The organism is Amycolatopsis sp. NPDC003861, assembly GCF_053605405.1.
Window position 1 is genome coordinate 1 of record NZ_JBSGJD010000038.1, and the last position, 48,978, is coordinate 48,978.

A 48,978-nucleotide genomic window follows, 5' to 3' on the forward strand; every position below is an offset into this window, starting at 1 on the left:
CGGCCGCCGCGGCCGACGACGCGGCGAAGCACGCCGGTGAGGCGGCCGGGGCCGCGCAGCGCGCCAAGGACGCCTCGATCGAGGCGAAGAACGCCGCCGACGCCGCGCAGGGGGCCGCCGACCAGGCCGAGAACACCGCTAGCCTGGCCCGCCGCGCCGACGCGGAGCGGCTCGCCCAGCAGCAGTCCCAGGCCATGCGCGACGCGCAGGACGCCAAGCAGGCCGAGGACTCCCGGACGGTGGCGGCGCACTGGAGCGCCGGCCAGCCCGAGCAGCTGAGCCAGCAGGCGGCGACCCTGCTGGCCGCGGCCAAGGACCCGGCGGCTCCGCCGGCGACGGCGATCGCCAGCGGCCGGAAACTGGCCGCCGAGCTCATGCACACCGGCGGCCCGAAGCTGTTCGCCGCGGCGAGCACCGCGCTCGCGGGCACGGACGCCGAACTGACCGCCTTCGTCCAAAGCGGCCTGAACGGGGCGCTGGAGCAGGACGACCGGCTGAGCCTCAGCATCGTGGGCGGCGCCTCCCTGGTACCGGCCCAGCGCACCGCGGCCGTTACCGCCGCCGCGGGCAGCCACGACCAGGTCAAGCAGTTCCTGACGACCCGCGACTACCAGGGCAAGGTGACCAACGACCGGCTCGAGGCGCAGCGCATCTCCTCGCTCGGCGGGCCGGCCACCAAGGACGCGGCCAACCGCGCGCTCTCGGGGACCCCGGCCGACGTCGCCGCGTTCCTGAAGACCGGGCAGTACACCGCGGCGAAGAACGACGACCGGATCGCCGCCCAGAAGATCCTGGACAAGGGCGGCCCGGAGGTGAAGGCCGCGGCCAACGCCGCGCTGTCGGGGCCGTGGACCTACGTCCGCCAGTTCCTGCAGTCCGGGCAGTACAGCGCCGCATGGCGGGACGCCGACGCCGCGCAGCACGTCGCCCAGATCAACGGTTACGTCGCCAACGCGAAGGAATCCGCGGCCTTGGCGCACCAGCAGGCGGCGCTGGCCGCCGAGTACGCGGCCAACGCGGCGGGCTCGGCCGCCGAAGCCGCCGCGGCGGCCCAGGCGGCGAAGGACTCGGCGGCCGAGGCGCAGCAGCACGCCGAAGCCGCGAAGGCCTCCGCCGACCAGGCCGAAAAGTCCGCAGCCCAGGCGGCGCAGTCGGCCGAGACCGCCCGGTGGGCGGCGGCGAACGCCCAGGCGGCGGCGCAGGCCGCGCAGCGCTCGGCGGCCCAGGCGGCGCAGTCGGCCGCGCTGGCCAACGAGTACGCCGCGGAGGCCCGCGAGGCGGCGGCCCGGGCACAGGCCGACGCGGACGCGGCGGGCAAGGACGTGCTCGAAGCCAGCCAGGCGGCCGCGGACGCGTACAACGCCGTCAGCGTCAAGCAGTCCGAGGAAAACGCCAAGCAGCAAGTCATGGACATGCGGGGCACCGTCCAGCAGGTCCGGGACGCGGTGGCGCAGATCATCCAGGACCACCCGGAGCTGCAGGGGCTCTTGGACACGGCGAACCAGCTGCTGTCCATGATCGACACGATGGCCGGCGCCACCCTCGACTACGTGCGCGACCACGCGGGCGAGCTGCTCGCGCTGATCCAGCACCTGGCCGAGGTCGCCGGGGGTGTCGGAGCCGCGCTCGGCGGTGCGTCGGTCGCCGGTGGCGCGATCGCGGCGTGCGCCGAAGAGGTCGGTGCGGGTGCGGCGATCGGCGCCGGTGGTGGCGCCGCGTTCGCCGGCATCGGCGCGGTGCCCGGCGGCATCGGCGGCGCGCTCGTCGGGGCGATCGCGTGCATCTTCACCTCGGGCCCGGCGGTCTACGCCGGGATCGCCGAGATGATCGGTGGCCTGGCCATGGCCATGCACGGCATGGAGGGCATGGCCGACGACATCAAGAACCTCGCCGAGAACCCGGGCAACAAGATCGGCGACGCGCGGGAGGTGAAGGTCTCGGAGATCGTCGGCGGCCGGCGCACCAAGGAGCTCACCAACGACGGCCAGGACTTCACGATCGTGCAGCCGGGCGTCGGCAAGACCGGCGTGGACGTGTTCGGGCCGAACGGCGAGTACATCGCGGTCGGCGGGCCGGGCAAGGCACTGGACACCACCAAGCTGGGCAGCCAGATGAAGGTCCTCAGGTGGGGCGCCGACCAGGCGGGCGTGCGGGCTCTGGCGTACTTTGAGGAGGGCACGCCGCAGGCGGCGCTCGACCTCGCCAAGAAGTGGCTCGGCGACGGCAACGTCATCCTTTTCCCGAAGTAGGCAGGAATGTCCGACGGATTCGTGCGCCTGTACCGGCGGGACTGGACACCGGAACAGGTGCACCGGCGGGTGGACTCGCTGGCGGCGGCGGGGATGGTGCTGAGCCATCCCCGCACCGGCCGGATCACCGCGATCAGCGGCGAGGGCGAGACCATCGGCGAGCAGGTCGAGATGGACCGTGCCGGCCTGCTCGCCGCCATGGCCGGGCTGGGGGAGAAGCAGTTCACCTTCCAGTACTGGCTGACCGACGACGAAGACGCCGACGTGGTCTGCACGGTGGGACCGGCCGGTGACGGCGTGGTCGTCGAGGACTACGACCTCGACGGCTTCGGCGGTCCGGTCTACCGGAAGGGACAGGACACGGTGATCCGCCGGATCCTGGCCGAGTTCCGGGCGACCGGGCCGGCCGCGGTCGGCCTGGTCGTCGACCGCTGGGGGCCGTCACTGGACATCGATCTCGACGACATCGTGACCGGTGGCCCGACGCCGGTGACGATCACCCCGGAACTGATGGTGCTGCGGCCCGAGGTCGCCGGCCGGCACCCGGAACTGCGGAACCTGGTCCCGTTCGGCGACTTCCTCGCCCGCGACACGGACGGGATCCTCGCGCTGGTCCCGGACTAACCGAGCGAGCGGCCGCCGTCGACGAGCAGACGTTGCCCGGTGATGAAGCCGGCTTCCTCCGAGGCGAAGAAACTCACCGCGGCGGCCACCTCCTCCGGCGTGCCCAGCCGCCCGGCCGGGACCGAGGCCCGGTACTCCTCGCGCTCGGCTTCCGGGACCTCCGCGTGCCGCTCCACCGGGATGGACCCGGGCGCGACCGTGTTGACCGTGATGCCGTCCGGGGCCAGCTCGCGGGCCCACGCCCGGGCCAGGCCGATCTGGGCGCTCTTGGCCGTCGCGTAGGCCGAGCGGCCGGGTGGCGGACGGTCCGCCACTTCCGAGTCGACGTGTACGATGCGGCCGTGGCCGCGGGCCCGCATGCCCGGCAGCACGGCGTGGCCCAGCAGCACCGGCGACCGGACGAAGAAGTCCAGCTGGGCCAGGTGGTCCGGCCAGTCGACGCCCGCCACCGGCGCTTCCGGCTGCGGTCCGGTCGCGTTGAGCACCAGCACCCCGATCGGGCCGAGCACCGCCGTGACCGCGTCGACCAGCTCGCCGGCCTGGCGCCGGTCCGTCACGTCCGCGGCGAACGCCGCCGCGCGGCCGCCTTCGGCGAGAATGCTCTCCGCGGCCGTCTTCAGATCCGCGTTGTCGTGGCGGCCGTTGACCGCGACGGCGAACCCGTCTCTGGCCAGCCGGCGAGCGATCACGCGGCCGAGACCCCGGGAACTGCCGGTCACCAGTGCGACACCCATACGCCCGACGCTAGGGGACACCTCCGGACACGACAAGGCCCCCGGGACAGGTCCCGGGGGCCTCGAACGGGTGACTCAGGCCGACGCGGCCGCGAGGTTTTCGGTCGCGGCGGGCGGTGCGGCCACGACCTTCTTGTTGCGGCGGTTGCGTCGCTCCAGGTACGTCGCCAGCGCCGTCAGCAGCAGGCACATCACGACGTAGATGGCGGTCGCCACGATCGTCGACGGCACGATCGGCCGCCCGAACGCGCCCTGGGAACCGATGTAGCGCGCGTAGTACAGCAGCTCCTGGTAGGTGATGATGAACCCGAGCGCGGTGTCCTTCAGCAGCACGACCAGCTGGCTGATGATCGTCGGCAGCATCGCCCGGATCGCCTGCGGCAGCAGCACCAGGAACATCACCTGCGTCTTGCGCATGCCCAGCGCGTACGCGGCTTCGCTCTGGCCCTTCGGCAGCGACTGGATGCCGGCGCGGAAGACCTCCGCGAGCACCGAGCCGTTGTACAGCGTCAGGCCGAACACCACGCCGAGGAACGGCGTCATCGGCACGCCCAGCGTCGGCAGGCCGAAGTAGAACAGGAACATCAGGATCAGCGCCGGGATGGCCCGGAAGAACTCGACGACGAACCCGGAGATCCGGCGGATCCACCCGTGGTCGGACAGCCGGCCCGCCGCGAAGATCGCGCCGAAGATCACCGCGAGCACCGCGGCGGCGGCGAACGCCTCGACCGTCGCGAGCACCGCGTCGGCCAGGTCGCGCTGCACCTGCGCGTACTGCAGCCACTCCCACTTGCGGGCGGTGAACTGGCCGCTGTCGTAGAACCGCCAGCCGATGTACCCGACGAAGGCGAGGACCACGAGCGTGCCGATCACCGCGTACGTGCGGTACCGGAGCCGGGCCTTCGGGCCCGGGACGTCGAACAGGACGTTGCTCATGCGCACACCTCGCTGACGCTCGGTGCGGCCTGAGCCGCAAGCGCAGTGTTGAATGATTCGGTCGCAAGCTCCCTCATCGGGCCACGCTCCAGCGCTTCTCCAGGCTGCGTTGGACGAACGACAGCACGGCGACCAGGATGATGAAGCCGAGCGCGACCCACAGCAGGCCGACCAGCTGGTTCTCCCCGCGTTCGGACAGGTACTGGCGGATCGCGCCGGCCTCGGCGACGGAGAAACCGGCCGCGATGGTGGTGTTCTTCAGCAGCGCGATCAAGGTGCTGATCAGCGGCGGCACGACCGAGCGCAGCGCCTGCGGCAGCACGACCTGGCCGAGGATCTGGCCGAAGGTCAGCCCCAGCGCCCGGCCCGCCTCGGCCTGGCCGACCGGCACGGTGTTGATGCCCGAGCGCACGACCTCGCAGATGAACGCCGAGGTGTACACGGTCAGCGCCGTCACCGCGGCCGGGAAGTAGTCGAGCTTGACGATGTCGAGCAGCGGGTAGGCGAACACGAAGAACGCGAACACCAGGGTGAGCGGCGTGTTCCGGGCGATCGTCACGTACGCCGCGCCGACGGCGCGGAAGACGGGGACCGGGCTCACCCGCAGCATCGCCAGGATCGTGCCCCAGATCAGGCTGCCGACGGCGGAGAGCACGAACAGTTCGATCGTGCGCAGGAAGAACGGACCGAACAGGTCCAGGTTGTTGAGCAGGACGTCCATGGAGCCTTCCCCGCGTCCGTGGTCAAGGAGTGGATGTGAGAGGGCCGGTGAACCGGGAAACCCGATCCACCGGCCCCGGTGTCACGTCAGTACTTCTCGAGGGTCGGCTTGGTCGCGGTCGAGCCCGACTTGCCGAGCGTGGCGTCGTAGATCTTCTGCCAGGTGCCGTCGTCCAGCGCCTTCTGCAGGATCTCGTTGACCTTGTCGCGCAGCACCTTGTCGTCCTTGTTGAGGCCGATGCCGTACTTCTCGGTCGAGAACGTCTTGCCGACGACCTTCAGGGTGTCCGGCTCCTGGGCCGCGTAGCCCTTGAGGATCGCGTCGTCGGTCGTGACCGCGTCGACGTCCTTCGACTGCAGCTTCTCGACGCACTGCGAGTACTTCTGGAACTCGACGATGTTGGCCGGCTCGGTCAGGTTCTGCTGCCGGACCTTCTGGATCGGGGTCGAGCCGGTGACCGAGCAGACCTTCTTGCCCTTGAGGGTCTCCGGGCCGGTGATCGAGGTGTCGTCCTTGCGGACGAGCAGGTCCTGGCCGGCGACGAAGTACGGGCCGGCGAAGGAGACCAGCGCCTTGCGCTTGTCGGTGATCGAGTAGGTGCCGACGTAGTAGTTCACGTCGCCGTTCGCGATCGTCTGCTCACGCGCGCCGGAGTCGACCGTGCGGAAGGTGATCTTCTCCGGGTCGAAACCGAGGCCGGCCGAGACGAGCTTCGCGATCTCGATGTCGAAGCCGCCGAACTTGCCCGTCGTCGGGTCCTTCTGGCCGAGGCCCGGCTGGTCGTCCTTGGCGCCGACGGTCAGTGCGCCCGCCGACTTCATCTTGGCGTACACCGGCGAGCCGGCCAGGTCGACGCCCTGCGCGACCGGGTAGCTCAGCGCCGCGGGGGCGTTCGTGCCGCTCTGGTCACCGGAACCCGGCGAGGTCGGCGTGCCTTCCTTGCCACAGGCGGTCAGCGTGGTCAGCGCCAGGCCACCGGCGAGCAGTCCCACCGCGAGGGTGCGGATCCTCATGTGAATCTCTCCTGTGTGTCGTCACCCGGACGCCGACGGCGCCGCGGAACGTTTGTTCTCAGTGGGTCAGGATCTTGCCGAGGAAGTCCTTCGCGCGCTCGCTCTTCGGCGCGGTGAAGAACTCTTCCGGCGTCGTGTCCTCGACGATCTCGCCGTCGGCCATGAAGATCACCCGATCGGCTGCCCGCCGGGCGAAGCCCATCTCGTGGGTGACGACGAGCATCGTCATGCCGTCCTTGGCCAGGCCCGTCATCACGTCGAGGACCTCCTGGACCATTTCCGGGTCCAGCGCCGAGGTCGGCTCGTCGAACAGCATGACCTTGGGCCGCATGGCCAGCGCCCGCGCGATGGCGACGCGCTGCTGCTGGCCACCCGAAAGCTGCGCCGGGTACTTGTCGGCCTGGTTGGCGATGCCGACGCGCTCCAGCAGCTCCATCGCCGTCTTGCGCGCTTCGGCCTGCGAGGTCTTGCGGACCTTCACCGGCGCGAGCATGACGTTCTCGACGATGGTCTTGTGCGCGAACAGGTTGAACGACTGGAACACCATGCCGACGTCGGCCCGCAGCGCGGCCAGCGCCTTGCCCTCGGCGGGCAGCGGGACGCCGTCGACGGCGATCTCGCCCGAGTTGATCGGCTCCAGCCGGTTGATCGCCCGGCACAGGGTCGACTTGCCCGAGCCCGACGGGCCGAGCACCACGACGACCTGGCCGCGAGGCACCTCGAGCGTGATCTCCCTGAGCACGTGCAGGTCGCCGAAGTACTTGTTCACGGCGGACGCCTTGATCATCGGCGCCGCCACCTCCGCGGTCATCTGGCCTCCCGGATCGTTCGTGCAAATCGGGCATGGGTCACCACGCGATGGCGAGAACCTACCGTTGCTTCCCCGGCTGGCAAGGCCGCTTGAGCAATACTTAGGGTTTCAACTGAGTATCGATGTCCCTTTTGGGGGGTGTCCACCCGGAGTCACGGAGTGTGACCGTCCGGGTGGCCGGTGCGGGAGCCGCCGGGACGTCCTAGAGTTCGCCGTACCGGCCGGTGAAGCAGGTCACCATGGGAGGCGGACGGGTGCGGGTGCTGCTGGTGGAGGACGACGACCGGGTCGCGGGCGCGCTCATCCCGGCGCTGACCCGCCGCGGCCTGGCGATCGCCCGGCTCGCCACCGGCGCCGGCGTGCTCGACCGGGTGCACGAGGTCGACGTCATCCTGCTCGACCTCGGCCTGCCGGACATCGACGGCGTGACGCTGTGCCGCCAGATCCGCGCGGTGAGCGACGTCGCGATCATCGTCGTCTCGGCGCGCGGCGAGGTCGACGACCGGATCCAGGGCCTGCGCGCGGGCGCCGACGACTACCTGGTCAAGCCCTACGACGTCGAGGAGCTGCTCGCCCGGGTCGAGGCCGTGCGCCGCCGCCGCGGGGAGCACCCCGCCGCCGAGCCGGTGGTCATCCGGGTCGGGGACGTCACCGTCGACGTCTCCCGGCACGAGGTGCTGGTCGACGGCAAGGCGGTCGCGCTGTCGCGCAAGGAGTTCCAGGTGCTGGCGCTGGTGGCGGGCGCGCGTGGCGCGGTGTGCTCGCGCGAGCACGTGCTCACCGAGGTGTGGGGCCACCGCGGCGCGGCGGAGAGCCGGTCGCTGGACGTCCACGTCGCGACGCTGCGGACGAAGCTGGGCCGCCCGGCGCTGATCGAGACCGTCCGCGGGGTCGGGTACCGGCTCGGCGGCCAGGTCGCCCGGAGCTGAGGCGGCGTGCGCGTCCGGCTGCAGGGCATCGTGCTGACGCTGGTGGCGTTGCTGGTGTTCGGCCTGGGCATCCCGCTGGCCAGGAGCATCGCCGCGGGCGCGCAGCAGGACCTGTTCCTGGACCGGCTGACCGACACGGCCCGGTTCGCGTCGCTGGCGCAGCGGCCGCTGCTGGACAACAAGCCGGGGCTGATCGAGCCCGACCTGATCCGCTACACCGACGTCTACGGCGTCCAGGCGCTGGTCGTCAACCAGGACGGCAAGCTGTTCGCCTCGTCGCTCGGGCAGCCCGCGCGGATCGACCTGAAGGACGACCGGATCAGCGGGCCGGTCCACGAGGCGCTCGCCGGCCGCCGGTCCCAGCCCACCGGCGTGCTGATGCCGTGGGATTCGACGCCGCTGGTGCTCGCCGAGCCGGTGCTCGCGGACGGTGAGGTGCACGGCGCGGTGCTCACCGTGTCCGACACCGGCGCCGAGCGGGCGGATGTGCTGTGGTGGTGGCTGCTGCTCGCCGCGGGCGGGATCCTCGCGTTCACGCTCGCGCTGGCCGTGGCGATCCCGGTGGTCCGCTGGATCCTGCGGCCGGTGCACCGGCTGGACGACGCGACGGGCGCGCTGGTGGCGTCGGTGGTCAGCGGCCGGGAAGCCGAGCCGGTGGGGGAGAGCGGCGGGCCGCCGGAGCTGCGGCAGCTGGGCCGCTCGTTCGACCGGATGGCGTCCAGCGTGTCGGGCGCGCTGGCGGCGCAGCGGGCGTTCGTCGCCGACGCGTCCCACCAGCTGCGCAACCCGCTGACGGCGTTGAAGATCCGGCTCGGCAATCTCGAAGGCCACGTCGACGACGAGCCGGCGGCCGCCGACCTGGAAGCGGCGCGGGTGGACGCGGGCCGCCTGCACCAGATCCTGGACGGGCTGCTGTCGATGGCCCGCGCCGAGGCCTCGGGCGGCGAGCTGGACCCGGTGGTGCTGGACGAGGTCGTGGCGGACCGGGTCGCGGACTGGTCGGTGGTCGGCGAAGCCCGCGACGTCCGCTTGGTGGTCGAGACGTCCGGCGACGGTGCGCGCGTGTGCATGCCGCCGCGGGGTGCGGAGACGATCCTGGACGCGTTGCTGGACAACGCTTTGAAGTTCACGGCGGCGGGGACGGAGATCCTGGTCGCGGTGGCGCGATCGGGCGACCGGGTGCGGTTGTCGGTGCGGGATCACGGGCCGGGCCTGCCACCGGAGGAGCTCGACCGGGCGCTGGACCGGTTCTGGCGGAGCCCGGCGCACCAGAACGTGCCGGGGTCCGGGCTGGGGCTGGCGATCGTGAGTGAGATCGTCGCGCATTCGGACGGGGAACTGGCGCTGGAATTGCCCGACGGGGGCGGGCTCCGGATCTCGATGGTGTTCCCGGTGGCCTAGGTCTTCTGCGACCGGTAGTACCGCAACGCGCCCGGGTGCAGCGGGATCGGCTGGGTCTCGATGCCCGGGTGGACGTCGATCGACAGGGCCGCCGAGTTGGCGTTCGCCAGCTCGCGGCGGGCGTCGAAGAGGCCGCGGACCAGGGCCTCCGCCACGTCGTCCGGCATGGACTCCGGGACCACCAGGAAGTTCGGCACCACCAGCGTCGTCACCGGGAAAGCCTGGTTGTACGTGCTCGCCGGGATCGTCGCGGTGCTGTAGACCTGGCTGCTCGCCTGCACCCTCGGCATGACGTCGGCGAGGTCGAGCAGGTGCAGCTTGCCTCGGTTCTCCGGCTCCAGCAGCTTCGGCGTGGGCAGGCCGCCGGACCAGAAGAACGCGTCGACCTCGTGGTTCAGCAGCGCGGTGACGGACTGGTCGAGGCCGCGGGTGCTGGTGCTGACCGAGTCGCGCAGCCCGATCGTCTTGAGCAGCCAGTTGGCGATGAACTCGACGCCGGACTGCGGTGAGCCGATCGCGATCCGGTGGCCGCTCAGCTGCGACACCGACCGGATGTCGGAATCGGCCCGGACGACGATGTGCAGGTAGTCGTCGTGGATCCGGGCGAGCGCGGCGAACTTCGACTTGGCCTGGTACTGGGCCGCGGCGACGTCGGCCGCGACGAAGGCGACGTCGGCCTGGCCGGCGAGGACCTTGTCGACGTTGTCGGGCGAGCCCTGCGTCTCGAGCACCTGGGGCCGGTCGATGCCCAGGCCGCCCTGCCAGGCCGTGGCGAGGGTCTGGGCGAGCTTGTAGTAGACGCCGCTGGAGGTGCCCGCGGCGATCCGCAGTTCGAGGCCGCCGAAGCCGCTGGTGCAGGCGGCGAGCACCAGCAGGAGGGCGGCCGCGATCGCGGGTCCGCGGGTCCTCCTCCAGCCGGTCACCGCCTGATCGTGCCAGACGGCGGGCGCCGGAGGGAATTCCGGGACCCGCCGATTCCGCGGGGAATCCGGAAAGATCGGTTTCGGCCCGGTTTGTAACAGGCCGCTTCGCGCGACGGACTTCAAAGCCATGAGCTCCTGCGCGGTGTGCGAACGAGAACTCGAACCCCAGGCCCGATTCTGCGGAACCTGCGGGACGCCGGTCGATGCTCTTTCCCCGGCGCCGTCCGGGACCGCGGCCGGGTCGTCGTCGCGGAAGCTGCTTCCGTTGCTGGCCGCGGGATCGCTGGTGGCGCTGGCCGCCGCCGGAGCGGTGATCTTCGCGGTTTCCCGTTCGCCCGGCCCCGCCGCGCCCGCTGCTCAGCCCGGAACCGGACCGGTGGAGGCACCCACCCAGCCGTGGGCGCCCGCGACGAGTCCGGACCTCCGCACGACCTGGTCGCCGCCGTCCGCGGCCACGTCGAGCACGACGGTCACCGAAGCCGACCTGCGCGACCAGGTTTCCCGCGACCACGACGTCGCGGAAAGCCTGATCGGGCGCTGGCTCCCGCAGTTGTCGTCGAAAGCCGCCGGTCTCGTGGTGAACGGCGTGACCTACGACGACGCCGCCGTGCTGGCCGATTTCCGGCGGTTGCGGGAAAAGTACCCCGACGCTTTCATGGTCGATTCCGGTGATTACCGGAACTTCAGCCGCAGCGGCTACTGGGTCACCCTGGAAGGGCAGGCTTTCCCCAGCGCCGACGACGCCAACGCGTGGTGCGGGCAGCAGGGGTTCGCCCGGCAGGACTGCCACGCGAGCCGGCTCACCCACACGGGTGGGCCGAGTGGCAACTCCAAGCCGCGGTGACGAGGCCTCGTCACCCGAAGAGCTTGAGGACGAGTTCGGTGATCTTCGTGAGCGGTGCGCTCAGGTCACCGATCAGGGTGGTGACGGTCTCCCAGCGGTTCCGCACCACCTTGCCGCGCGGCTCCTCCTTCTTCAGCTCCTCCTCGATCTTGTCCACTTCCGCCTGCACTTCGGCGCGGTCGGCCGCGGGGGCGGCGGCGATGATGTCCGGCCGCACCCGGGCGAGTGCCTCGAGCAGGTCCTCGACCGGCACCGCCGGGCCGGACGTGTAGTGGTTGACGCTGGCGTGGGAGCCGACGGCGCTGCCTTTGAAGTGTGCGCCGCGCAGGTCGAACCGGTCGCCCATGATCACTTCTCCTTTGCGGGCTTGGCGCCCTTGTTGACGCTGCTGTGCGAGCCGACCGCCGAATCGACGAAGGTGCTGCCGCGCAGGTCGTAGGTGTTGTAGACGGGATCGGCCAGTTTCGTGAACTCGACGACGGAGTAGCCGCGCTCCTGCAGGTAGGCGCCGACCGCGCGGAACAGCGTCGAATCCATGATCCGGACGTACCGCTCCACGTCGACGTCCTGGAAGTAGCTCTGCACCAGCTCGGCCTGCGCCAGTTCGCGCAGGCTCCGGCCGGCCCCGTACTTGGCCGGCTCGATCTTGTCGGGGCGCTGCTGCAACGCCTTGAAGCCGCGGAACACGGTCTTGGCGCGCCGGAGGATCGTCGCCGGCAGCAGGCACCACTCCACGGCCGCGGCCCGCAGCGGCGCGAGCACGGGGGACCGGTGCCGGTCGATGGTCCGGTAGCGCGGATCGATCGGCAGCAGGGCCAGGAACTGCCATTCGAGGAACAGCATCCGCTGGTTCGTCCCGACGTGGAGGTAGCACGACGTGGTCAGGTCGCGGTCCCACGACTCGATGCGGTAGCAGCGGTAGTACCGCGCCCACTCCACCGAAGCGTCGGCGAGGTGGCGGGCCGCTTCGGGGTCCAGCTGCGGAGCCGGGCGCCCGGCCAGGCTCGGCAGGACACCGGGCACCGCCGCCCGGTCGGCCACCAGCCGGTCCGCCGGGATGAGCACCTGCTCGCGCAGCACCAGGTCCTCGAGGCGCCGGCCGGGGCCCAGCGACGACGTCCCGCGCAGCCGCGCCATCGCCGCGCTGACCTGGTCCTGCAACCCGGTGACGTTGATCGTCTCCGGTTCGGCGTCGTCGTCGGCCGGTTCGAGCGGCAGGGTGATCACCTGCTGGTGCAGCGGGATCCCGGCGCCCACGAACGGGGAGAACCCCCGGTGCACGACCACGTCCACCTTGTCGGGGTGGCGCGCCAGTTCCTGCTCCACCCGGGCCAGGTCGCCCAGCGGCCCGGCGAACTGGTCCAGGCCGAGCCCGCGCAGCCGCCGCTCCTGTTCGTCGGCGCTCATCTCCCGGTTGGGGACGAAGGTGCCGGTGCGGAACCGGTCGAAGACCAGGAAGTGCACGGCGAACTCGTCGGCGCCGAGGACGACGGCCATCATGACGATCAGGACGAAGGGAACGACGATGACGCCCACGCCCAGGCCGGCGCTCACGCTCGAAGCCGCCGTGCCCAGCTCGGACCCCGATGACCCGGACCCGAGGCCGAACACCGTCCCCAGTGCGTAGCCGATGACGCTGATCCCGGCCAGCGGCAGGACGACGGCGACCGCGAGGACCGTCCCGATCGCCGCGCCCCGCTTGGTGGGCGTGAGCTTGCCGGTGACGAAGGCCAGGACGGTGGCGGCCACCAGCCACGCGATGAACCACAGAGGGTTGAGGACCAGCATCACCAGCAGCAACCCCAGCAGCACCCCGTCGCGGATGCGCCGCCGCGCGCGGGCGGCCACCGCCTCGCGCAGGACGGCGGTGGTGTCCACGCCGGGTGTCTGCGGAACGGCGCGGAACGGTTCGACGAGGAATTCCTTGATCGCCTCGTCGGCGAATTTCTCGTCGAGCTGCGCCGCGGCACAGAGGTACCGCGTGGTGATGTCCCGCCTCGCCAGGGAAGCGCCACACTGCTGGCAGTATTTGTCCCCGGTTCGGTTGACCGACCGGCAACGCCGGCACCGTCTGCTCTGTTCGGTTTCGACACCGACAGCCATGGATTTCCCTTTCCGGTCCGATCCCACCCGGGAGTCGTCCGGCCGGCCGTGCGGTGTTACAGGACCGGAACCGCGTGCACCGGTTCCGGCCGCCGGGAAGTCAAGGGCGTGCTGTCAACCGCAAGATCGGTTCCCCGGCCGCGTCACCCGCGGGATCGCCGACGACCACCGAGAATTGCGGCGAATCGATCACCAATCCCTCCGCCGATGCACGCACCTCGACCGTAAAAGGGACATCGCCCTGCGGCCCGTACCGCACGGCGAAAACCGACGAGCCCGGCGCCGACACCAGCGGCGACGGCGTGCCCGTCTTCGTGCTCAACACGCTGTCCTGGACGCGCGACGCGATCACCTCGGTGACCGTGACCTCGGCGGCCACCGGCGTGCGGGTGGCCGACCCGGACGGCCGTCCGGTCCCCGCCGTCACCGACTCGGTCGTGCGCAACCCCGACGGCTCCCTGGAAGAAATCACGCTGACCTTCCTCGCCACCGCGGTGCCCGCACTCGGCTACCGGGTCTACCGGGTGCTCGACGCAGCGGACGTCCCACCCGGGTGGACCGAGAAGCCGGGCCCGCCCACGATCGAGAACGACGTCTTCGCGGTCGAAGCCGACCCGGCGCGCGGGGGCGCCCTCAAGCGCGTCCGGGACCGGCGAAGCGGCCGGGACCTGCTGAAGGACGGCGGGCTCGCCGCCGGGCTGGTGGTCCAGGACGAGCACGCCGAGCACCCGGTCTGGGGCGAAGGCCCGTGGCACCTGCTGCCGAAGGGACCCGGCCACGGCCCGGGCGCGGCGGAGGTCGTCGTCGAGACCAGCCCGGTCGGGGAGCGGCTCGTCGCGACGAGGGCTCTGGACGACCTGCGGATCACCCAGCGCACGACGCTGTGGCGCGGAGTGTCCCGAGTGGACGTGCACACCGACGTCGACGGGTCGCTCGGGCAGGACCGGCTGCTGCGGGCCCGCTTCGACTTCGCCGTGCCCGGCGCGTTGCCGGTGGCGGAGGTCGGGTTCGGCGCGATCGGCCGGTCGTTCGGCTTCCCGGACGTCGACGCGGCCGAACACCTCTGGACGCTCGACACGCCGGCCCACACCTGGGCCGGGCTGTCGGCAACCGCCCGCGTCGCGCTCGTCCGCGACGACGGCACGCGGACCGCGCACGCCATCGGTGTCGCCGAAGTGGTCGAGCCGCTCACGTCCGGGCTCGAGGTCCGGGCGCTGGTCGCGGCCCTGGCCGCGAAGGGCGTGACGGCGACCTGCACCCGCCCCGGCGGCCTGCGCTACGGCGCCCTCGACGCCGACTCGAACCTGCCCGACGTCCGGTTCGTCGTCGGCGCGGACAACCCCTGTGCCGCCGAAGTCCTCGCCTCCGCCGACTCCGGCTACCGGGACGCCCTGAAACGGCACGGCCGGGTGTTCGTCCCGGCTATTCGGACCCGGCGCGAAGCCTGGGTGCCCGACGCCGACCTGCGTGGCCTCCGCGACCTGCCGGTGGTGATCGTCGACGACGTCAAGGCGGCCATCGCCGAACTGCGTGCGGCGGCCGCCCTCGACGTGCGGGTGCCCGACGGGCTGGCCGGGACGGCCGAACCCGCCGACAGCTACTCCGTCGCGGTCGTCAACCACGGCACGCCCGGATTCGTCGTCGACCCGGGCGGCACGCTGCACCTGTCGCTGATGCGCTCGTGCAGCGGCTGGCCCAGCGGCGGGTGGATCGACGGTGAGCGCCGGACCGCCCCCGACGGCTCGAGTTTCGCCTGGCAGCACTGGACCCACACGTTCGGCTTCTCGATCGTCGCCGGGGACGGGGACTGGCGGGACGCCGGCTTCCCGCGGCACGCGCAGGAAGCCGCCCATCCGCTCCGGACCCGTCCGGTGCCGGCCACCGAAGGCGTGTTGCCGCCCGCGCTGAGCTTGATCACGGTCGAACCCGCCGAAGTCGTGCTGACCGCGGCAAAACCGGCGGGCAACCCGCTGGCGTCGGGCTCGGTGATCCCGCCCGCGGACGCGATCACGCTGCGGGTGTACGAATCGACCGGGTCCGCGGCCACGGCGGCCATCGCGCTGCACGGCGGGATCCGTTCGGCCTGGCGCACCGATCTGCTCGAAGAACGCGGCGAGCCGGTCGAAGTCGACGCCGGACGCGCGCGCGTCGAACTGGGCGCCGCGGACGTGGCCACCGTGCGGCTGGAACCCGTCATGCGGATGGGAACCGGGCAGGAAATCGCCACGGAACCCGTGCAGCCGTTCCCCACGCGGTACTGGCTGCACAACGAAGGCCCGGCGCCGGCCGGCAACCTGCCGGTGAGCGTGCACGTGACGCCGACCCGGCTGAAACTCGGCGACGGACGGGCCCGCCTGGACGTCACCGTGAGCTGCAGCGGGCGCCCGGCCCGCGGGCGGGTCGAGCTCGACCTGCCGCCGGGGTGGCGCACGGAAGGGGAGCCGGACTTCGATTACGACCTCGCGCCGGGGGGCCACGCGAAAACCACGGTCGAAGTGCGGGGGCCGGACACACCCGGCCGGTACCTGCTCGCCGCCCGGATCACCGACGACCGCGGGCACCTCCTCGAGGACACGGCCGAAATCCTCGTCGGGCCCCCACCACCCCGCGACGACCTCGTCGCGGTCGGCGTCACGGGCGCGGTCGTCGTGCGACCGGGCGGGTGCGCCGAGCTGCCGGTGTCGCTGGAAAACCTGGCCCAGAGCGAGATCCGGGGCGCGGTCGCGGTGATCAGCCCGTTCGGCACCTGGGGCACCGAGGTCACGATCGGCCCGCGGCTGCAGCCCTTCCGGCTCGCTGCCGGCGAAACGGCGACGGTGCCGGTCACCGTCCGGGCGAGTCACCGCGCCCGGCCGGGCGCGCACTGGTGGGTGCTGGTCCGCGTGGCCGCCCACGGACGGCTCTCCTACAGCCCCGCCGTCGAAGTCCGGATCGAGTGAATTCGTCGAATTCGCAGGAGCTCCGCAAAAGATCAGGTTACTGACGGGCGAATTACTCCGGACGCTGCTTGACCCGGATCTCCCCGGCGCTGATCATTCCCGCAGCGATTCCCCGCGCGCATTTCCCGCGCGCCTTCCCAGGAGAACCCATTGAGCCTCGCGCCCTTGGACCGGCGGGCCTTCCTGCGCCTGTCCGCGCTCGTCCCTGCCGTCGCCGTCCTGCCCACCGTGCTCAACGTGCCCGCCTGGGCGGAAGCGACGACGGCGTTCGTCGACTCCTACCGCACGAACATCCCGGCCAACCACACCGCGGAAACCAACGCGGCGGTGCGGATCCTGAGCGGGATGCAGCGGGTCTGGCGTACCGGGTCCACTTGGGACAGTGGGGTCGTGCTCGACGCCGCACTGCTGCGCGCGAACGTCCGGCACTGCGTCGCCGTCACCCGCGCCCGGACCGGCGCCGAAGCCAAGCGCTCCTTCGTCTACGACCGCCAGCACCAGTCCTACGCCGCCATCGGCGGCCTGGGCCCCCTCGCGGACCTCTACCGCCGTGGCGCCAAGGCGGTCACCAGCATCACGAGTGCCCCGGACGGCACGCCGCCGGCGAAGATCGACGACGCCGTCCCGGCGAACGCCCCGGCGGGCTCGGCGCTCGGCGCCGGTTCGCACGACTCGGAACTGGGCCTGGTGGCCACCCTCGTGGACACCGTCCGCGGCACCTGGGCCTCGGGCAACCCGAGCAAGGCCGCCTACCAGTACCCGCGGCCGTGGCGGATGACCGCCGACAGCCGGGTCGAGGACACCGGCCGGGTCGACGCGCTCGGCTTCCCGGTCTACCGGTCCGACGTGGTCGTCGCGCCGCAGCTGCTGCGCCAGCGCAGCACGACCCCGGCCGAGGACGGCGGCTTCCCCAGCGGCCACACCAACGCGTTCCACCTCGCTTGCCTCGCGCTGGCCTACGCGGTCCCGGAGCGGTTCCAGGAGCTGGTGGCGCGGGCCTACGACCTGGCCGACACGCGGATCGTCGCCGGGATGCACTCGCCGGTGGACGTGATCGGCGGCCGCACCCTGGCCACCGCGCTCACCGTCGCGACCCTCGCGGACCCGGAGAACGCGGCGCTCAAGGCGGCGGCCCGTGAGCAGGCGCTGAAGTACTTCACCGCGAAGACCGGTACAACCCCCGACACGCTCTTCGCCCGGGCGCACACCGGCGCCGACGAGTACGGCGACCGCCGCGCCAACGCCGCGATGGTCGCCCGCCGGGCCACCTACGGCCTGCCGGACCGCGGGGCCCGCACCGCGATGCGCGTCCCGAAGGGCGCCGAGGTGCTCCTCGAAACCCGCCTGCCGTACTTGGACGCGGCGCAGCGGCGGGAAGTCCTGCACACGACGGCGTTCCCGGGCGGCAACCCGCTGCTCGACGGCCCGGAGCTGTGGGGACGGCTGAACCTCTTCGCCGCGGCCGACGGCTTCGGCGCGTTCGACACGGGCGTTCGCGTCACGATGGACGCCACCCGCGGCGGGTTTTCCGCGAACGACAGCTGGCGCAACGACATCGGCGGTGACGGCGGGCTCGTCAAGGCGGGCACCGGGACGCTGACGCTGGCCGGGGCCAACCACTACCGCGGCGGCACCCGCGTCGAGGCGGGCACGCTGGTCGCGGCGACGGCCAGCGCCCTCGGCACCGGCACCGTCGAACTGGCCGGCGGGGTGCTGCGCGCGGCCGGCCTCCGGATCGGCGCCTACCACCAGACCGGCGGCACGCTGTCCGCCGCCGCCGGGCCGGCGCTGGTCGTGCGCGGCGAGGCCACCCTCGACCGCGGCAGCGTCCTGGAGCTGCGGATCGACGGCTCCTGCCCGGGGCACGAAGTCGACGTGCTGTGCGCGCGGCGGCTGCGTGGCCGGTTCGCCGCCGTCCGCGCCGACCGCCCGGGGTACCGGGTGGTCCCGCGCTACACCTCCACCGGTTTGTCCGTCCGAATCCAGCGGGAGTTCTCGTGAGAAAACGCATCGCCGCGGTGGCACTCGCCGTCATGGTGTCCACAGTGGTCAGTCCGGCGGCCGCGCGGGCCGCCGACGGCGGCAGCTTCTCGGTGCTGGCCTACAACGTCGCCGGCCTGCCCGAGAGCATCTCGAGCGCGCCGACCCCGCGTGACCCCGCCACGACGGCGATCGGGCAGCGGCTCGGCCCCTACGACGTCGTGCACGTCGAGGAGGACTTCAACTACCACGCGAAGCTCTACGCGGCCGACCAGCACCCGTACCGCACGCCGACCAGCGGTGGCGCGGGGATCGGCAGCGGGCTGAACACGCTGTCCTCGCTGCCGTACGACGCCGACGACTTCGAGCGCGTCCGCTGGACGTCCTGCCAGCTCGACTCCGGCGACTGCCTGACCCCCAAGGGCTTCACCTTCATGCGGGTGCGGCTGGCCGAAGGCGTGTACGTCGACTTCTACAACGCGCACACCAACGCCGGGACGAACGACGGCGACGAAGCCTCGCGCGCGTCCAACCTGGCGCAGCTGACCGCGTTCATCCGGTCGCACTCGGCGGGCAACGCGGTGGTCGTCATGGGCGACACCAACACGCGCTACACCCGCGCGGCCGACACGATCGCGCAGTTCGGCGCGGACAACGGCCTCACCGACGCGTGGGTCAAGCTCGTGCGCGGCGGTGTCGCGCCGGCTCCGGGCAGCCCCGACCTCGTGTGCGACAAGCAGGCGCCCACCAACGACTGCGAGGTCGTCGACAAGGTGCTCTACCGCAGCAGCAAGCTCGTCTCGCTCGATGCGACCTTCTACAACAACGAGCACTCGAAGTTCCTGTACACCGACGGCAACATGCTGTCCGACCACGACCCGATCACCGTGCGCTTCAGCTGGCAGCGCAACCTCGCGCTGCAGCTGTCGGACCAGTTCGGCGGCCCGCACGGCGACTACTTCACCGACGTCCCGGCGGTGCCCGCGAACGCCCGGGTGCGGACCTGGTCGCTGCGCAGCGGCAACCGCGTCGACCAGGTCGGCGTGACCCTGGAGAACGGCACCACGCTGACCCACGGCGGCACCGGCGGCACGGCGGCGTCGCTCACGCTCGGCACCGGCGAGTACGTCACGACGGCGACCCTCTGCCAGGGCAAGTACAGCAACACGACCCGGATCTTCTCGGCCCGGTTCACCACCAACCTCGGCCGCGTCCTCGCCGGCGGCTCGACGACCGGCGACTGCGTCACCCGCACGGCCCCGGACGGCTGGCAGCTCGCCGGCTTCCACGGCCGCACCGGTGCCGAGGTCGACAAGGTGGGCTTCGTCTACACGCAGCGGTAGTCGCCGGCGAGCCCCTGAGGCGCCCCGCGGTCCGGAGCAGGTTCCGGACGGCGGGGCGTCACGCTGTTCAGCAGCTCTTCGGCGACGGCCATGGTGGGCCGGGCCGCGGGGTCCGGGTGCAGCAGCCGCAGCACGGCTTCGGCGAGCGGGTGCCGGACCAGGCCGAGATCACCGCCCAGCGCGGCGTAGAGGGTGGCGCCCAGGGAGTACACCTCCGCCGGGAAGTCGGGGAAGCCGCCGTCGAGCACCTCGGGGGCGAGGTAGCTGCGCAGCGGGCTCCCGCCGCCCACGATCGCGGCGCGACCCTGGGCGGAGACGACGACGTGGTCCGGATCGACGGCGGCGTGCAGCACGCCTTCGTCGTGCGCGGCGGCCAGCTGGGCGGCCAGCTGAAGCCCGAACCGGGCGACCAGCCCGGCGGCGAGCGGACCGTGCTCGCCGAGCAGTTCGGTCAGCGTCCGCGCCCCCGGGTACTCGAGCACGAGGTAGGTGGTGCTGTCCTCGTCGACGACGTCACAGATGGCCGCCCGCGGCGCGGGGATGGCAGGCACCGCGGGCGGCTCGTCGAACAGCGGTTTGACGGCGACGATCCGGTCGAGCCGTTCGTCCTGGGCGTGCCAGACCACGGTGCCCGCCCCGGCCGGGCCGAGCAGGCGGTACCGGTCACCGATCAGTGTTCCTTCGCTCGCCACGTCGCTGTCCCTCCGCGTCGTCCACCGTCCTACCGGGAGATACGGCCGGAACGCGAATCCGGTTCGCTTGATCGACTCGATTCCCCGTTCGTGACAAAACAACGGCCGGTCACTGCGGCTTTTTCGACAACTTGTTCACCCCGGCGGGGGAGAACCGCCCGAGCGCGGGTGGGCGATTGCCCGGCCAGGCTCGGGCCGGTTGGGGACGCCCACTTCCGGCGGGTCGGCATTGGAGGTGCGATCCGGGGTGCATGGGGGTGTCGGCCGCGGCGGTGCGCGGCTGGTGCCGGAGGTTGCCTCGCTGGCGGCTGCCCGGCTGGGGGCCTGATCCGCCGATTCGACGCGCCGTTGTATGCGCTTTCGGCGGCTCGAGGTGCGCGGCCTGGGCGAACTTCTCGGCATCCGACGCCTTGACCGCGTCGGCGAACCCGCCGATGCCGAACTTCGACGTCCCCCATCACAACCGCGGCGGCAAGCCCGGCGGGGGCCCGGCCAGGCTCGGGCCGTTGGGACACACCGCCTTCCGGCGGGTGAGCGCTGAAGGCGTGATCAGCGCCGATCCGGGTATACCGGGGTCGGCTGCGGCGGTGCACGGCTGGTGCCGGAGGTCGTCCCGCTGGCGGCCGCCCGGACCGGTTAGGGCACGCCCGCTCCCGGCGGGTCGGCGCGAAAGGCACGACCCCCGCCGACCCGGCCGAGCCCGGCCCGGCGGCTGCGCTGCCGCCCGGCCGGGCTCGGGTCCCGGTGCCTACCTCCGCTTGAGCGGCGGCACGCTCCCCAGCGTCGGCACCACCTTGGCGATCGTCCCGTCCGGGCCGAACCGCAGGCGGTCGATCGTCACCTCGCGGTGCGTTCCGTCGCCGCCCGGGATCGCGAAGCGGTGGTAGGCGATGTACCACTCGTCCTTGCCCGGGACCTGGACGATGCTGTGGTGCCCGGGGCCCAGGATCCCCAGCGACGGGTCCTTCTCCAGGATCACGCCCCGGTTCACCAGCCCCGCACCCAGCGGGCTCGTCGCCGTCGCGTAGCCGACGCGGTAGTTCTCGCTGCCCGTGTCGTCGATGGACCACGTGAGGTGGTACATGCCCGCGCGCTTGGTCATGAACAGCCCCTCGCGGAAGCCGTCGAGGCCGGTCAAGCGGGTGATCTTCGCCGGGTCGTACGACGTCAGGTCGGCGTTCAGCGGCACCACGTAGGCGTTGCCGTTGCCCCAGTACAGGTACGTCTGCCCGTCGTCGTCGGTGAACACCGCCGGGTCGATCGCCTGGCCACCCGCCGGGTTCGCCGCGATCAGGGGCTTGCCCAGTGCGTCGGTGAACGGCCCGGTCGGTGACGCGGAAACCGCGACGCCGATTTTGGCGTCCGCGCAGAAGTAGAAGTAGTACTTCCCGTTCTTCTCGGTGATCGTCGGCGCCCACGCCCGGCTGTCCGCCCAGGACACGTCCGGGCCGAGGTCGAGGATCTTCGGGTGCCGCGTCCAGGTGACCAGGTCCTTGCTCGACCACGCGTCGAACGTCGTCCCCGACCAGCCCGGGTAGCCGTCGGTCGTGGCGTAGATGTAGTACGTGTCGCCGAAGCGGACGATGTTCGGGTCGGCGTTGAAGCCGGGCAGGACCGGGCTGTTCATCACCACCGCGGTGACCGTCCACGTCCGCCGCTGCCGGCCGGCGCCGACGACCGAGTAGCCCACCGGGCCGGTGAAGTCCTGCCGCGAACCGTTGTGGGGGAACACCTGTGTGCCGTCGGCGACCTGCAGCACCGGCGCCAGCCGCCGCACGTCCGTGCCCGGCTTCACCGGCAGGACGATCGTGCCCTTCGCGCTGTCGACGATCGCCGGCACCCGCAGGGCATCGAGCGTCACCGAGCCGACGGCCGTCTCGTTGCCCGGCGCGCCGAGCACCTCCTTGGCCGTCAGGCCGCGGTTCCACACGGTGAACCGCCGCATCTTGCCCTGGAAGTACTCGTCCGCACCGTAGGCCGACCGCCCCAGGTAGTTCGATGTCGTGATGCCCGCGCCGAGGTCGCCGGGCTTCGCCGTGACACCGTCCACATGGGCCACTTCGACGCCGTTGTCGTACAGCCGCGCGGTTCCGTTCGCCAGGGTGTACGTCAGCGTGTGCCAGGCGCCGCGGGACAGCGCCCGCTTGCTGTCGGCGTTCTGCTCGGTCGACCAGTTGCCCGCGGCGATCGCGGCCCGGTAGGTGTCCCCGGTCGCGAACAGGTAGCCGTCCCCGGCGTTGTCCGTGCTGTTGCCCAGGTTCCACAGGAAGTACGGCGTCTGCTGGCCCGGATCGACCCACACCTGCGCCGACACCGTGATCCCGCTCAGGCCGCTCATCAGGTTGTTCGGCAGGGCGACGTAACCGTCCTTGCCCGCGAAGGCGAGCCCGTCCGCCGAGCGCGTGACACCGCCGTGCACCGTGGCGTCCCGCCCGTTCCCCGAGACGTCGGTGACGGTGTCGCCCCGGCCCGCCGCGGTGAGGTCGTAGTCGGCGACGACGCCCTTCTTGTCGGCCGTCACCGGCGGCGGCCCCTGCCGCAGCCGGGCCAGCTCGGCCTTGGTCACCGGCAGCACCGTGCCGTGGCGCGGGCTCTTCGGGAGCTGGTACTCCGCCGGGATCGTCCAGTTCGGCTTCGCCAGCGAATCGGTGACGAACGGGACGTACCCGCGCCGCGGCGTCTCGTCCATGAACGCGTAGACCTTGGTGCTGTCGTTCGCCTTGAACACCGTCGGGCCCTCGACCCAGTCGGTGCCGAGCTTGGTGCGGATGCAGTCGGAGACCAGCTCCCAGTTGCGCGGCTTGGTGGTCGGCAGGTCCACCGCACGCAGGTTCTTCGACCGCTCGAGCACGATGTCCCGTTCGCAGGACCCGATGACCTTGCCGTCGGTGGTGAGGCGGTAGTAGTAGTCGCCGTCCTTGAGCACGGTGGAGTCGATGACGCCCTCACCGGGGTCGTTCCACACCTGCGGCTTGCTGAACGTCCGGAAGTCCCGCGTGGTGGCGTACATCATCCGCGGGTACGTCGAGCCGGTGTGGTCGACGTCGGTGGGGGCGTAGGGGCTGGTGGCCCAGTAGACGACGTAGGCGCCGATCGCCGGGTCGTAGGTCGCCTCGGGCGCCCACGTCATGCCGGCCGTGTCGTCGGAAACCCGGACGTGCCGCTGGTTCGACCAGGTGACCAGGTCGGTCGACTCCCAGATCTCCAGGTACTGGCTGCCGTGGCGCTGCGCCTGGTCCCAGCCGCGGCCGTCGTTGATCTGCAGGTCGGTGGCGACGATGTAGAACCGGTCGCCTTCGGGGGAGCGGACGATGAACGGGTCGCGGACACCGGTTTCGCCGTAGTTCGAGCGCAGGACGGGCTTGCCGCCGTTGAGCTCGTCCCAGTGCAGCGGGTCGTTGCCGAGGCTGGCCGCGAAGTGGATCTGCTCGGTGTCCTGCGTCGCCTCGCCGGTGAAGTAGGCGAACATGTACCCCTCCAGCGCTTCCTTCTTCGGCAGCGGCAGGACGGTGAGCGTGAAGGAGCGTTCGGCCGTCGCGTGGCCCTTCGCCGCGCGGACCGTGAGCCGCGCCTTGGCCGGCCGCGCACCGGTCGCGGGCCGGGTGACCTCGCCGGTGGCGGTGACGACGCGGGGGTCCTGGCTGCGCCAGGTCAGCGTGACGTCGCGGGCGCCCTTGACCGGCAGCGTGATGTTGCCGCGGATCGCGTCCTGGTCCCGGAGGACGAGGTCCTCGAGCGCGTTGTCGACCTTCTGCCGGTCGGTGATGTCCTGCAGCACGGTGACGGTGAAAGAGCGGCTCGCGCTCTGGCCGGCGTAGGAGACGGCCGCGGTCAAGGTCACCTTCGCGTTGCCGGCACCGGGCGCGGGCCGCGTCACCACGCCCGCCGGGGACACCACGGCCGGGTTGCTCGACGTCCAGGCGATCGCCGAGCCGCCGGCGCCGGACTTGGGCAGCGTGAGGTTGTCCGTGACGGCCGAGGTGTCGCCGAGGTCGAGGGCGGCCGCGTCGGCCGTCGCCCGCCCGGCGGCGGTGCGCTCGCCGAGGGCACGGGCCTCGTCGGCGGTCACCGCGCGGTCGTAGACGCGGAAGTCGCGGACGTTCCCCTTGAGGTACTTGTCGGCGTCGTAGACCGACCGGCCCAGGTAGTCGGCGGTCGTGGTGCCGCCGCCGATCGAACCGGGCGTGATCGTGATGCCGGTGGTGCGGGCGACCTCGATCCCGTCCTCGTACAGGACCGCGGTTCCGCCGCCGAGGGCGTAGGTGATCGTGCGCCAGCTGCCGCGGGAGAGGTTGCGGCCTGCGCTCGCGTTCTGTTCGGTCGACCAGTTGCCGGAGGCGATCGAGCCGCGGAAGGCGTCGCCGGTGGTGAACAGGTAGCCGTTCCCGGCGCCGCCGCTCGTGTTGCCGAGGCCCCACAGGAAGTACGGCGTGCCCTGGTCGGCCGCGATGTTCACCTGAACCGAAACCGTGATGTCCGTGAGACCCCGCATGAGGTTGTCGGGCAGGCGCACGTGCCCGTTGGTGCCACCCAGGCGCAGGCCTTCGTCGCCCTGCCACGTGGTGTCACCGCTGACGCTCGCGGTGCGGCCGTGGCCCGAGGCGTCGGGCACCGTCGTGCCGGAGCCGCCGGTGAGGTCGTAGCGGACGACCAGGCCGTCGTCCAGGGTTGCCGCGTGGCCGGACGTGGCCCACACGGTCGTGGACGCCGCGGCGATGGCGAGGGTGGCGAGGATCGCGGTCAGCGGGCGGGGCCGCCGGGAGAACTTCGGCGACGACGGCGTCGCCGAGAGTCGAACGGGCATACCGGCTCTCCAGGAAGTGGGCGCCGACGGCGCGGGAAGAAGGACCTCGCGCGGGGAGGGGTCCGGAGCCGCAACCTGGCTGCCGGGCGCGAAGTGAGCGCTAACATAGCTCCCGATCCGCACGGGGTCAATCGACTGTTTTGCCTGGTGGCGTCGAACCTCCCGCCGATCGGACCCTTGACACCTTGTGGCGCGGGTCACTTACACTACGACCGCTTGTTAGCGCTAACAATCTCTGCTGTGCCCGGCACTCGACGACGAGATGGGGACGAGACCATGATCAGTCGGCGTGGACTGATGGCGGGCACGGCGGGCGCCGTGGTCGCCGGCGTGCTCGGCAGCAGGGCCTCCGCTCAGGCCGCCTCCGGCGCCTACGTCATGGCGTACTTCACCGAGTCGCCGTCCATGACCGGCGCCGGCTACGGGCTGCACCTGGCGGTCAGCGCGGACGGCCTCGACTGGATGCCGCTCAACCAGAACAACCCCGTCGTGACGCCGACCGCCGGCACCGGCGGGCTGCGCGACCCCTTCGTGCTGCGCAAGCAGGACGGCCGGTTCGTCGTGCTGGCGACCGACCTCAAGGGCACCGACTGGTCGCTGCAGAACCAGTACGTGCACGTCTGGGATTCCGCCGACCTGCGCGGGTTCAGCGGGTACCGCCGGATCAAGCTGCACTCGATGGCCACGCACAGCTGGGCACCCGAGGCGTTCTGGGACCCTTCGCGCAGCCAGTACGCGATCATCTACTCGGCGGCCTCCGGCGGCCACGACGTCATCATGGTCAACTACACCACCGACTTCGTGACGGTCAGTGCCCCGCAGGTGTTCTTCGACCCCGGTCACGCGACGATCGACGGGACGATGGCCTCGATCGGCGGCGTCAACTACCTGTACGTCAAGAACAACACGAACAGCACCCTGGTCGGCCAGCGTTCCGGAGCACTGGCGCCCGGCGGTTTCACCACGTACAAGACCGGAATATCCCCCGGGCGGGGGGTGGAAGCGCCGCAGATCGTCCCGGCGCCGTCGGGGAGCCGCTGGTACCTCTGGGGCGACACCTGGAGCCCCAACGGCCGGTTCTTCTGCTGGGAGACCACCGATGTCGCCGCCGGGAACTGGACGCTGCTGAACGACCGCGCCTACACCCAGCCGCTGAACTCCAAGCACCCCGGGATCACGCCGATCACGGCCGCCGAACGGTCCGCCCTCGTCGCGCAGTGGGGCGCCCCGGCGTGGCGGCGGCTCAAGTCCTACAACTTCCCGGACCGCTACGTCCGGCACGCCGACTCCGTGGGCCGCATCGACGCCTACCCGTTCGACCCGTACGCCGACCAGCTGTGGAAGCTGGTGCCCGGTTTGGCGGACGCGACCGGCGTCTCGTTCGAGTCCGTCAACTACCCGGGCCGGTACCTGCGGCACTACAACTACGAGCTGCGCCTCGCCGCCGACGACGGTTCCGCGAACTTCAAGGCGGACGCCACCTTCCACCAGACGGCCGGGCTCGCCGACGCGAGCTGGGCGTCCTTCCGTTCGCACAACTACCCCGACCGCTACCTCCGGCACCACGACTACGTGCTGCGGATCGACCCCCTGGGCAGCACGTCCTCCACTGTGGACAAGCAGGACGCGACTTTCCGCGTCGGCTACTGAACCGCTTCCGAAGGAGCCGCCATGCTACGACGACGTGGCCCGGTTTTGTCCTTGCTCGTGCTCGCCGCCCTGCTGCTCGGCGCGCCCGGTGCGCACGCCGCGCCGGTGACGGTGACCAGCGGGAGCCAGCTCACCGACACCTCCGGCGCCCTGGTGCACGCGCACGGCGGCGGGATGCTCAAGGTGGGGGCGTACTACTACTGGTTCGGCGAGAACCGCAACGCCGACGACACCTTCCGGGCCGTCTCGGCCTACCGCTCGACCGACCTGAAGACCTGGGAGTTCCGGGGCGACGTGCTGACGCAGTCGTCGGCGGCTGAACTGGGCCGGGCCAAGATCGAGCGGCCGAAGGTGATCTACAACAGCTCGACCGGCCAGTACGTGATGTGGATGCACAAGGAGAACGGCGACGACTACGCCGAAGCCCGCGCCGCTGTGGCCACTTCGTCGTCGGTCGACGGCAATTACAGCTACCGCGGCAGCTTCCGGCCGCTCGGTGCCCACATGTCGCGGGACATCACGCTGTTCAAGGACGACGACGGCACCGCGTACATGGCGTCGGCGGCCCGTGAGAACGCCGATCTCAACGTCTACCGGCTCACCGCCGACTACACCGGTGTCTCGGCGCTGGTGCAGACGTTGTGGCCCGGCTCGTACCGCGAAGCGCCGGCGATGTTCAAGCGCAACGGCGTCTACTTCCTGCTCACTTCGGGCGCCACGGGCTGGCAGCCGAACCAGCAGAAGTACGCCACGGCCACGAGCGTCACGGGCACCTGGAGCGGCTTGGCCAACGTCGGGGACTCCACCGGTTTCGGCAGCCAGACCGCGTACGTCCTGCCCGTGCAGGGCTCGCAGGCGACTTCGTACCTCTACCTGGGTGACCGCTGGGCGGGCGCCTGGCAGCGTCCGGTCAACGAGTCCCGCTATGTGTGGCTGCCGCTCGGTTTTCCCAGCAGCAAGACGATGTCGCTGAGCTGGTACCCGAAGGTGAGCGTCGACACCGCGACCGGCGTGGTCGCCGGGGCCGGCTCCGGCAGCGCGTACGAGACGATGGTGGCGCGCCACAGCGGAAAGTGCGCCGACATCCCGAGTTCGTCCCGGACCGACGGCGTGGCGCTGACGCAGTACACCTGCAACAACGGCGCGAACCAGCAGTGGAGCGTGCTCGACCTCGGCGACGGGTACGTCAACCTGATCGCCCGGCACAGCGGGAAGTGCCTCGGCATCGCGGGCGGTTCGACGGCGGACGGCGCGGCGGCGGTGCAGGGGACGTGCACCGCGGGCACGAACCAGCAGTGGCAGGCCCAAGCCGTCAGTGGCGGGTACACCCGGTGGGTGGCGCGCCACAGCGGGAAGTGCCTGGACGTCGTTTCCGCGTCCACGGCCGACGGTGCCGCGGTGAAGCAGTACCCGTGCACCGGCGTGACGAACCAGCAATGGCAGCGGAAGGCGGCCTGAACGGCTCCGTTCGGCCCTTGACGACCGGGTGGCGGCTCGCTAGCTTTTGCGAAACTCCTTCATGTTTGGGGCCGCCATCATGCGCATGCTCGTGGCTTTGCTCACCGCCGTGGCGCTGACTTCCGGCGTCGTCGCTTCCGCTGTCGCCGAAGACGTTCCCGCCCACCGGCTGACCGTGCGCGGCTCGGCGTTCGTCGACGAGTACGGCCGCGAAGTGGTCTTGCGCGGCTTCAACGTCTCGGGCGAGGTGAAGCTGGCGGAAAGCGGTTTCCTGCCGTTCGCCACCGCGGCCGACGCGCGTCGCTCGGCCCAGGCGATGAAAGCGCTCACCGGCGCGAACGCCGTGCGGATCCCGATCGCCTGGGCCGGGACGCAGCCGGTGCGGGGGCCGGTGAACACGCAGTACCTGGCGAAGCTGACCGAGCAGATGAAGGCGTTCCTGGACGAAGGTTTCACCGTCCTGCCCGACTTCCACCAGGACCTGTTCTCCCGCTACCTGTTCAACCGCGGCAGCTGGTACACCGGCGACGGCGCGCCGAAGTGGGTCGTCGACCTCGGCGGCTACCCTGCGGAGAGCTGTGGCATCTGCGCCCACTGGGGCCAGAACATCACCCAGAACGGCGCGGTCCAGGACGCCACGAAGGACTTCTGGCACAACGCCCGCGGCGTCCAGGACGAGTTCGTCGGCATGGCCGGCCAGACGATGACGTACTTGCGGACGAACCTGAGTGCCGCGCAGTTCGCGGGCGTCGCGGGCATGGACCCGTACAACGAGCCGTTCGCCGGGCGGTACGACTCCGGCCAGGACAGCAAGGCGTGGGAGCAGAACGTCCTGTGGCCGTTCTTCAAGCGGTTCCGCGACGCGATGGATTCCGCCGGCTGGCAGGACAAGCCCGCGTTCGTCGAGCCGAACATGTTCTGGAACGCCAACATCTCCTTCCAGCTCCACCCCGGCGGCTTCCAGGACGCCGGCGTCATGGGCCCGCGGTACGTGTTCAACACGCACTTCTACGACCAGCTCGCCCAGTCCGGCGTGTTCATGCCGGGCAAAGCGGGTGACGGCCAGTACAGCGGCGCCTTCGGCACGGTCCGGGACCGCGCGGCCGCGCTCGGCACGACGGCGATCGTCACCGAGTTCGGCCACCCGATGACCGGGTACACCTCGGACAAGACCCCGACCGTGGACAAGGCGATGTACCAGGCCCTGGACTCGCGGGTGCCCGGCGCGAACTGGTGGCGCAGGCCGGCGGACTCGGGCCCGGTGCTATCGGCGACGCAGTGGCAGTGGGACATCTACAGCGGCCGCCACCACGAGCTGATGAACGACAACCCGGACAAGGTCAAGACGGACGGCGACGCCTGGAACGGCGAGGACTTCTCCTCGGCTCGTACGGCGGACGACGGAACGGTCCAGCTCCGCCAGGACGCCCGGCTCCTCGACCGCCTCTACCCGGCCGCGGTGGCGGGCCACACGCTGGCGTTCACCTACGAGGACCGCTCGCGAGACGGCAGCCGGACGCTGACGTGGAACCAGATCCCGTCGACGTTGCCGGCCGCGGCGGCACTGACCGGCGCGGGCCGCTACGGCGTCCTGGTGTGGCAGGGAACCGACGCGGGCGCGCCGACCGAGCTGCACGTCCCGGCGGGGATGACGCCGACGGTGGTCACCGACGTGGCCTCGCCGACCCGGGTGGGCGACCGCCTGCGCCTCCCGGCGACACCGGGCCTGCACTACGCCCTGATCGCGGAACCGGCGTCGGCGCCGACCGCGGCCCAGCTGGCGGCGGTCCGGGCGGAGCTGGCGGCCTGGGCGCCGACGGCGGTCCGCTAGCCACGCCGGCGCCTACCCGGCCAGCATGGCGACCATGCCGTGCGGGGCGTCGTCGCCGAACATGAGTGCGTAGACGTCCTCGTCCGCCGCTTCCGCGGCCGCGCGCGTGAACATGGCCTGCTCGTACTCGGCCAGCGCCGTCTCGACGTCGTCGTGGGCGGCGAGGGCCCGGCCGAGTTCGGCGCCGTCCAGCATGGCCAGGTTCGCGCCTTCGCCGTTCGGGGGCATCAGGTGGGCCGCGTCGCCGAGCAGCGTCACGCCCGGCACGCGGTCCCAGCGGTGCCCGGCCGGCAGGGTGTGGAGGCGGCGCAGCACCGGCGGGACATCGCTTTCGGTGATCAGGGCGGTCAGCTCGGGCGCCCATCCGGCGAACTCCTCGGCCGCCCCCGCCGCCACGGCCTCGGCGTCGGCCCCGGCGAGCCAGTCCTGCGGCTTGAACAGCTGCGCGTACGTGTGCAGTGTGCCGCCGCCTTCGCGGTGCGCGACGATCCCCTTGCCCGGCGCGAGCGCGTAGAGCGCCCCCGCCCCGACGACCTTCGCCGCGGCGGGGTGCCGGACGTCGCCGTCGAGGAGAAAGGTCTCGACGACCGACACGCCGACGTACTCCGGGACTGCGTCGGAAAGCAGCGGACGGACTTTCGACCACGCGCCGTCCGCCCCGACCAGCAGGCTCGTGGTGAAAGCGCTTCCGTCGGCCAGGCGGACTTCGTGGCGGCCGTCGCCGATGGCCCGCGCGCCGGCGACCTTGTGTCCCCAGTGGACGGTGCCGGGTGGCAGCGCGTCGAGCAGTAGCTGCCGCAGTTCGCCGCGCTGGACTTCGGGCCGTTCGCCGGTGCCGTCGTCGGGCCGGTCGAGCAGCACGGTGCCGTGGCGGTCGACGACGCGGGAGGACTCGCGGCCCGGCAGGACGAGCTCCCGGAAGCCGTCGGTCAGCCCGGCGGCCTCCAGCGCGGGCTGGCCGTTCCAGGGGTGGATGTCGAGCATCCCGCCCTGGCGGCGCGCGGACGGTGAAACTTCGGCCTCGTACACCTCGGCCGGGATGCCGTGCCGGTGCAGGACGCTGGCCAGGACGAGCCCGCCGAGGCCGGCGCCGATGATCGTGACAGTCATGGTTACCTCCGATTGGATTGCCGTTCCAATCGCCAGGCTAGCACGGGTTTGGATCGGCGTTCCAATCATGCGATGATCGACCCATGGCGAAACGGCGCACGGACGGGCTGTCCAAGGAAGTGATCGTGCAGGCGGCGGCCGCGATCCTGGACGACGGCGGCGAGGCCGCGCTGACCTTCCGCGCGCTCACCGCCCGTCTCTCGACCGGTTACGGCGCGATCTACCACCACGTCGCCAACAAGAGCGACCTCCTGGCCGCGGCGACCGACGCCGTCATCGCGCGTGTGATGGGTGACGCCGTGGTCGACGGCGAGCCGCGGGAGGCGCTGCGCACGGTTTCGCTCGGCCTGTTCGACGCGATCGACGCCCACCCGTGGGTCGGCGCCCAGCTGTCCCGCGAGCCGTGGCGGCCGGCGCTCCTGCAGGTCTACGAGCGCATCGGCGGGCTGCTCGTCGCGCTCGAAGTGCCCGAACGGGCGTTGTTCGACGCCGCGGGCGCGCTCGTCAACTACGTGCTCGGCGTCGCCGGGCAGAACGCCGCCAACGCCCGGCTCCTCGCCGCCGACCAGGGGGACCGCTCGGCGTTCCTCGCCACCGTGTCGGCGAAGTGGGCCTCGCTCGACCCGGGCGAGTACCCCTTCGTGCACCGGGCCGCGACCCAGCTGCGGGAGCACGACGACCGCGAGCAGTTCCTCGCGGGCGTCGACCTCTTCCTGGCCGGGATCGCGACCCTGCGCGGGTAGGGCCTACGCGCGGCCGATGCCCGCCGCGATGCCGTCGAGCAGGAAGTCCAGGCCGATCCGGAAGGTCTGGTCGGCGTCGAGGTGGGCGGCGTCGCGGACGACCGTCTCCAGCGCGGGGAAGCGGCCGGTGGCGAACATCCGCACCAGGTAGGGCCCGTGGGTGCGCTGCCACTGCCGCTGGTCCAGCCCGCTGGCGCGCTCGGCCCGCCGCTCGGCGATCTCCCGGCGGACCGCGCCGATCACGTAGGCGTCGACGGCGGCGGCCATCGGCATGACGGCGTCGACGTCGACCCCGTCCAGTGCGGCCAGCACCGCTTCGCCGCGGGCCAGCGCGTTCGGGCCGAGCTGGGGCCGGCCGCCGATCAGGTCGGCGAACCACTCGTGCCGGTGCGCGGCCTGCCGGGTGGCCTCGGCCACCGACGTCAGCACCGCCCGCCAGCCGTCCCCGGCCGGCCGGATCTCGCCGTGGACGGCGTCGACCATCAGGTCGAGCAGCTCGTCCTTGGTGTCGATGTAGCCGTAGAGCCGCATCGGCCCGACGTCCAGCGCGCCGGCGATCTTGCGCAGCGACACGGCTTCGAGGCCGGCTTCGTCGGCCAGTTCGACCGCGGTCCGGACGATCAGGTCCCGGCTCAGCGGAGCCGGCGCCGGTCGGTTCGCCGGCTCCGGCCGTTCCCACACCAACATGGGGGTGACAGTACAGCGCCCGCCGCGATACAGTGTATCGAGACGTACGGCGTATCGGAGGGGAGTCATGACCATCGCGATCGTGGGAGCCGGCATGGGCGGCCTGGCGCTCGCCCGCGTGTTGCACGTGCACGGCATCGAGGCCGTCGTGTTCGAACGCGACGCGGCGCGCGACGCCCGCCACCAGGGCGGGATGCTCGACATCCATTCCGGCCAGCGGGCGCTGCGCGAAGCGGGCCTGCTCGAGAAGTTCCTGTCCGTGGCCCGCGGGGAGGGGCAGGACATGCGCCTCCTGGAACCGGACGGCACGCTACTGCTGCAGGAGGACACCCCGGACGACGCACCACCCGTGCGGCCGGAGATCGACCGCACGGACCTGCGCAACCTCCTGCTCGACGCCCTCCCGCCGGGAGTGGTCCACTGGGGGCGTGCGTTCGACCACGCGGAAGACGGTGTCGTGCATTTCGCGGACGGCACGAGTGCGGACTACGACCTGCTGGTGGGCGCGGACGGCGCGAACTCCCGGGTGAGGGCGTTGCTGACCGACGCCCGCCCGGTGCACCTCGGCCAGAACGCGGTCGAGCTGGCCATTTCGGACATCGACCGCACCCACCCGGACCTGGCGGCGATGGTCGGCCGAGGCAACTACTGGGTCTTCGGCGAGGGGAAATCCCTGTCGGCCCAACGCAACGGCGACGGCTGCGTCCGCATCGGCGTCAGCTTCTACAACACGGGTGAAGACTGGTTCGCGGAGAGCCGTATCCGCTTCGACGACCCACCGGCGGTCCGGGCGCGCTTGATCGAGCTCCTGGCGGGGTGGGACCCCCGCATCACGGCCCTGATCGCCGCGGCCTCCGACGACACGGTGGCACCCCGCCCTCTCGCCAGCCTCCCGGTCGGCTTGACGTGGCCATCGAACCCGAGCGTGACCCTCGTCGGCGACGCGGCGCACCTGATGCCCCCGGTGGGCGAGGGGGCGAACATGGCCCTCCTGGACGGCGCGGTCCTGGGGCTGGCGCTGGCGGAGCACCCGGACGATGTCCCCACGGCGGTGGCGGAGTACGAGCGGGAGATGTTCGACCGCACCAGCGCGGCGGCCCGCATGTCGGCGGACATGCAGGAGCTCCTGATGTCCCCGGACGCCGGCCGGCGGTTGCTCGAGTTCTTCCAGCCGGGGTGAGGGGCGCCCATGCCCGCCGAGCCGACCTCGCCCAGCCCACCCGAGCCGGTCCGGTTCAGCTGAGCCCAACCGCCGAACGGAGCCCAACCCCGCCCAACCCGATTCCACACCGCCGGGCCCAGGCCGCCCAGCCCAACCCGACCCGCCCGCCCCCAGTTGGGCCTCGCCACGAACGGCACGCCGCCGCCCGGTACCTCCGCACACCAGACCCGGCCGCCCCGTCCGCGCGACCCAGGGCACCGCGGAACCGCAGGCGGCGGCCGGTCTACCCTGGAAGCCGATGACCGAGAACCAGGCACCCAGGGCGTACCAGATCCGCACCTTCGGCTGCCAGATGAACGTGCACGACTCCGAGCGCCTCGCCGGGCAGCTCGAGGACGCGGGCTACGTGCCGGCCACCGCCGGGGCCAAGCCTGACCTGATCGTGTTCAACACCTGCGCCGTGCGGGAAAACGCGGACAACAAGCTGTACGGCACCCTCGGGCACCTGCGCCCGGACAAGGTCGCCAACCCCGAGCTGCAGATCGCCGTCGGCGGGTGTCTCGCCCAGAAGGACCGCGGGGAGATCGTCAAGCGGGCGCCGTGGGTCGACGTCGTGTTCGGGACGCACAACATCGGGTCGCTGCCCACGCTGCTCGAACGCGCCCGGCACAACGCCGAGGCCGAGGTCGAGATCCTCGAATCGCTCGAAACCTTCCCCTCGACGCTGCCCGCGCGGCGCGAATCGTCCTACGCGAGCTGGGTGTCCGTTTCGGTCGGCTGCAACAACACCTGCACCTTCTGCATCGTCCCGGCCCTGCGCGGCAAGGAACGCGACCGGCGGCCCGGCGAGATCCTCGCCGAGGTCGAAGCGCTCGTCGCGGAAGGCGTGCTCGAGGTCACCCTGCTCGGCCAGAACGTCAACTCCTACGGCGTCGAATTCGGCGACAGGCTGGCGTTCGGCAAGCTGCTGCGCGCCTGCGGGACCGTCGACGGCCTCGAACGCGTCCGGTTCACCTCGCCGCACCCGGCGGCGTTCACCTCCGACGTCATCGACGCCATGGCCGCGACCCCGAACGTCTGCCACCAGCTGCACATGCCGCTGCAGTCCGGCTCCGACCGGGTGCTGCGCGAAATGAAGCGCTCCTACCGCTCGGCGCGTTTCCTGAACATCCTCGACGAGGTCCGCGCGGCCATGCCGGACGCCGCGATCACCACCGACATCATCGTCGGCTTCCCCGGCGAGACCGAGGAGGACTTCCAGGCGACCCTGGACGTCGTGGCGCAGGCCCGCTTCTCCAGCGCGTTCACCTTCCAGTACTCGAAGCGCCCCGGCACGCCGGCCGCGACGATGGCGGGCCAGCTGCCCAAGGAGGTCGTGCAGGAGCGCTACGACCGGCTGGTCGAGCTGCAGAACGCGATCTCCTGGGAAGAGAACAAGAAGATCGTCGGCCGCACGGTCGAGCTGCTGGTCGCCGCGGGCGAGGGCCGCAAGGACGCCGAGACGCAGCGGATGAGCGGCCGCGCCCGCGACGGGCGCCTGGTGCACTTCACGCCGACCGGCGCCCACGTCGACCGCGCGGTCCGCCCGGGCGACGTCGTCGAGGCGGTCGTCACCTACGGCGCCCCGCACCACCTGGTGGCCGACGGCGACCTGCTGTCCCACCGGCGGACGCGGGCGGGCGACAACGCGGAGGCCGGGCTGCGGCCGAAGACGAGCGGTGTCACGCTGGGCCTGCCGGGCTTCGGTGCCCCGGCCGTCCAGCCCGAACCGGTGAGTGGGTGTGCGCTGTGACCGAGTCGCGAGGCAACGGCGAGCTGGCCGAGCTGGCGGCCGAGATCGACGAAGCGGGTGCGCGGGCGTCCCGCACGGTGGAGCTGGGCCGCCGCGGGTTCACCATCGCGGTGTTCACCTTCGTGCTCCTGATCTGCCAGATCCTCCCGTGGGTCGGCGACCACGCGGGCTGGCAGGTGCTGGCCGGCGAGGGCGGCGGCATCCCGCAGCTGTTCGCGGCGACGTCGACGGGGGTCGGCATCCTGGCCTCGGCACTGGCCCTGGTGACGCGCCGCTGGTGGCTGTCCTGGGTCTGCGCGGCGGGCGGCTGGTTCGCCTCGGTGGACGGGCTGCTGGCCATCTGGTCCCAGCAGTCGTCCCACGCGCCGGGCTCCGCGGGCGGCGGCCCGGGGATCGGCATGGTGATCGCCTGGATCGCGATGATCTGCCTGGCTGTCTCCTGGATGCGCACGGCGTTCTCGCGCACCTGAGCACCGGTGGGGACCAGGCTCAGCCGACGCGCAGGGTGAGCGTGCCGGCCGAGTAGGCGGCGGCGTACAGCGTGGTCTCGGGGTGGTAGAGCCGCAGCGAGACGGTGGCGCTCAGGCTGAAGCTGAGGCGGAGCGAGAACCCGCCGTTGGGCCGGCAGGTCGTGTCGGCGATGTTCACCCAGGCCCCGGCCTGCAGCTGCTGCACGACGACGGTCTCGACGCTCCCTTCGGAGCGGGCGGCGTCGAGCACCTTCAGGTTGCCCTTGAGATCGACCTTCTCGCCGACCTCGACGTGGTCCTTGCCCAGCTTGCCCTCGACTTTCACCTTGCCCTTGCCGGCTTCGGTGGCCGCGGCCAGGGGAGCGGCCGGGGCCGCGAGCGCCGGCCCGGCGAGGGCGAGGGTGACGGCCAGAGCGGTGAGGATCCTGCGCGGTGTCCTGATCATGAGCCGAGTGGAGCACCGGGAGCGGAGCGCGGCGCGCGGTGACCCCCGGTCGGGGCGCCGACCGGACCTCTTCGGGTGCTTCCGCTTGCCGGGAACGCCACGAAGGCCGCATCCGGGGGACGCCCCGGATGCGGCCTTCGGCGACTTCAGCGGTCGGCGACCGCCGCCTCCGCGGCCTGCAGCCACTCACGCCACTGCGCGGCCTGCTCGTCGGCCTTCTTGGCCCGGCGCTCGTCCCCGGCCGCACGCGCTTTCGCCGCCTGCGACTCGAACTGCTCGACCCGCTCGCGGAACTGGGCCGCGCGGGCCTGGGCCTCCGGGTCCGTCCGGCGCCACCGTGAGTCCTCCGCCGCCTTGACCGCGTCCTGGACCGCCTTCAGCCGGCCGTCCAGCTCGCGGATGCGCTCGCGGGGGACCTTGCCGATCTCGTCCCACTGCTCCTGGATCCGCCGCAGCGCGCTCTTCGCCGCCTCCAGGTTGGCCGCCGCGTCGATCTTCTCGGCCTCGACCAGCAGCTCTTCCTTGCGGGCGGCGTTCGCGCCGAACTCCGCGTCGCGCTCGGAGAACACCGCGGACCGGCGGGCGAAGAACTTGTCCTGCGCCGCGCGGAACCGCTGCCACAGCGCCTCGTCGCTGTCCTTCGGCGCCCGGCCCGCCGCCTTCCACTCGGTCATCAGGTCCTTGTAGCGGCCCGCCGTCTCGCCCCAGTCCTCGGACTCGCTGATGGCCTCGGCCTCGGCGATGAGCTCTTCCTTGCGCTGCTTGGCCGACGCGCGCTGCTTGTCCAGTTCGGCGAAGTGCGAGCCGCGGCGGCGGTTGAACGCCTCGCGGGCCTTCGAGAACCGCTTCCACAGCTCGTCGTCGGTCTTGCGGTCGACGCCCTTGACCGTCTTCCACTCGTCCAGGATCGCGCGCAGCCGGTCGCCCGCCGCCTTCCACTGGGTGGAGTCGGCCGCGATCTTCTCGGCCTCCTCGGCCAGCGCCTGCTTGCGCGCGACCGCAGCCGCCCGCGCCTCCTCGCGCTCCGCCTTCGCGCTGGCCAGCGCCTTCTCGGCGTGCCCGATGACGTACTCCAGCCGCGCGGCGAGCGCGGCCAGGTCGCCGACCACGGCCGCCTCGGCCAGGCCGTCGCGGATCTGGGTGGCGCTCGACAGCGCGTGCTTCGGGTCGCCGGCCCCGGAGATCAGCCGGGTCTCCAGCAGCTCGACCTCGGTGCGCACGTCGTCGAACCGGCGTGCGTAGTGCACCAAGCCCTCGTCGGGGCTGCCGGCCTGCCAGACGCCGACGGCGCGCTCGCCCTCGGCGGTGACGACGTAGACGGTGCCCTCGTCGTCGATCCGGCCCCAGGTCGACGGGGTGGGTTCGGCGGGCGGCACGGGCGGGGCGGCGTGCCCGGCGTGCAGCGCGTGCGGCACCGGGTGCGGGGCCGGGGTACCGGTGGAAGTGTTCTCCTGGGCCATCGCAGGCTCCTTATCGCCTGTACGCCCGCGGGTGCGGGCGCCCCGCCGCGAAGCGGGGCCGGGTAATGCGGTCGTCACGGGCCGTGCTCGGATGCTACGGCCCCACGCGGCATTCAAGCAGCTCAGCGCGCACCGTGGTACTGGATGGGCCACCTGAAGCTCGTGATCCTACTTCCGGTGGACGCTCTCGATCGGCCCGCAGGTATCGTCAGCCGCCGTGAACAGCCCCGTCGTCCCGCTCGCGGTGGTCGGGCCGACGGCCACCGGGAAGACCGCGCTGGCCGTGGACCTGGCCCGCGAGCTCGGCGGCGAAGTCGTCAACGCCGACGCGATGCAGCTCTACCGGGGCATGGACATCGGCACCGCCAAGGCCACCGAGGCCGAGCGCCGCGGCGTCCCCCACCACCTGCTCGACGTCCTGGCCGTGACCGAGACGGCGTCCGTCGCGGCCTACCAGCGGCACGCGCGGGCCGAGATCGAGCGGCTGCTGGCGGCCGGGACGGTCCCGGTGCTGGCCGGCGGGTCCGGTCTCTACGTCCAGGCCGTGCTCGACGACCTGCGGTTCCCCGGCACCGACCCGGCCGTCCGGGCCCGGCTCGACGCGGAGGCGGAAGAACTCGGCACCCCCGCGTTGTACACCCGGCTGGGTGAGCGCGATCCGGTCGCCGCGGCCAAGATCCTGCCGACCAACACCCGCCGGATCGTGCGCGCCCTGGAGGTCATCGAGATCACCGGCGAGCCGTTCTCGGCGAACCTGCCGGCGCCGGGGCCCGCCCGCTACGGCACGGTCGTGCTCGGCGTCGATCGCGCGCCCGAGGAGCTCGACGAGCGGGTGAACGAGCGCGTGGTGCGGATGTTCGAGGCCGGGCTGGTCGACGAGGTCCGCGAGCTCGAAAAGCGGGGCCTGCGCGAGGGGAAGACGGCGTCGCGGGCGCTCGGCTACCAGCAGGTGCTCGCCGCACTGGACGGCGACGGCGACTTCGAGGCGGCCGCCGCGGCCACGGCGCAGGCCACCCGGCGCTTCGTCCGCAAGCAACGTTCCTGGTTCCGGCGCGACCAGCGGATCCACTGGTTCGACGGCGCCGATCCGGGGCTGGCCGCGCGCGTCCTGGATACCCTGGGCCGGTAATCTGGCCCCATGGGCGGAATCGAGTTCCTCAAGGGGCACGGCACGCAGAACGACTTCGTGCTGCTCCCCGATCCGGCGGGCCGCCTCGAGCTGACCGAAGCCAGGGTCGCCGCGTTGTGCGACCGCCGGCGAGGTCTCGGGGCGGACGGCGTGCTGCGCGTCGTGCGCGCCGCGGCGGTCGGCGAACCGTCCGCGGGCGAGTGGTTCATGGACTACCGCAACGCCGACGGCTCGATCGCGGAGATGTGCGGCAACGGCGTGCGCGTGTTCGCCCGCTACCTGGTCGACGCCGGCCTGGCGGCCGAAGGCGAGTTCGTCGTCGGCACCCGCGCGGGTGATCGCCCGGTCGTGGTGCACCCGGACCGCTCGGTGACCGTCCGGATGGGACCGGCGACGATCACCGGCACGTCGGTCACGGTGGTGGCCGGCCGCCCGTTCTCCGGCGTCGCGGTCGACGTCGGCAACCCGCACCTGGTCTCGCTGCTCGACGACGACGTGGCCGGCCTCGACCTGCGCGACCAGCCGGATTTCGACCACGACGTGTTCCCCAACGGCGTGAACCTCGAATTCATCAACTACCTCGGCGAGGGCGCGCTGCGGATGCGCGTGCACGAGCGCGGCGTGGGGGAGACGCGCGCGTGCGGCACCGGCACGGTCGCCGCGGTGGCGGCCGCCTTCCACCTGGCGGGCACGGACACCGGAGCCTCCACAGTGGACGTCCCGGGCGGCCGTGTCGCGGTCACGGTGTCCCGCGGCGCCTCGACGCTGTCGGGCCCGGCGGAGATCGTGGCCCGCGGCGAGATCGACGAAGCCTGGTGGGCCGCCGCCGGTTCGTGACGCCCTAACCGGCCAGGATTTCGCCGAGGACGCGACGTCCTTCCGCGGCCTCCTCGCCGTCCCGGGTACAGGCGACGAGCGTCTTCCACAGCGCCCAGCCGCGGCCGCGCGTCCAGGTGGCGTCGTCGACCGACAGGAGTTCGCGGAACACCCGCCTGCCGTCGGCCGTCAGCAGGGTCCAGGCGATCGCCAGGTCGCACGCCGGGTCGCCGACCCCGCAGGTGCCGAAGTCGATGACGGCCGCCAGTTCGCCGTCGCGCAGCAGGAGGTTGCCCGGGGCCAGGTCGCCGTGGAACCAGCGGTCCACGCCGTCCCAGGGCGCCGCCAGCGCCGCCTCCCAAAGCGCCCCGGCGTCGCCGGCGCCGTCCAGCTTCGCCAGCGCGCGCCGGGCCTGCCCGTCGTAGGTGCGCAGGGTGGCGCCCCGGAACCAGTTGTGCTTCCCCGGCTGCGGGCCGTCCGCCGCGTCGACGCCCTGCACCGCCGCCACGAACCCGGCCAGGTCCCGCGCGAAGCGGACGGGGTCGGCCACCCCGTCCGCCGTCGCGGGTTCGCCGTCGAGCCACCGGTACACCGACCAGGCGAACGGGTAGCCCTCCCCGGGACGCCCCGCCGCCAGCGGGACCGGGACCGGCAGCGGCAGCCGGGGCGCGAGCGCCGGCAGCCACCGCTGCTCCTTCTCGACGGCCAGCGCGTACTCGGCGGCGCTGGGCAGCCGCACCACCATCGTGTCGCCGAGGTGGAACGTGAAGTTGTCCCACCCGCTCGTCCGCACCGGCCGGACCGGGAGCCCGGCCCACCGCGGGAACTGGCCATCGATCAGCCGCCGCACCTGATCGGTGCCGACCCTGACCCGCCGCGGCAGCGGGCCGAGGTCCCGGGGCGCGTCAGACACTGGCTTCGACCGCGAAGTCGCCTTCGCGCGTGGTGATGCCGGCGACGGCACCCGCGACCCGGATGTCCGACTGGACGTCCGCGAACCGCGCCAGCAGCTCGGCCGGGCCGGTCACGGTCAGCGTCTCGACGGCCGCCCGCATCGACACCTTCGCGTCCGTCTTCGCCCGGCGCACCGCGGCGATCACCTGGCTCGCCAGCGCCAGCAGCTCCGGGTCGCCGTCGGACGGCGTCGCGGCCGGCCAGGCGGCCCGGTGCACCGAACCCCCCTGCCACCACGACCAGACCTCCTCGGTCGCGAACGGCAGGAACGGCGCGAACAGCCGCAGCACCGCCGACAACGCCGTCACCAGCGCGACCTGCGCGGACTCCGCTCCAGAAGGACCGCTGTCGCCGTACGCGCGGCCCTTCACCAGCTCGACGTAGTCGTCGCAGAACGTCCAGAAGAACGTCTCGGTCACCTGCAGCGCCCGCGCGTAGTCCAGCGCCTCCAAGGCCGCGGTCGCCTGCTCGACGACGACGGCCAGCGACGCCAGCAGCGCCCGGTCCAGCGGCTCGGTGACCACCGCGGACGGCGAAGGCACACCGAGGCCGAGGACGAACCGGCTCGCGTTGAGCAGCTTCGTCGCCAGCCGCCGCCCGACCTTCATCTGGCCTTCGTCCACGGCCGTGTCGACGCCGGGCCGCGCACTCGCCGCCCAGTAGCGGACCGCGTCCGAGCCGAAGCGCTCCAGCAGGTCCACCGGCGTCGTCACGTTGCCCTTGGACTTCGACATCTTCTTGCGGTCCGGGTCGAGCACCCAGCCCGCGATCGAGGCCGCCCGCCACGGCAGCACGCCGTGCTCCAGCTCCGCGCGCACCGCCGTCGAGAACAGCCAGGTGCGGATGATCTCGTGCGCCTGCGGCCGCAGGTCCATCGGGAACACGCGCTCGAACAGGTCGTCGTCGAGGCTCCACCGCCCGACGATCTGCGGCGTCAGCGACGACGTCGCCCAGGTGTCCATCACGTCGGGGTCGGCGGCGAACCCGCCCGGGACACCGCGCTGCTCCTCGGTGAACCCCGGCGGCACGTCGCTGCTCGGGTCCACCGGCAGCGTGTCCGGCAGCAGGCGTGCGTCGTAGTCGGGCTCGCCGTGGTCGTCGAGCCGGTACCACAGCGGGATCGGCACGCCGAAGAACCGCTGCCGGCTGATCAGCCAGTCCCCGGCCAGGTTCTCCACCCACGACGAGTACCGGACGCGCATGTGCTTCGGCACCCAGGTCAGTTCTTCGCCGCGGGCGAGCATCTTCTCCCGGAAGGCCGCGTCGTTCCCGCCGTTGCGCAGGTACCACTGCCGGCTGGCGACGATCTCCAGGGGCTTGTCGCCCTTCTCGTAGAACTTCACCGAGTGCGTGATCGGCCGCGGTTCCCCGTGCAGGGCTCCGGCTTCGCTCAGCAGGCGGACCAGGATCTCGCGTCCCGTGTGGACGGTCTTGCCCACCAGCGGCGCGTACACCTCCGCGGGCACCCCGGACGGCGCGTCCGGCAGGAACCGGCCGTCGCGGCCCAGCACCACCCGCGTCGCCAGCCGCAGCTCCCGCCACCAGGTGACGTCGGTGGTGTCGCCGAAGGTGCACACCATCGCGATCCCGCGGCCCTTTTCCGGATCCGCGAGGTGGTGCGCCACGACGGGCACCTCGACGCCGAACACCGGCGTCCGCACGGACTTCCCGAACAGCGGCTTGAAGCGCTCGTCGTCCGGGTGCGCGACCAGGGCGACGCAGGCGGGCAGCAGCTCGGGCCGGGTCGTCGCGATCACCACGTCTTCGCCGTCCGGGCCGGTGAACGCGAGGTCGTGGAACGCACCCGGGCGTTCGCGGTCCTCCAGTTCGGCCTGGGCGACGGCGGTGCGGAAGCTGACGTCCCACAGCGTCGGCGCTTCGGCCTGGTAGGCCTCGCCGCGGTCGAGGTTGCGCAGGAACGCGCGCTGCGAGATCAGCCGCGAGTCGTGCCCGATCGTCTGATAGGTCATCGTCCAGTCGACCGACAGCCCGAGCTGCCGCCACAGCTGCTCGAAGACCTGCTCGTCGGTCTCGGTCAGCGCCTCGCACAGCTCGACGAAGTTGCGCCGCGAAATCGAGACCACGTCCTTGCCCGGCTTCTCCGGGGCGCGGAAGCCCGGGTCGTAGGGCAGCGACGGGTCACAGCGCACGCCGAAGTGGTTCTGCACCCGGCGTTCGGTCGGCAGGCCGTTGTCGTCCCACCCCATCGGGTAGAAGACCTCGAGCCCGCGCATCCGCTTGAACCGCGCGAGGACGTCGGTGTGGGTGTAGGAGAAGACGTGCCCGATGTGCAGCGACCCGCTGACCGTCGGCGGGGGAGTGTCGATCGAGTAGATCTCGTCCCGGGTCTTGGTGCGGTCGAAGCGGTAGGCGCCGGTGGACTCCCATACGGGTACCCACTTGGCCTCCAGACCGTCGACACCGACCTTGTCCGGGACTCGTGGGCGTTCGTACGGGGTACTCATGAAGCAACTCTAGGGTGCGGCGGAACCGGTTTTCGCCTCGGTCGGCAGGTCGCGCATGTGCCGCAAGGGTGAGCAGACCACCCACAGCACCGACGCGGCCTCGCCGGCCACGGCCACCCACAGCGCGCCGCGCAACCCGAGCCCTTCGCCGAGCGCGCCGCCCAGCAGGCCGCCGAGCGGGATCGTGCCCCAGACGACGAACCGCACGCTCGCGTTCATCCGGCCGAGCAGCCGGTCGGGGCAGATCACCTGCCGGTAGGAGACCGAGGCCACGTTGTAGACGATGATCCCGAACCAGCCGAGCGCCGACCCGAACCCGGCGAGGACGAGCCGCCAGCCCGGCGCGGCCAGCGGGAGCAGCAGGTGGCCGGGGAGGGTGCACAGGGGAACCAGCCAGATCGACCGCGCCTGGCCGATCCGGCGGGTGAGCGCGCCCGAGCAGACCGCGCCGAGGATCCCGCCGGCACCGCCGACCGCCAGCAGCACGCCGACCGCGGCCGGGGCCAGCCCGACGGTCCGGGTCAGGAACAGCACGTACACGGCGGTGAACGCGCCGCCGAAGAAGTTCGCCGTCGCGGTCGTACCCACCGTCGCCCGCAGCGGCTTGTCGGAGAACACGAACCGCAGTCCTTCGGTGATCTGCGGGAGCAGCCGGGCGTGGCCGTCGCGCTCCGGCGCCGGTTCGACCGCGCGGATGCGCAGCAGGAACAGGGCCGACGTCAGGTAGCCGAGGCTGGTGACCAGCACGGTGTTCGCCGCGTTGAGGACCTGGACCAGCACGCCGGCCGCGCCCGGTCCGGCGATCTGCGCGGTCGACTGGACGGCCTGCAGCTTCGCGTTGCCCTCCAGCAGGTGCTCCCGCCCCACGAGCGACGGCAGGTAGGACTGGTACGCGACGTCGAAGAACACCGTCGCGATGCCCACGAACAGCATCACCACCACGAGCTGGACGAGCGTCAGCACTCCGGCCCACCACGCGAGCGGCACGGTGAGCAGCAGCGCGAAGCGGGTGAAGTCGGCGGTGAGCATGACCCGGCGGCGGCTCAGCCGGTCCACCCACACCCCGGCGGGCAGCCCGATCAGCAGGAACGCGAGCGTTTCGGCCGCGGTCAGCAGCCCCATCTCGAACGGCGTCGCGGCCAGCGTCACGGCCGCGAGCAGCGGAATCGCGGTGTACCCGACGGCGGTGCCGAACTGGCTGGCCGTGTCGCCGGCCCAGAGCCGCCGGAAGTCCGCGTGGCGGAAGAGTGACCCCCTGTGCATGGCTCCCGAGTCTGGCCCGAGTGATTGGAAAGTGTCAATCACTGTTCGCTCTAAGCTGTGCGCGTGTCCCCTGAGCAACGACGTGCCGCCACCGAAGCCGAGGCCGCCGCGCTGGCCTCCGGAATACGGCTGCGCATCATCCGGTTGACCTTTTCGGAGGCGCTGACGAACAAGGAGCTGGCCGAAAGGCTGGGCCGGGACCCCGCGACGACCCTGCACCACGTGCGCAAACTCGTCGACACCGGCTTCCTCGCCGCGCAGCCCCCGCGCCGCGGGACCCGGGGCGCCCGGGAAATTCCGTATCTTTCGACGGGGCTTTCGTGGACACTCGACTCATGCGGTGACAAGGGCTTGGACCAGGCGATGCTCGAGGCTTATCTGGCCGAGATCGCCAAAACCGGTTTCGAGGGCGTGCACCAGACGCGCCTCGTCGTCCAGGTGGCCCCCGAGGAGCGGGCAGAGCTGGAAACGCGGCTCAACGCCCTGCTCGAGGAGTTCCGCGCGCGCCCGCGGCGCCCCGGCGCCGAGCGCACCGCGATCTACCTCGCCACCTATCCCAGCACGTAAAAGTTCGGTTCCCGCGGCGAATCGTGGGAACATGGAGGCACGATGACAGAACTGACACACACCGAAGACCACGACGACGACCTGTACGACCCGTCGACCGGCGAGATGGAGCTCGAAGACCGCGCGTCGCTGCGCCGGGTCGCGGGGCTGTCCACGGAGCTGGACGACGTCACCGAGGTCGAATACCGGCAACTGCGGCTCGAACGCGTCGTGCTGGTCGGCGTGTGGACCGAAGGCACGGCCCTGCAGTCCGAGGCGTCGCTGGCCGAGCTCGCGCGCCTGGCCGAGACGGCGGGCTCGGAGGTCCTCGAAGGCCTCATCCAGCGGCGGACCAAGCCGGACCCGGCCACCTACATCGGCTCGGGCAAGGTGCGGGAGCTGCGGGACATCGTCGGCTCCACCGGCGCCGACACCGTGATCTGCGACGGCGAGCTTTCGCCGGGCCAGCTGCGGCAGCTCGAGGAGAAGGTCAAGGTCAAGGTGATCGACCGGACCGCCCTGATCCTCGACATCTTCGCCCAGCACGCCCGGTCCAAGGAAGGCAAGGCGCAGGTCGAGCTGGCCCAGCTGCAGTACCTGATCCCGCGACTGCGCGGGTGGGGTGCGTCGCTGTCCCGGCAGGCCGGTGGCCGCGCCGGTGGCGCGAACGGCGGCGTCGGCCTGCGCGGTCCCGGTGAGACCAAGCTCGAGACCGACCGGCGGCGGATCAACAAGCGCGTGGCGAAGCTGCGCCGGGAGATCGCGGCCATGGACACCATCCGCGAGACCAAGCGCGGGCGGCGGCTGGCCAACGAGGTGCCCAGCGTGGCGATCGTCGGTTACACCAACGCCGGCAAGTCGAGCCTGCTCAACGCCCTGACCGGGGCCGGGGTGCTGGTGGAGGACGCGCTGTTCGCCACCCTCGACCCGACCACCCGGCGCGCGCAGACGCCGGACGGCCGCGGCTACACGCTGACCGACACCGTCGGGTTCGTGCGGCACCTGCCGCACCAGCTGGTGGACGCGTTCCGCTCGACGCTGGAGGAGGCCGCGGACGCGGACCTGCTCGTGCACGTGGTGGACGGGTCCGACCCGGCACCCGAGGAGCAGGTCAGCGCGGTGCGCGAGGTGCTCGGCGAGATCACGCGCAAGCGCAAGGAGCCGCTCCCGCCGGAGCTGCTGGTGATCAACAAGACCGACGCGTCCGACGAGGTCAGCCTGGCCCGTCTGCGGCACGCGCTGGCCGGGTCGGTCCAGGTCTCGGCCCGGACCGGGGCGGGCATCCCGGAGCTCGTCGAGGTGATCGCCGACCGCCTGCCGCGGCCGGAGGTCACGGTCGAGGTCCTCGTGCCGTACTCGCGCGGCGAGCTGGTCGCGCGGGCGCACGCGGACGGCGAGGTCCTCGAAGAGGAGCACGCCGAGGAGGGCACGCGCCTGCTGGTGCGGGTCCGCCCGGACCTCGCGGCGGCTTTGCGCGAGTACGAGACCAACTCGACCAGGGCCTGACACGTCTCCGTAGTGTGCGACCACTCCGGTCGCACACTACGGAGGTGGCTGGGTGCGCTGGGCTGTCGTTCTGGTCTTCACGATCGTGCTGGGCGGGGCGGCCCCCGCTTGGGCGGCTCCGGCGCCGGAGCCGTTGTGCACGATGAAGGACTCCCGGATCGGCGAGCTGTCCGGCCTGGTCTCCGACGGCTCCAAGCTGTACGCGATCAACGACGGCGGCAGCAAGGTCCAGGTGTTCGTACTGGGCCGGGACTGCAAGGTGCAGAAGGTCCTCACGGACAAGACCGACCCGTTCGACGTCGAGGACCTGGCCCGCACGCCGGACGGGACGCTGTGGCTGTCCGACACCGGCGACAACAAGAAGGGCCGGCTGACGGTCGCCCTGCTGGAGATGAACCCGCAGGGCAAGGTGACCCTGCACCGGCTCACTTACCCGGACGGCCAGCACGACACCGAAGCGCTGATCATGGACAAGGCGGGCACGCCGTACCTGATCACCAAGGACATCCTCGGCGAGGCCCGGGTCTACCGGCCGTCGGGGCCGCTGGCGAGCCCGGGCCCGACCACGCTGGAGAAGGTCGGAACGGTGAAGATCGCCACCACGGACACCCAGGGCGGCCCGGTCGGTTCGATCGGCTCGGTCCTGGTGACGGGCGGAGCCTCGATGGCCGACGGCAGCGCGGTGGCCTTGAGGACGTACACGGACGCGTACGTGTACGCGGCCCCGGACGGCGACGTCCTGGCGGCCCTGCAGCGCAACCCGGTGCGAATCCCGTTGCCGGGGGAGAAGCAGGGCGAGTCGATCGCGTTCGACCCGGACGGCACGCTGATTTCGGGAAGTGAAGGAGTGGGCCAGCCGCTGCGCACGGTGAAGGGCGCGGCGGCGTTGGCTGCTTCGGCAGCGCCGGCGTCGGACGGAACCCCGGCATCGAGCACGGCCGGCGGCGGATCTTCGGACGGCGGCGGAGTGCCGATCCTCCCGGCGGCGGGGATCGCGGTGGCGGTGGCGGGCTTGGGCTGGTTCGGGTTCAGCAGGCTGCGTCGCCGCCGAGGCTGAGCGGCGGGCGAGCCCCTCCGCGCGGTGCGGGGCGCGGCGGCACTGGCCGCGCAGTCCGTCGCACCGGCGGAGGGAACGACCTTGACCGGCACGAGCGCGTCGTCCGGCTCGGCGGAGGACGGGGCCGGGCTCCCCGTCCTGCCTGCCGCCGGGATCACGGTCGCCATGGTCGGTCTCGGCTGGTTCGGCTCCCCACGGCCGAAGATCATCCGATCCGGTGAATCTCCCGGGCCGTGCGAAAGCCCGGAAGCCAATCCCTAGAGGCGGCGGAGCACCGCCACCACCTTGCCGAGCACCGTGGCGTCGTCGCCGGGGATCGGCTCGTACGCCTCGTTGTGCGGCATCAGCCAGATGTGGCCGCCCTTGCGCTTGAACGTCTTGACCGTGGCCTCGCCGTCGATCATCGCCGCGACGATCTCGCCGTTGTCCGCGTCCGGCTGCTGGCGGACCACGACCCAGTCGCCGTCGGTGATGGCCGCGTCGACCATCGAGTCACCGGTGACCTTCAGCAGGAACAGCTCGCCCTCGCCGACGATCTCCCGCGGCAGCGGGAACACGTCCTCGATGGCCTGCTCGGCCAGCACCGGGCCACCGGCGGCGATCCGGCCGACCAGCGGCACGTACGCCGCCTTCGGCATGACCGGCTGCTGGTCCATCTCGATGCCCATGGGGTTGTCGTCGGTCGCCGCGAGCACACCGACCGCGCGCGGGCGGTTCGCGTCCCGGCGCAGGTAGCCCTTGCGCTGCAGCGCGCGCAGCTGGTGCGAGACCGACGACGTCGACGTCAGCCCGACCGCCTCGCCGATCTCGCGGACGCTCGGCGGGTAGCCGAACCGGCTCACCCACGTGCGGATCACGTCGAGCACCTGCTGCTGGCGGACGGTGAGGGTCTCGTCCACGTCGTACACCTCGGGCATGGCGTGCACCTTGCCCGAGCCGCCGGGGGACCCGCTGGTCCTGCCCGCCTTGTTCTCCTTCGCCACTGCGTCGCCTCCCAGACGTTCGCTGCACGTATCTGCGCGCCGGCCGCCGCCCGCGGGGTTGCGGGCAGGCTCGCCGGCGGCATCTGCCCGGCAGATGCCCTGGTCACCGACGTTAGCCCCCGGGCACGACGATTTCAAACATCTGTTCGATCGACACGCCGTGTCCGCTCGATTTTGTCGGTGGCAGGTGGTAGACCTTCGCACGGGCGTTCGATAGAACGCCTGTTCGACCTTGATCCACGGGCCGCTCCCGGCCCCGGAAACGGGCGGACACCAGGGTTTCGAGGAGGTTCGGATGTCCATTCTGGCCGAACGCGGACACGTTCGCCCGGCGACCCCGGTCCCGGCGCCCCTCCGTCCCGTGCGCGTCCTGCGCGGGCGCCGCGGCGAGGTGCACCGCCCGCC

At 71.9% G+C, this 48,978-nt stretch carries 40 protein-coding genes; 20 read left to right on the top strand and 20 right to left on the bottom strand.

Going from position 1 to position 48,978, the window contains the following annotated elements; genetic code table 11:
• Together ACWEVN_RS12665 and ACWEVN_RS12670 are read left to right on the top strand one after the other, a co-directional pair.
• Positions 1-2,249, top strand: a 2,249-nt coding sequence (locus ACWEVN_RS12665; protein ID WP_452051311.1) for an ALF repeat-containing protein, incomplete at its 5' end; no start/stop codon positions are given.
• Positions 2,250-2,255: 6 nt separating this feature from the next.
• Positions 2,256-2,873: a hypothetical protein gene (locus ACWEVN_RS12670; protein ID WP_452051312.1), complete on the top strand. Its 618-nt coding sequence runs from the start codon at positions 2,256-2,258 to the stop codon at positions 2,871-2,873.
• Here the strand turns inward: ACWEVN_RS12670 and ACWEVN_RS12675 are convergent.
• The 5 genes from ACWEVN_RS12675 to ACWEVN_RS12695 form a co-directional block, all read right to left on the bottom strand.
• A complete protein-coding gene (locus ACWEVN_RS12675; protein WP_452051313.1) occupies positions 2,870-3,607 on the bottom strand; it encodes an SDR family NAD(P)-dependent oxidoreductase in 738 nt (245 codons plus the stop codon). The genes ACWEVN_RS12670 and ACWEVN_RS12675 overlap by 4 nt on opposite strands.
• A gap of 75 nt (positions 3,608-3,682) precedes the next feature.
• A complete protein-coding gene (locus tag ACWEVN_RS12680) occupies positions 3,683-4,543 on the bottom strand; it encodes an amino acid ABC transporter permease (protein WP_452051314.1) in 861 nt (286 codons plus the stop codon).
• Between the two features lie 73 nt (positions 4,544-4,616).
• On the bottom strand, positions 4,617-5,264 hold the full coding sequence (locus ACWEVN_RS12685) for an amino acid ABC transporter permease (RefSeq protein WP_176175880.1): 648 nt from the start codon (positions 5,262-5,264) through the stop codon (positions 4,617-4,619).
• 86 nt (positions 5,265-5,350) lie between these two features.
• Positions 5,351-6,277 (bottom strand): glutamate ABC transporter substrate-binding protein, encoded by a 927-nt coding sequence (locus ACWEVN_RS12690; RefSeq protein ID WP_449686264.1) that lies wholly within the window; start codon positions 6,275-6,277, stop codon positions 5,351-5,353.
• Between the two features lie 58 nt (positions 6,278-6,335).
• Positions 6,336-7,064, bottom strand: a complete 729-nt coding sequence (locus ACWEVN_RS12695) for an amino acid ABC transporter ATP-binding protein (protein WP_003054447.1) — start codon at positions 7,062-7,064, stop codon at positions 6,336-6,338.
• A gap of 278 nt (positions 7,065-7,342) precedes the next feature.
• On the opposite strand from ACWEVN_RS12695, the gene ACWEVN_RS12700 reads away from it, so the two are divergent.
• Both ACWEVN_RS12700 and ACWEVN_RS12705 read left to right on the top strand, forming a co-directional pair.
• Positions 7,343-8,017: a response regulator transcription factor gene (locus ACWEVN_RS12700; RefSeq protein WP_310976527.1), complete on the top strand. Its 675-nt coding sequence runs from the start codon at positions 7,343-7,345 to the stop codon at positions 8,015-8,017.
• 6 nt (positions 8,018-8,023) lie between these two features.
• Positions 8,024-9,418, top strand: coding sequence for a sensor histidine kinase (locus ACWEVN_RS12705; RefSeq protein WP_452051315.1), 1,395 nt, complete (start codon positions 8,024-8,026; stop codon positions 9,416-9,418).
• Here ACWEVN_RS12705 and ACWEVN_RS12710 read toward each other — a convergent pair.
• Complete coding sequence (locus tag ACWEVN_RS12710) at positions 9,415-10,341, bottom strand: TAXI family TRAP transporter solute-binding subunit (RefSeq protein WP_452051316.1); 927 nt, start codon at positions 10,339-10,341, stop codon at positions 9,415-9,417. The genes ACWEVN_RS12705 and ACWEVN_RS12710 overlap by 4 nt on opposite strands.
• 127 nt (positions 10,342-10,468) lie before the next feature.
• Here ACWEVN_RS12710 and ACWEVN_RS12715 point away from each other — a divergent pair, with 127 nt between their 5' ends.
• Positions 10,469-11,185 (top strand): zinc ribbon domain-containing protein, encoded by a 717-nt coding sequence (locus ACWEVN_RS12715; protein WP_452051317.1) that lies wholly within the window; start codon positions 10,469-10,471, stop codon positions 11,183-11,185.
• Between the two features lie 10 nt (positions 11,186-11,195).
• Here ACWEVN_RS12715 and ACWEVN_RS12720 read toward each other — a convergent pair whose 3' ends face one another.
• From ACWEVN_RS12720 to ACWEVN_RS12730, 3 genes are all read right to left on the bottom strand, one after another.
• Positions 11,196-11,531 (bottom strand): hypothetical protein, encoded by a 336-nt coding sequence (locus ACWEVN_RS12720; protein ID WP_452051318.1) that lies wholly within the window; start codon positions 11,529-11,531, stop codon positions 11,196-11,198.
• Between the two features lie 2 nt (positions 11,532-11,533).
• A complete protein-coding gene (locus ACWEVN_RS12725; RefSeq protein ID WP_449686259.1) occupies positions 11,534-13,288 on the bottom strand; it encodes a hypothetical protein in 1,755 nt (584 codons plus the stop codon).
• A gap of 100 nt (positions 13,289-13,388) precedes the next feature.
• Positions 13,389-13,610 carry a hypothetical protein gene (locus ACWEVN_RS12730; protein ID WP_452051319.1) on the bottom strand — a complete coding sequence of 74 codons (222 nt, stop codon included), beginning with the start codon at positions 13,608-13,610 and terminating at the stop codon, positions 13,389-13,391.
• Between ACWEVN_RS12730 and ACWEVN_RS12735 the strand changes: the two genes are divergently transcribed.
• The 3 genes from ACWEVN_RS12735 (at position 13,591) to ACWEVN_RS12745 (ending at position 19,550) form a co-directional block, all read left to right on the top strand.
• Complete coding sequence (locus ACWEVN_RS12735; protein WP_452051320.1) at positions 13,591-16,227, top strand: NEW3 domain-containing protein; 2,637 nt, start codon at positions 13,591-13,593, stop codon at positions 16,225-16,227. The two genes, ACWEVN_RS12730 and ACWEVN_RS12735, sit on opposite strands and share 20 nt — an antisense overlap.
• A 150-nt stretch (positions 16,228-16,377) precedes the next feature.
• Complete coding sequence (locus ACWEVN_RS12740) at positions 16,378-18,228, top strand: autotransporter-associated beta strand repeat-containing protein (protein WP_452051321.1); 1,851 nt, start codon at positions 16,378-16,380, stop codon at positions 18,226-18,228.
• On the top strand, positions 18,225-19,550 hold the full coding sequence (locus tag ACWEVN_RS12745; protein WP_452051322.1) for a jacalin-like lectin: 1,326 nt from the start codon (positions 18,225-18,227) through the stop codon (positions 19,548-19,550). Before ACWEVN_RS12740 ends, ACWEVN_RS12745 begins: the two co-directional genes overlap by 4 nt.
• On the opposite strand, the gene ACWEVN_RS12750 is transcribed toward ACWEVN_RS12745, so the two are convergent.
• Positions 19,535-20,242: a protein kinase domain-containing protein gene (locus ACWEVN_RS12750; RefSeq protein WP_452051323.1), complete on the bottom strand. Its 708-nt coding sequence runs from the start codon at positions 20,240-20,242 to the stop codon at positions 19,535-19,537. The two genes, ACWEVN_RS12745 and ACWEVN_RS12750, sit on opposite strands and share 16 nt — an antisense overlap.
• Before the next feature lie 748 nt (positions 20,243-20,990).
• Positions 20,991-25,046 (bottom strand): family 43 glycosylhydrolase, encoded by a 4,056-nt coding sequence (locus tag ACWEVN_RS12755; RefSeq protein WP_452051324.1) that lies wholly within the window; start codon positions 25,044-25,046, stop codon positions 20,991-20,993.
• Positions 25,047-25,322: 276 nt separating this feature from the next.
• Here ACWEVN_RS12755 and ACWEVN_RS12760 point away from each other — a divergent pair, with 276 nt between their 5' ends.
• From ACWEVN_RS12760 to ACWEVN_RS12770, 3 genes are all read left to right on the top strand, one after another.
• Positions 25,323-26,696, top strand: coding sequence for a glycoside hydrolase family 43 protein (locus ACWEVN_RS12760; RefSeq protein WP_452051325.1), 1,374 nt, complete (start codon positions 25,323-25,325; stop codon positions 26,694-26,696).
• A gap of 21 nt (positions 26,697-26,717) precedes the next feature.
• Positions 26,718-28,154 carry an RICIN domain-containing protein gene (locus tag ACWEVN_RS12765; protein WP_452051326.1) on the top strand — a complete coding sequence of 479 codons (1,437 nt, stop codon included), beginning with the start codon at positions 26,718-26,720 and terminating at the stop codon, positions 28,152-28,154.
• Positions 28,155-28,233: 79 nt separating this feature from the next.
• Positions 28,234-29,985, top strand: a complete 1,752-nt coding sequence (locus tag ACWEVN_RS12770; protein ID WP_452051327.1) for a cellulase family glycosylhydrolase — start codon at positions 28,234-28,236, stop codon at positions 29,983-29,985.
• A 12-nt stretch (positions 29,986-29,997) separates the two neighbouring features.
• On the opposite strand, the gene ACWEVN_RS12775 is transcribed toward ACWEVN_RS12770, so the two are convergent.
• Positions 29,998-31,095 (bottom strand): FAD-dependent oxidoreductase, encoded by a 1,098-nt coding sequence (locus ACWEVN_RS12775; RefSeq protein ID WP_452051328.1) that lies wholly within the window; start codon positions 31,093-31,095, stop codon positions 29,998-30,000.
• Between the two features lie 83 nt (positions 31,096-31,178).
• Here ACWEVN_RS12775 and ACWEVN_RS12780 point away from each other — a divergent pair, with 83 nt between their 5' ends.
• Positions 31,179-31,838, top strand: a complete 660-nt coding sequence (locus ACWEVN_RS12780) for a TetR/AcrR family transcriptional regulator (RefSeq protein WP_449686248.1) — start codon at positions 31,179-31,181, stop codon at positions 31,836-31,838.
• A 3-nt stretch (positions 31,839-31,841) separates the two neighbouring features.
• Here the strand turns inward: ACWEVN_RS12780 and ACWEVN_RS12785 are convergent, their stop codons facing one another.
• Complete coding sequence (locus ACWEVN_RS12785; RefSeq protein WP_449686247.1) at positions 31,842-32,525, bottom strand: TetR/AcrR family transcriptional regulator; 684 nt, start codon at positions 32,523-32,525, stop codon at positions 31,842-31,844.
• Positions 32,526-32,592: 67 nt separating this feature from the next.
• Between ACWEVN_RS12785 and ACWEVN_RS12790 the strand changes: the two genes are divergently transcribed.
• From ACWEVN_RS12790 to ACWEVN_RS12800, 3 genes are all read left to right on the top strand, one after another.
• Positions 32,593-33,705 carry an FAD-dependent oxidoreductase gene (locus ACWEVN_RS12790; RefSeq protein ID WP_452051329.1) on the top strand — a complete coding sequence of 371 codons (1,113 nt, stop codon included), beginning with the start codon at positions 32,593-32,595 and terminating at the stop codon, positions 33,703-33,705.
• Between the two features lie 280 nt (positions 33,706-33,985).
• Complete coding sequence (gene miaB / locus ACWEVN_RS12795) at positions 33,986-35,479, top strand: tRNA (N6-isopentenyl adenosine(37)-C2)-methylthiotransferase MiaB (RefSeq protein ID WP_452051330.1); 1,494 nt, start codon at positions 33,986-33,988, stop codon at positions 35,477-35,479.
• Positions 35,476-35,949, top strand: coding sequence for an Rv2732c family membrane protein (locus ACWEVN_RS12800; RefSeq protein WP_449686244.1), 474 nt, complete (start codon positions 35,476-35,478; stop codon positions 35,947-35,949). Before miaB ends, ACWEVN_RS12800 begins: the two co-directional genes overlap by 4 nt.
• Positions 35,950-35,968: 19 nt before the next feature.
• Here ACWEVN_RS12800 and ACWEVN_RS12805 read toward each other — a convergent pair whose 3' ends face one another.
• Positions 35,969-36,394: a hypothetical protein gene (locus ACWEVN_RS12805; RefSeq protein ID WP_449686243.1), complete on the bottom strand. Its 426-nt coding sequence runs from the start codon at positions 36,392-36,394 to the stop codon at positions 35,969-35,971.
• 146 nt (positions 36,395-36,540) lie between these two features.
• Positions 36,541-37,854 (bottom strand): DUF349 domain-containing protein, encoded by a 1,314-nt coding sequence (locus tag ACWEVN_RS12810; RefSeq protein ID WP_449686242.1) that lies wholly within the window; start codon positions 37,852-37,854, stop codon positions 36,541-36,543.
• A gap of 217 nt (positions 37,855-38,071) precedes the next feature.
• Between ACWEVN_RS12810 and miaA the strand changes: the two genes are divergently transcribed.
• Entirely contained in the window at positions 38,072-38,983 is a 912-nt protein-coding gene (gene miaA / locus ACWEVN_RS12815) for a tRNA (adenosine(37)-N6)-dimethylallyltransferase MiaA (RefSeq protein WP_449686241.1), read from the top strand.
• A 9-nt stretch (positions 38,984-38,992) separates the two neighbouring features.
• Positions 38,993-39,820, top strand: a complete 828-nt coding sequence (dapF, locus tag ACWEVN_RS12820) for a diaminopimelate epimerase (RefSeq protein WP_452051331.1) — start codon at positions 38,993-38,995, stop codon at positions 39,818-39,820.
• 4 nt (positions 39,821-39,824) lie between these two features.
• Here the strand turns inward: dapF and ACWEVN_RS12825 are convergent, their stop codons facing one another.
• Genes ACWEVN_RS12825 through ACWEVN_RS12835 form a run of 3 tightly spaced genes read right to left on the bottom strand, consistent with a single transcriptional unit; the run spans position 39,825 to position 44,481 of the window.
• On the bottom strand, positions 39,825-40,712 hold the full coding sequence (locus tag ACWEVN_RS12825) for an aminoglycoside phosphotransferase family protein (RefSeq protein WP_452051332.1): 888 nt from the start codon (positions 40,710-40,712) through the stop codon (positions 39,825-39,827).
• Complete coding sequence (valS, locus tag ACWEVN_RS12830; RefSeq protein WP_452051333.1) at positions 40,705-43,218, bottom strand: valine--tRNA ligase; 2,514 nt, start codon at positions 43,216-43,218, stop codon at positions 40,705-40,707. Before valS ends, ACWEVN_RS12825 begins: the two co-directional genes overlap by 8 nt.
• Positions 43,219-43,227: 9 nt before the next feature.
• Complete coding sequence (locus ACWEVN_RS12835; protein ID WP_449686237.1) at positions 43,228-44,481, bottom strand: MFS transporter; 1,254 nt, start codon at positions 44,479-44,481, stop codon at positions 43,228-43,230.
• Positions 44,482-44,544: 63 nt separating this feature from the next.
• On the opposite strand from ACWEVN_RS12835, the gene ACWEVN_RS12840 reads away from it, so the two are divergent.
• Genes ACWEVN_RS12840 through ACWEVN_RS12850 form a run of 3 tightly spaced genes read left to right on the top strand, consistent with a single transcriptional unit; the run spans position 44,545 to position 47,590 of the window.
• Entirely contained in the window at positions 44,545-45,048 is a 504-nt protein-coding gene (locus tag ACWEVN_RS12840) for an ArsR/SmtB family transcription factor (RefSeq protein ID WP_449686236.1), read from the top strand.
• Between the two features lie 42 nt (positions 45,049-45,090).
• A complete protein-coding gene (gene hflX, locus ACWEVN_RS12845; protein WP_310976394.1) occupies positions 45,091-46,533 on the top strand; it encodes a GTPase HflX in 1,443 nt (480 codons plus the stop codon).
• A 52-nt stretch (positions 46,534-46,585) separates the two neighbouring features.
• Positions 46,586-47,590: an esterase-like activity of phytase family protein gene (locus ACWEVN_RS12850; RefSeq protein WP_449686235.1), complete on the top strand. Its 1,005-nt coding sequence runs from the start codon at positions 46,586-46,588 to the stop codon at positions 47,588-47,590.
• Between the two features lie 257 nt (positions 47,591-47,847).
• Here ACWEVN_RS12850 and lexA read toward each other — a convergent pair whose 3' ends face one another.
• Both lexA and ACWEVN_RS12860 read right to left on the bottom strand, forming a co-directional pair.
• A complete protein-coding gene (gene lexA, locus ACWEVN_RS12855) occupies positions 47,848-48,507 on the bottom strand; it encodes a transcriptional repressor LexA (RefSeq protein WP_167384977.1) in 660 nt (219 codons plus the stop codon).
• 178 nt (positions 48,508-48,685) lie between these two features.
• Positions 48,686-48,978: hypothetical protein (locus ACWEVN_RS12860; protein WP_452051334.1), on the bottom strand; the 293-nt coding region annotated here is incomplete at its 5' end.

Coding starts and splice junctions, on each gene's coding strand:
- ACWEVN_RS12670 (WP_452051312.1), top strand. CDS start 2,256: ATGTCCGACGGATTCGTGCGCCTGTACCGGCGGGACTGGACACCGGAA.
- ACWEVN_RS12675 (WP_452051313.1), bottom strand. CDS start 3,607: ATGGGTGTCGCACTGGTGACCGGCAGTTCCCGGGGTCTCGGCCGCGTG.
- ACWEVN_RS12680 (WP_452051314.1), bottom strand. CDS start 4,543: ATGAGCAACGTCCTGTTCGACGTCCCGGGCCCGAAGGCCCGGCTCCGG.
- ACWEVN_RS12685 (WP_176175880.1), bottom strand. CDS start 5,264: ATGGACGTCCTGCTCAACAACCTGGACCTGTTCGGTCCGTTCTTCCTG.
- ACWEVN_RS12690 (WP_449686264.1), bottom strand. CDS start 6,277: ATGAGGATCCGCACCCTCGCGGTGGGACTGCTCGCCGGTGGCCTGGCG.
- ACWEVN_RS12695 (WP_003054447.1), bottom strand. CDS start 7,064: ATGATCAAGGCGTCCGCCGTGAACAAGTACTTCGGCGACCTGCACGTG.
- ACWEVN_RS12715 (WP_452051317.1), top strand. CDS start 10,469: ATGAGCTCCTGCGCGGTGTGCGAACGAGAACTCGAACCCCAGGCCCGA.
- ACWEVN_RS12720 (WP_452051318.1), bottom strand. CDS start 11,531: ATGGGCGACCGGTTCGACCTGCGCGGCGCACACTTCAAAGGCAGCGCC.
- ACWEVN_RS12725 (WP_449686259.1), bottom strand. CDS start 13,288: ATGGCTGTCGGTGTCGAAACCGAACAGAGCAGACGGTGCCGGCGTTGC.
- ACWEVN_RS12755 (WP_452051324.1), bottom strand. CDS start 25,046: ATGCCCGTTCGACTCTCGGCGACGCCGTCGTCGCCGAAGTTCTCCCGG.
- ACWEVN_RS12760 (WP_452051325.1), top strand. CDS start 25,323: ATGATCAGTCGGCGTGGACTGATGGCGGGCACGGCGGGCGCCGTGGTC.
- ACWEVN_RS12765 (WP_452051326.1), top strand. CDS start 26,718: ATGCTACGACGACGTGGCCCGGTTTTGTCCTTGCTCGTGCTCGCCGCC.
- ACWEVN_RS12770 (WP_452051327.1), top strand. CDS start 28,234: ATGCGCATGCTCGTGGCTTTGCTCACCGCCGTGGCGCTGACTTCCGGC.
- ACWEVN_RS12775 (WP_452051328.1), bottom strand. CDS start 31,095: ATGACTGTCACGATCATCGGCGCCGGCCTCGGCGGGCTCGTCCTGGCC.
- ACWEVN_RS12780 (WP_449686248.1), top strand. CDS start 31,179: ATGGCGAAACGGCGCACGGACGGGCTGTCCAAGGAAGTGATCGTGCAG.
- ACWEVN_RS12785 (WP_449686247.1), bottom strand. CDS start 32,525: ATGTTGGTGTGGGAACGGCCGGAGCCGGCGAACCGACCGGCGCCGGCT.
- ACWEVN_RS12790 (WP_452051329.1), top strand. CDS start 32,593: ATGACCATCGCGATCGTGGGAGCCGGCATGGGCGGCCTGGCGCTCGCC.
- miaB (WP_452051330.1), top strand. CDS start 33,986: ATGACCGAGAACCAGGCACCCAGGGCGTACCAGATCCGCACCTTCGGC.
- ACWEVN_RS12805 (WP_449686243.1), bottom strand. CDS start 36,394: ATGATCAGGACACCGCGCAGGATCCTCACCGCTCTGGCCGTCACCCTC.
- ACWEVN_RS12810 (WP_449686242.1), bottom strand. CDS start 37,854: ATGGCCCAGGAGAACACTTCCACCGGTACCCCGGCCCCGCACCCGGTG.
- dapF (WP_452051331.1), top strand. CDS start 38,993: ATGGGCGGAATCGAGTTCCTCAAGGGGCACGGCACGCAGAACGACTTC.
- valS (WP_452051333.1), bottom strand. CDS start 43,218: ATGAGTACCCCGTACGAACGCCCACGAGTCCCGGACAAGGTCGGTGTC.
- ACWEVN_RS12835 (WP_449686237.1), bottom strand. CDS start 44,481: ATGCACAGGGGGTCACTCTTCCGCCACGCGGACTTCCGGCGGCTCTGG.
- hflX (WP_310976394.1), top strand. CDS start 45,091: ATGACAGAACTGACACACACCGAAGACCACGACGACGACCTGTACGAC.
- lexA (WP_167384977.1), bottom strand. CDS start 48,507: ATGCCCGAGGTGTACGACGTGGACGAGACCCTCACCGTCCGCCAGCAG.